The organism is Rhodococcus sp. IEGM 1341 (genome assembly GCF_030056895.1).
Taxonomy (GTDB): Bacteria; Actinomycetota; Actinomycetes; order Mycobacteriales; family Mycobacteriaceae; genus Rhodococcoides.
This window is the reverse complement of sequence record NZ_JASHKV010000006.1, coordinates 172196-229866: the sequence shown is the minus strand read 5'-3', so window position 1 is coordinate 229866 and position 57671 is coordinate 172196. Positions and strand designations below refer to the sequence as shown.

Here is a 57671-nt window from a genome sequence, read left to right as displayed (position 1 = left end):
CGGAACCCTGCCACTGACCGAACGCGTCACCGAACGTAACCTCGGAGTCCCGCGGGAGTACGCGTCGTTCGCGGTTCCTCTCGGGGCGACGACCAAGATGGACGGTTGCGCGGCAATCTATCCCGCGATCGCGGCACTGTTCGTCGCTCAGTTCTACGGCATCGATCTGACCATCACCGACTACCTGCTGATCATCGTCGTGTCCGTGATCGGTTCTGCCGCAACGGCAGGAACAACCGGTGCGACGGTGATGCTCACCCTCACGCTGTCGACCCTCGGACTGCCACTGGCCGGCGTCGGTCTACTGCTCGCAGTGGAGCCGATCGTGGACATGGGTCGCACAGCAGTCAACGTCACCGGTCAGGCATTGGTGCCGACCATCGTTGCCAAGCGCGAAGGAATTCTCGACCTCGAGCGCTACAACGCTCCGCGAAACGGCGATCCCTTCGTCGACGAGGAAGCGGAAGTGGAACTGGCCCGCTAGCAGCGCGTTTCGAACGATCGATCCCGACGACCGAGCAACTGGGTCGTCGGGATTTTTCGTCTATCTCGGCGGGGAGAGCGCCTCTACGGTGGCCGCAGTCGCAGTATCCGTAGCCTCGACACTGGCGAAATAGTGTTGAAAGAACTCCCGCATCGTCTTGATGATCTCGATCTGCCGTGTAATCGCGAAGCGGGCGGAGCCCTCCTCCCCAACTGCCAAACGATGAAACTTTGCCCCGAGCATCTGGGCTGAGGGCAGCTCACCGAATGCTTCGAGCTTCGATAGTCTGAGCGTCATTTCGAGCATTCTGTACAAATCGTCGAGGTAATCGGCGCATACGTTGTCGCACTCGCGCGCCATGTCCGCTTCGACGTGAAGTGCGCCGTCCGATGCTTGCTGTCGTAGCGACCGCCAGTGGGTCAAGTTCTTGTCGAGTCGTTCGGATTCGTCGATCATTGAGTCCTCTTCTCAGGCCGGCAGGAAGCTCTGGAGCTCGGTGGCGTGTCTGTGAACCTCGGCGCAAGGGTCCCCCAAAACGTCTTCCAATCCGATCCTGTCCAAGGCGAAGATGATCAGATTCCCACTCACATCGAGCACAATGTCGCATCCAGTCGGCGGATTTCCCTGGTAGTCAGCGTTGTAGCGCACTGCGGCACGCGAGCCGACCTGGATAGGAAGCTGCCGCTCGTTCTGCGGGCTACGCAAGTATTCGTCGATCGAGTTGATGGACGACATGACGGAGAGGTAGTACCAGGGGTTGGTTCCGGAGGCGTCCCAGGTGCAGTTCTTCCAGCCGGGGTACGTCGTGATGCCCGCGAAGTCCGGTCGCTCGGTGCTGACGTCCAACCCACTTGCTGTCACTGCAGACTTCGGGATGGTGCAGGGGTCGAATGGCTCCGGGGCCCCCGCCGTCCTCGTCGATTCCGTCGAGGCGTCTCCGTTTGCGACTGGACTCCCCTGCGTCGATCCCGAACAACCCGCCAACACCAGGGCCGAAGCACACACCGCCGCGAACCGCCGCCCACCCATTACCCGCATTCGTTCAACCTCTCTACACAGACGTCACTGAGAGGTTGGACGCGAGGGGCACCCGATCGGTTCCCTATACGCGCTGCGAGGCCTTGACCTCCTGCGACTCGACCGAGTGAACACTCCTACGTTCCGCCGCCCACACCCACAGGGCCAGCGATATCAGCGCGATCACTTCGGCGACGACGAGCACTCGCTCCACGTAACCGAGGGTGACCACCCGGTACCAGGGTCGCGGGCCGGTGGCACCGGCGACCAGGGCGTAAGCGATGGGCAGCAGCGTCATGACCGACAGCATGCTCAGTCCCAGCGTGATCCGGGCCCGAGCCGCCCACACGGCGTCACGAATCCAGGGACGGGAGAAGAGAAAGACGGCTACCGGGATGCTGACGAACGCCACAGCCGCACCGAGTCGGTGAATCGTCCCGCCGACGCTCAGCGACGCGTCGTTGGACCAATCCTGCTTCGGCACCGCGACGACGGCCACGAGTCCCACGGTCCACAGAGTCAGGCAGATCGAGGCGGCCGATGTGGGCCGGGTGAGTCGATGCCGAAGTGCGGACGCGAGAGTGAGTGCCGAGCCGAAGGCGAGCAGGACGACCCCGATCGAGAACACCCACTGCTGCGCGCCGAGTCCGTATTCGCTGATCGTGCGACGCAAGTGCGAGGGCGTCTGCAAAGCGGTGTACAGATCGAGAACCAGCACCACCAGCGCACCCAACACGATCAACAGAGCGCCGATCCTGGCCGGTCGAATCTGCACGTTGTTTCCACCCTCCGGGACGACGTCGATCGCCGTCCACACTCCATGTTGCCCGAAGAACCGATCTACATCCCTTGACCGAGGCTGTAGCGTCGAATAACGTACAACCACATGGTTGTAGATCAGCTGGATGACGCCGGCATCGATCGCCTTTTCCAGGCATTCGCAGACACGACGCGTCGTGACATCGTCGCGAAGGTCACTGTCGGCGAGCAGTCGGTCTCGGAGTTGGCTTCTCACTACGCCATGAGTTTCGCCGCCGTACAGAAACACGTGGCAGTTCTCGAACGCGCTGCGGTGATCACGAAACAGAGGCGCGGCAGGGAGCAGATCGTGCGAGTTCGATTGGAGACCATCGCCCGAGCCCGCGCCTTGCTCGACGGATACGAAGAAATCTGGCGAGATCGCGTCGGGAGGATCGACGAACTTCTTTCCCAGGACGAGAAAGGCTGAATCATGCCGTTCATCAGCTCACACAAGGATGCAGAAAACTTGACCATGACCGTGACCGCGGAGTTCGACGCGAAAGTAGAACGCGTCTGGCAGATCTGGGAGGACCCACGTCAGCTCGAACGGTGGTGGGGTCCGCCGACATGGCCTGCGACATTCGTCTCCCACGACTTCGTTCCGGGCGGCAAGGCGTCGTATTACATGTCCGGGCCCGACGGCGAAAAGGCCGCCGGCTGGTGGCTTTTCACCGATATTTCAGCTCCGACCACGCTGTCCTTCGACGACGGGTTCGCCGACGACTCCGGCAACCCGTCGTCGACGCTGCCCGTCACGCACGCCGTGGTAACTCTCGAGGATGTCGACGGCAGAACACGTATGACCATCAGGTCTCGATTCGACAGCCTGAGCCAGCTCGAAGAACTCGCCGCGATGGGCATAGAGGAGGGCATGGAGTCGGCAATGGGTCAGATCGACGCCATCGTCGCCGAGTGACCGTTGTGCGTGGAACCTCGACCCCTGCTACGAGTTTCCACGCACCTGCGGCGCAGCCGCTCTACTCGGGAACGGAGCTGACGGTGAACGGCTCGACGGGCTCTCCCCCACGCTTGTCGAACTGGCTGTTGACCACGAGCAGTCGATCGTCCACTGCCGCAACGGTTGTCGGGTAGGCAAACGATGCGTCGGTGATCTCACCGGTGACCGCGCCGGTTCTGCCGTCGTCATCGAGGTCGACCTTGGCGATGAGCCCGTCACGATTGCGGACGACGTACAAGGTGTCGTCGTCCATTTCGAGGCCGTCGCCGTTGGTCAGGGTCGCGCCGCCCAGATCGACCTGGGTGACCTCTTTCGAGGTCTTGTCGATGCGATAGAGGTTGCCGGTACTGGACTGCACGACGATCAACGCCGATTCGTCGTCGTTCTCGACGATGCCGTTCGCGTTGAAGCCCTCCCCGTACGCGAAGGGAGTGCCCTCGAAGCTCACGAACGTCTCCAACGGAGCGTCCTGCGTTCCGGCCGTCATCTGCTCGACGGGAATGCGGTACAACGCCGGGCTGCGTGAGTCCGTGATGTAGGCATCACCGTTGTCGGCAATGGCGACGTCGTTGAGGAATGTCGCATCGGTGCCGAGACCGTTGGTGAACGTGCCGATCAGATCACCGGAATCGGCGTCGTACACCCATACCTTGCCGGTGGCCCCACCGGCGATCACCAAGTAATCGGCGCGATCGTCGTCGTCGGTCACGTCGAGTCCGGCAGCCGCGGTGCGTCCGTCCGCGCCGCCGGGCAGGAACACCGAGACATCCGCGGAGCCGACGGTTCCGCGGAACACCGCGCCATCGGATGTGGACGTCACATAGAACGTGTCGTCCGCGGCCGTGATGCCCTCGGGGAACACTCCACTGCCGGGCAGGTTGTAGACCGTCGCCGAGCTCGAACTCAGAGATGTCGACGCAGGCGCGGACGAATTGCTCGTCGTGGCCGGTGCCGGATCGGGCGAGTCCGAGGACCCGCAGGCACTCAGAAACAGTGTGGCGATGGCAACAGCGGGGGCTACTCGCGAGACTCGGTTCACACCATCGAGTGTTCCATATGTCTCAATCTTCGGGCATTTCACCTGGTGAGCAGATTTTGGGCCCATCAGTTTCGTACTGTCGTAGTCATGAGTGCCTCCTCCTCCCTTGCCGCAGCCGACAGCGACCTCGGAGGGATCGCCGGATGGGCAGTGAGTCTGATGGAGGCCATCGGTGGCCCCGGCGCAGGAATTGCGGTGGCCGCCGAGAACTTCTTCCCGCCGCTGCCGAGCGAGATCATCCTGCCGCTGGCGGGGTTCACCGCATCCCAGGGCGGGATGACTCTGCTGAGTGCGCTGTTCTGGACGACGGCCGGATCGGTACTCGGCGCACTGGTTCTGTACTGGCTCGGCGTCAAACTCGGGCGCGACCGGATGTACGCCATCGTCGATCGGATGCCGTTCGTCGGAACCGACGATCTGACCAAGGCCGAGGATTGGTTCACCCGCCACGGACGGTCGGCGGTGTTCTTCGGCCGCATGATCCCCATGGTCCGTTCGGGCATATCCATCCCGGCCGGCGTGTCCCGGATGCCGGTTCTGCAATTCCTGCTGTACACCACCCTCGGCAGCCTGATCTGGAACTCGATCTTCGTGCTCGCCGGCTACTTCCTCGGCGAGAACTGGCACTACGTGGAGAGCTACGCGGCGGTGTTCCAGTACGTCGTGATCGGCATCGTGGTCGCGCTGATCGGCTGGTTCGTGGTCAAGAAGGTCCGGTCCCGTCGCGTCGAGGTGCAGTGACTGTTCACAGGTCGTCGATGTCGATGAACCCGTCCTGCAGAGCACGCACCAGCAACGTTGCTTTGGTCGGTGCCGTTCGTCCCACTGCCGTGTATTTCGCTCTGATGCGAGTCAGGTGTGTGTTGACGGTTCCCATCGAGAGATAGAGCGAGCGCGATGCCTCCGCTTTGGAATCCGAGATGAGCCATGCGGTGAGAACCTCGATTTCACGAGCGCTGAGCCGTGGGTCGGGGGCATCGCCGATGCGGATGTCGAGCAATGTCATGACGATCCTCGATTTCGGGCGTCACCGCTGTCCCGGTGGCGCTGATACGGCCAATGACACAGCACTCGCTCCGCTGCGTCACTCCGAGGAATGACCGAGGTTGCTCTCACCCGAGAGTGAACACTGTCACCTGCGCAGTCACGGTCGGCCCCACCTCGGTAAAGTCCGCCACTATGACCGAGCTCGACGCGACCGCCGCCCACTTCGTCGAGGCGGGTGTCACATTGTTGGTCACCCATCCGCAGAAGATTCTCGAACGCGGATTGCGTATCGAAGACGTCGTTCACGAGGCCGACTCGTCGACAGCAACGTTCTTCCGCAAGTTCAGCACCAAATCCGACTTCCTCGCCACGGTCGTCGAACATCTGTCTCGAAATCATCCACCCACCGACGTTCGCGAGACCGTTCGCATCCAGATGACGGACAGCGGTGCATCGATTCGCGCGACGGTGACTGCCCTCGTTGCGCGCTACTTCCCGGCGGTAGTCGACCGGAGGAGCATCACCGAGTCTCTTCTCGATCTTGTTTTCAGCGGGCCGACTTCCGGGACCCTCGCCGGAAGCTACCGCGTTCGAGACGATGCCGTCCTGGAGGCATTCGAGGCGCTGTTCGATCCCGACGGTGGCGCTTTTCGCCGTCCCTTCACGGCCCGATCGTTCGCCATGACTGTCAATGCTGTCGTCGACGGCTTTCGCATCCGCAGTCAGGTGGACGCCTCCTCCGTATCGGCCGATGTGATGTCCGACGCGGTGCTGGCCTTCCTCGGGGCCGTCGTCGACACGTCCGGACATCATCAGCACCTCGACGACGTCGTGCGGGATGTCGGTGCACCGGTCGAGGAGCGGCCGCTTCCTCGCGATCCGCGTGCCGCGATCGTCACCGCGGCGCGCGACGAGTTCGGTAAGCGTGGGTACTTCATGACGCGCATGGACGACGTCGCCGATATCGCCGGAGTGCCGAGGGCAGCGTGCAAGACTCTGTTTCCGACCAAGCCGTCCGTCATCGTTGCGGCACTGCAGAGCCGGGTCGATCGTCTTCGTGAGTCGGTGGCCGACGACCAACTGCTCGGCCTCGACGAGCTCACGATTCTGCAGAATCACATGCTGCGGTGCGCGCAACTCGCCTCCGACGAACTCGAATTCATGGACGCTCTCCTCGTCGCCGTCGCACACGACACTTACGGCGAACCGGAGGGACTGATCTCGATCAAGGAAAAGCTCAACCTGCCGGCAATCATCGCACCGGTCATCGCACGAGGGCAGGACACCGGCATATTCCGAAAGAGCTCGAGCCCAGTCGATCTCGCGGCAGGCATCACCAACACGCTGCTGATGCGGTGTTTCACCCGACGACAGAACAGCCCGCAGGACAACGCGACGTTCGTCGGTGAACTCCTCCTCGACGGACTCAGTGCGCGCTGAGCATCGACCGCGTGCGTGTCGTAGGCAGAAATGCCGCCGACGAATGAAGCGAGGGCCACTGGCGATGCTGCAACCACTCCCCTGATTCAGTCCTTCGGAACGCGGTACCGGCCACCTTTGGCGACGAACACCACGTATCCCAGAATGGCCAGCACGTACAGCGCCGTCGGTACCGCGAGAACCCAGACGCTGACGGAGTCGCCTGTGGTCGCGCCCGCAACGCCGGTGATCCAGGCGAAGAGCAATGCCGTTGCCACGCCGATCCAGTCGAGATCCTCGGCCATCTTCCGGTTCACCTCCGGTCGATTCTCGGCGGCAGTCCAGTACTCGTGCATCTTTCGACTCGGCAGATTCACCATGGACGCCGGAACCTTGGGCAACCACCAACCGATACTCGCGAACAACCCGATCATCGCAAATCCGATGCCGCCCATCGTGAGCAGGAAGGACAGCTTCGACTCCACGCGATCGACCTGACCGGATCCGTCGAAGTGCGCGGGAACTCGGTCCCCCGCGGTGACGGCGACCCAGATCAGAGCAGCGATGAACACCAGAGTTGACAGCAGCAGGGCCGCACGCGAAAGCTTCATCGAAGTCCACATTAGTGCCTCCGGCATCGGTGTGGTGCCGTGGCTCCGGGGCCTCCGCTCCCGTGTCACGGAAGGCACCTGTCCGCACCACTGCCGGAGGCACCGATGCCCAACAACGAGTTCGGGGACTTCCAGACCCCGATCGAGTTGGCACGTGCGTTGGTGAGCACCCTGCCTCGAAGGGCGTGGACCCGCGTCCTCGAACCCACGTGCGGTGTCGGAAACTTCCTGTCTGCCGTCGGGGATCGCCATCCCGATGCAGAACGTGTCGGAATCGAGGTGCAACCCGAGTACGCCACGGCAGCATCGACATTCGGCAGAGTGATCACTGCCTCGATTTTCGATTTCGACCTTGCACGCGACATCGCATGGACATCCGCGCCCGGCCCGACTCTCGTCGTCGGCAACCCACCATGGGTGACCAATTCTCAGCTCTCGGTTCTGGGCTCCAGCAACAGACCGGCTCGCGCGAACACCGAGAACGCGCGCGGAATCGATGCGATCACCGGAAGCTCCAATTTCGATATCGCAGAATTCATTTGGATCAAGCTCCTCGCCGAGTTCGCAGATCGCCCGGTCACCGTTGCAATGATCTGCAAGACCCAGGTAGCGCGAAACATCCTGTTGCACTGCGCTCGGCACGGCCTTCCGATCACCGGTTCGAGTCTGCGCCCCATCGACGCCAAGAAGTGGTTCGACGCCGGAGTGGATGCCTGTTGGTTCGTGGTCGAACTCGGAACCGGCGCAACCGACCACACCGCGCAGGTGTATCCGAGCATGGATGCACTGCACCCCAGCACCAGAATCGGAGTGGTAGACGGACAGCTCGTCGCGGATGTCGACGCCTACGAGCGAAGCAAGCAGTTCGATGGCATCAGTCCGCTGATGTGGCGTCAGGGCATCAAACACGACGCGTCTGCCGTCATGGAATTGACCGAGAACGACGGCCCGCGAACAAAACTCGGAGCCTCGGTCGACGTCGAGAAGGACTTCCTGTTTCCCCTGTTCAAATGTACCGATGTCTACCGCGGCAAGCTCGCCGAAGTGTCGCGGTGGATGATCGTGCCGCAGTCCCACACCGGTGACGACACCGCGCAGTTGGCGGCCAGCGCGCCGAAGCTGTGGAAGTACCTGACCGACAACGCCGCTGTTCTCGACGGACGGAAGTCGTCGATCTACCGCAAGAGAGCCCGCTTCTGCATCTTCGGAGTGGGGCCGTACACGTTTTCTCCGTACAAGATCGCGATCTCCGGGTTCCACAAGGTTCCGCAGTTCAGGCTGGTCGGCCCCTACGACGGCAGACCTGCGGTGTTCGACGATGCCACCTATCTCCAGCCGTTCGAGGACCCAGCGACATGCGCGGTCGCCCATGCACTGTTGACCGGCCAGGAGGCCACGGATCTCATTGCTGCACTTGCATTCTGGGACAGCAAACGACCCGTGACGAAGAAGCTGTTGCAACGCATCGACCTGCACGCGATCGCCTGCGCGACCGACCCCGGAGCGCTCCGAGAGCGTGCTTCCGATGTTGCGGCCAGGCACGGTCTACTATTGGGGGCCGCATCGCTCACTCGCGCGGTGAATATCGCGAGGGAGCAGCCACAATGAATCCCGATGCTCCTCAACGACAGCCTGTTCCTGAGCTGGCTCTACTCCTCATCGGCGGATCCATGTTCTTTGTGGCCACAGTCGTCGAGTCGGATGCGTTGTTCATTGCGTCGATTTTCCTCTGTGTCTTCGCCGGTTTCGCAGCCTTGATCTCGACGTGGTTGTCCCGTCGGAGCCGGCGAACAATCGCGCTCCTCACCATCCTCGGACTTATCCTGACCGGTATCGGTGCTGCGTTCATGGTGAAGGACGCATCGGAACCCGTCATCTTTTCACTCGGTCTTCTCATTTACCCTGGCGGCAGTCTCGCACTGTCCGGAGTCATCAACCTGGTGTCTCGCGGGCTCCGTCGCAACGACAGCTAGTTTCCACCGCGTGGCGGCCCGTGCCACGTTCGCCGAGCTGCGTCGCCAGCGAATCATTCAGTGAGGGAGCCACCCTGCGTACCGCCCGAGTGGGCCGGATAGTTTGAATCGGCACGAACGACGATAGAGACCTACGGGAGAACAATGCATCCGTTCGACACAGCAGTCGCCCTCGAGACCGTCGGCGACGGCACGTATCGCGGCAGGACATCGGCGCCGTACAACAACATGGTCGGCCCGTTCGGTGGCATCACTGCTGCGACGTTCATCCGAGCCATCGAACGGCATCCGGAATGCCTCGGATCGCCGGTCTCGCTGACGGTCAACTTCGCCGGTCCGGTGGCCGAGGGCGAGTTCGAGATCTCGGCGCGCGCCGTGCGAACCAACCGGAGCAATCAGCACTGGTACCTCGAACTCGTCCAGGACGGTGCCGTCGCAACTACGGCCACGGCGGTATTCGGGACGCGGCGCGAGACGTGGGACAACACCGAGGCCGTGGCACCTGCCGTCCCCTCCCCCGCCGAGACGCCCCGCGGTAACTTTCCCGACGCGATCGCCTGGGCACAGAACTATGAGATGCGTTTCGTTGCAGGCGCTCTGAACGACCAGGAATCACCGGACTCGACCGAGACACTGTGGATCCGCGACACGCCGCCACGTCCGGTGGACTTCGCTGCGCTGACCTCGCTCAGCGATGTGTTCTACCCCAGGATCTTTCAGCGCCTCGGTCGCTACGTGCCGGCCGGCACCATCTCGCTGACGATCCACTACTTCGCGACGCCCGACGATCTCGAGCAGCACTCCGACGGGTACGTCCTCGGTACCGCACGAGCACGCCGGTTCCATCAGGGCTACTTCGATCAGACGGCAGAACTGTGGACCGAAGGTGGAACGTTGCTGGCCACGAGCCACCAGGTGGTGTACTACAAGGTCTGACCCACTCCGACCTCCGTCTCGGGTTCGGTCGACGCCGTTCTGGGTAGCGTGAACCCATGACGCACATCTCGACCCACCTCGACATCGTCGCCGCTCCCGGCGTTTTCGCCGACCTCGCGACGGCGCAGGAATTGGTCGCCAGGGCGCTGTCGGCCCGAGGACTGACGGGCGGAATCGTCGGCACCGCAGCCGGTTCCGACGAGGTGATCGTCGTTCCCGGTGACGGAATCCCGGTCGACACGGCGTCGTACAGCGGTGTCGTTCGGGTCGATCTGGGCCAGTGCACACCGGACAGATCGCCGGGCATCCGCACTCACATTCGCGGCCGCGGACTCGACGGTCTACGGTTCGCGATCGACAGCGTGTACTTTCAACGCTTCCACCCCGGGACGATCCTGCACTACGGGGATCACCCCGAGCAGCGCGTCGAACAGCGGTTACCCGAGAGCGACGGTCCGTCACCTGTCGCGATGCTGATCCACGGTGGATATTGGCGTTCGCGATGGGAATTCGACCTGATGGACGCGATGGCCGTCGATCTGACCGCGCGGGGTTACGCCACGTGGAACGTCGAATATCGTCGCCCCGACGAACACGGGTGGGACGCGATGACCAGCGACGTCGCGTCCGCGCTTGCCGCTCTGGAGACGGAACCCGGCGACCTGGATCTGTCCCGGATAGTTGTGTTGGGCCATTCGGCGGGCGGTCAACTCGCTCTGCGCCTCGCGGCCGATTCGGCCGGGAAGGCCGTAACCCCGGCTCTCGCAGTGAGTCTGGCCGGTGTCCTCGATCTACGGGTCGGCGACGAGCGCTGGCTCGGCGAGGGTGCGGTGTCGAATGCGATCGGTGCGCGATTCGCCGGTGCGCAGGAGACGTACGAGGCATCGTCTCCGAACTCGAGGCTTCCGCTCGGCGTTCCGCAGTTGGTGGTGTGCGCGGTGTCGGACGATCCCAACCTGCTCGAGATCAGTCGGGCGTACTACGCCGCCGCGTCGGCGGGCTCGGATTCGGTCGTCTCGGTCGAAGGACCCGGGGGCCACTTCGCGGTCATCGATCCCGCGTCGGAGATCTATCAGGACATGGTTCGCGAGGTCGACGCCCGAATACGAGGTACCCGAGACCACGCGTCCGAGTAAGTCCGTATCGTGCAAGGTGTGACGCGCAGCACAACGACGTGTATGCCGAGACTTCAGGAGCGAGATCGATGAAGAGCACCATGCAGGACACCCCACTGTCCATCGGCCAGCTGGTTCGATTCGGGACGTCCATTCACTCCTCGGCCGAGATCACCACCTGGACGGACACCGGTCCGACCACGGTGACCTTCGGGGAATTGGGCAGGCGGGCAGCGCAACTGGCACACGGTCTGCGGTCGATCGGCATCGACGACGATCAGCGCGTCGGAACGTTCATGTGGAACAACGCCCCGCACATGGAGGCATACATGGCGATTCCTGCGATGGGCGCGGTGCTGCACACGCTGAACATTCGACTCTTTCCCGAGCAGCTCACCTACATCGTCAACCATGCCGAGGACCAGGTGATCATCGCCGACGCGAGCCTGCTCCCTCTGCTGACGCCCCTGCTGCCGACGTTCGAGACCGTACGGCATCTCGTCGTCGTCGGCGTCGACCCGACGCAGGTCACTGCACCCGACGGCATCGAGGTACTGGGTTACGAGGACCTACTCGCAGGCAAGCCGGAAGAGTTCGACTGGCCGGAGCTCGACGAACGATCAGCTGCCGCAATGTGTTACACCTCGGGTACCACCGGCGACCCCAAAGGAGTCGTGTATTCGCATCGCTCCATCTACCTGCATTCGATGCAGGCGTGCATGACCGACGCGATGGCGATCGCGCAGTCCGACAAGGTCTTGGCCATCGTGCCGATGTTCCACGCGATGTCGTGGGGGTTGCCCTATGCAGCGCTGATGGTCGGTGCTTCGTTGATCATGCCCGACAGGTTTCTGCAGCCGGCACCACTGGCGGAGATGATGTCGACACTGCGACCGACGGCTGCGGCGGCAGTTCCGACCATCTGGCAGGCCCTGCTCGCTCACCTGGACGAGCACCCGGCGGATCTGTCGAGTCTGCGTGACGTGGTGGTCGGCGGTGCCGCATGTCCACCGAGTTTGATGCGGGCGTTCCACGAGAAGTACGGGGTGCACATCTCGCAGGCGTGGGGCATGACCGAGACCTCGCCTCTGGGTACCTCCGGCAAGCCTGATGTCGGCCTGTCGGCGGAGGATGAGTTCGACTTGCGTTGCACGCAGGGCAGATTCGTCGCCGGGGTTCGAGCACGGCTCGTCGGCGATGCCGGTGAGGTGTTGCCGTGGGACGGCAAGACCGTCGGCGAACTCGAGGTGCGTGGCCCCTGGATCACCGGCAGCTACTACCGAGCCGATGCGGACGACAAGTTCGACGACGGTTGGCTGCGCACCGGTGACGTGGGAACCATCTCCGAGGGCGGCTACCTCCGCCTGACCGATCGTTCGAAGGACATCATCAAGTCCGGTGGCGAGTGGATCTCGTCGGTGGAACTCGAGAACCAGGTGATGGGCCATCCCGCCGTACGCGAGGCCGCAGTCATCGGCGTGCCCGATCCGAAGTGGGACGAACGGCCCCTGGTCGCCGTCGTCGTGCGCGAGGGTGCGTCGGTGACGGCCGAAGAACTGAGAAAGTTCCTCGACAGCCGCGTCGCGCATTGGCAGCTTCCCGAACGCTGGACCTTCATCGACGAGGTCCCGAAAACCAGCGTCGGCAAATACGACAAGAAGCGACTGCGTAGCTCGCATGCCGACGGGGCATTGAACGTCATCGAGTTGGTCTGATCCGGTCGGCGAGTTACACGTCCCTCACACGACCTACGAATACCAGTAATGGTCTACCCCTAACGTCGTAACGGACAGCGACGACAGGGAGTCCCGGACAGTGTTGATCAACCGTTGTGCAGCGGCACTGGCGGTGACCACGGCCTTTCTCCACCTGAGGATGGGGATCGGCAGCGCACTCGGTGTTGTGGTCGCCGCCATGGCGGTGGTGTGCCTGCTGTGTGCTGCCGATCTGTGGCGGTCGACGGGCAATCGTCCGTGGGTGATCATGGCGACGTCGAGCGCCGTGATGCTGCTTGCGCATGCCTCCGGTCCGGCGGGGCATCATCAGGCCCTCGTCACCGACAGGGTCAGCGACGTCTCGGCGGCCTCGATTCTTGCTGCGACCGAACTCGCGCTCGCCGCCGTCGTCGTTTTCCTTCGCACGCGCCGCATTCCGCCGGAACTTCTCCACTACCCATTGCAGGAGCCACGATGACCGATACCTTTGCGCCCGTTGTAGTTCACCCCCTCGAACCGCTGACCCCGCAGGAGATTTCGAGGACGTCGGCGATCGTGACTCGGGAGCGGAGCCTGACCTCCGCTGCGCGCTTCGTCTACATCGAGTTGCTGGAGCCGACCAAAGCCGATCTGCAGCAATCGGATACGGACCGTCGAGCATTCGTCGTCCTGCGTGACCGTGACGCTCATGCCACCTTCGAAGCAGTGGTCTCGCTCACTCATGATGCCCTGATCAGTTACACCGAGATCGCCGATGCCCAGCCACCCATCACACTGGAGGAATTTCTTCGCTGCGAGGACGTCATCAAGGCCGACCCGCGCTGGCAGGAAGCGATGGTCAAGCGCGGCGTCACCGACTTCTCGCTCGCGATGGTGGACAAGTGGGCCAGCGGCCACACCATGGAGGGCGACAACCCCGGTGGTCGACGCCTCGCCCGCCCGCTGACGTTCGTACGAAGCGAAGCGCAGGAGAACGGATATGCGCGGCCCGTCGAGAATCTGGTCGTCACAGTCGATATGGACACGATGGAGGTGGTCGACGTCGCAGACACCGGAGTGGTGCCCATCCCACAGACTCCCGGCAACTACCTACCCGGATTCTACGAACGCCCCGGCAATGTCCCGGAATTCCCCCACCAACGCGCACCGATGAAGAAGATCGACATCACCCAACCCGACGGTCCGTCGTTCACGGTGGACGGCCACTACGTCGAGTGGGCGAATTGGCGCTTGCACGTCGGCTTCACACCTCGTGAGGGGTTGGTGCTGCATGACGTCGGTTACGTCGATCGCGGAACTCTGCGGCCGATCATCCATCGGGCGTCTCTGTCGGAAATGTACGTACCGTACGGCGATCCCGGTGACAGCCAGTGGAACAAGAACGTGTTCGACGAGGGCGAGTACGGTTTGGGCGTTCTCGCCAATTCGCTTCAGCTGGGCTGTGATTGCCTCGGTGAAATTCACTACTTCGACGCCTACGTCAACGATCAGGACGGTCAGCCGATCGAACTTCCGAATGCGATCTGCATGCACGAGGAGGACTTCAGCATCGGTTGGAAACATACCGACTTCCGCGACAACGTTGGCCAGGTCCGACGCAACCGTCGGCTCGTGGTGTCGTTCTTCGCCACCGTGGGCAACTACGACTACGGCTTCTACTGGCATCTGTATCTCGACGGGTCCATCGAATTCGAGATCAAGCTGACCGGCATCATCTCCACCGGTGCAATCGAGCCGGGCACGATCCCCGAGTTCGGCACCCTCGTCGCGCCCGGTCTTTACGGGCCGCATCACCAACACTTCTTCAGCGTTCGCCTGGACATGAACGTGGACGGGCCACGCAACAATCTCTACGAACTCGAAGCCGAGGCAGTGCCCGCAGGCCCCGAGAACCCGCACGGGAACGCGTGGCGTCAGACCAAGCGCCATCTCGCCACCGAATCGCAGGCACAGCGCGTCGCCGATCCACTCCGGGCTCGTTCCTGGTTGATTGCCAACGCGGACAAAAAGAACAAGCTCGGCGGGCACATCGGGTACAAGATCGAGCCGTCCGGTGCGGTCGCTCTGCCTCTGGCACAGCCCGGTTCGCAGCAGGCTCGCCGAGGCGGGTTCGCCACCAAGCACCTGTGGGCGACGCCGTACGCAGAACGGGAACGCTATGCAGCCGGTGAGTACGTGGCCCAGAATCCCGGCTTCGACGGCCTGGTGGCATACACCGCGCAGGATCGCTCACTCGAAGACGCAGACCTGGTCATCTGGCCCACGATCGCCGCGCACCACGTGGTGCGCCCCGAGGATTGGCCGGTCATGCCGGTCAGCCATGTGAGTCTGCACCTCAAGCCCACGGGATTCTTCGACGGCAATCCGATGCTGGATCTGGCACCGGAGACGCCGAAGCCCGCCGGGCATTGCTGCACCGAGTAGCCAGCCGCGTCCAGGCCCGGAGACCACGGTCTCCGGGCCTGCTCTCTACGTCGACGTCTCGGTGACCGACGCACTCACCAGCGACGAGGTGCGCACACTCAATCGAGTTCGGTCGGCGCGGAACAGGTCCACCGAATACTCGACGGGTCGTTCGGACTGGTCGTATCCGATGCGTTCGAGCTTCAGGATGGGCGTCCCCTCGGGTTGCCGGAGCAGCGAGCCCGCGGGCGCACTGATCGTCGCCAATTCGATGGATTCGTCTGCCATACAGACCGATACGCCGAGCCTGGTGCGCAGCGCCTCGTACACCGAGTTCAACGGGGTCTCCAGAACTCGGCCACAGATGCTGTCGCTGAGGTACATCTGCTCGAGCGACAGCGTGTCCCCGTCCGCGAAGCGCAGCCGCAGCAGCGATACCACCGGTCCGTCTCCCAGCACCTGGGCCGCCTCCGGGCTCGGCTCGGCGATCCGCGCCGAGATGACCTTGGTCCCGTCGCGAAATCCCTGTTCGTGCAGCATCTGCGGGACGCCCTTGACGGTGTTGAGGCTTCGCAGCAGTCGCCGGCTCTGACAGAGGGACTGCGCACTTTCCGGTGACGACGAACCCGGTGTCACCGAGGTCAGGAACGCACCGCCGGCTCTCCCCTTCGTCCGTCGGATGACGCCGTCGCGTTCGAGGAGATCCAGTGCTTTGCGCAGCGTCGTCCGTGACGTGCCGAGTCGCTCGGCCAGTTCGCGTTCGGGTGGCAACCGGGCAACGGACCGCGATTCGAGCTCGGCAGCCAACCGAAGAAGCGCCGCGTGCGTCTGCTCCATCAACAGCACCGAATCACCTCGATTTCCTTCGTCACGACCGCAGAAGCCCATTCAATCTTCGATCAGGCCCGCGCAACACCCCTCGACCTGGGCATTAACGCACGATTAACACGGCGGGTGTCCTATGACCCGCAACCAGGTCACGCGTTACACGACGTTCACGTATCGACGAGAAAACCAGAAATGGTCTACGCCCATCGTTGCACCTACCCGAGAACGCAACATCTACCGAAGGGTGCAACACCGTGGAGGATTCCAGGTCGGCACGCGCCGCTCTCGGCGTGGAGCTCGCTCGCTCGGCGGGCGAGATCGCTCGTCACTGGTTCGACACCTCAGCCCTCACCGTCGAACAGAAACAGGACGGTTCCCCTGTTACACAAGCGGATCGCGATATCGAGACGCACATCAGAGCCGGCGTCGCCGAGCACTTCCCCGCCGACGGCTTTCTCGGGGAGGAGTTCGGTGAAACCAGCGGCACGTCCGACTACCGCTGGATCGTCGACCCGATCGACGGAACCAAGTCGTTCGTGCACGGAGTTCCGCTGTACGCCAACCTGATTGCGCTCGAAGAAGGTGAGCAGATCGTCTTCGGCGTCATCAATCTACCCAGCGCAGACATTCTCATGCACGCCGAGCGCGGCAAAGGATGCTGGAAAAATGGTGCACAGGTGCATGTTTCGACCAGAACAGATCTGGACGGTGCCTATGTGATGGCAACCTGGCTCGAGGACTGGCACCCGGATACTATCGTCGACCTCCACGCCACGGGTGCCGTGCTGAGGACCTGGGGCGACGCCTACGGCTACATGATGGTCGCTAGCGGCCAGGCCGACGCAGTGGTCGACTACACGACGCAGATCTACGATCTCGCCCCCATGCCGGTGATCATCGAGGAAGCCGGCGGCACGTTCACCTCGCTCGACGGAGCGCGAGACTTCGACAAAGGCAACGGGATTGCGACAAACGGCGCAATTCACGACTCGGTTCTCAAAATAGTCAACCAAGGATGACGCACATGAAAGAGTACATTCGCGGCCTGAGCCGAAAGAGCGTCATGACGTTCTTCGGCGGTATCTACGCTCTCGCTCTGCTCTTCGCACTGTTCCCCCCGCTGTACATGTGGGGCAGTGGCATTCGCTACGAGATTCTCGGCATTCCGTTCGCCATCATGTACTGGCTGATCAACGGAGTCGTGCTCGGACTCACTCTCTGGGGTCTCTACATCGTCGAGGACATCCGCGGCGAACTCGACGAGGATCTCCTCCCCGCTACCGCACCGCTGACTGGAGAATGACATGTTGATCATGCTGGGAATGCTCGGCGTCTTCTACGCCGTCGTCATCTTCATCCTCTACACCACCCAACAGAAGACCTCCCCCACGTTCGACGAATACTCGGTCGGTGGCCGCAGCTACGGCCCCTGGTACGTCGCGATGAGCTACGTCAACTCGTGGTGGCCGGGCTCGGTGTTCATCGCGTTCTTCGGACTCGCCAGCGGCGCAGGCGTTTTCGGACTGTACGGTCTCGCGTACTCCAGCCTCGGTGTCGCCATGATGTACTTCATGGCAACCCGCGCCTGGCGCTGGGGAGCGAAGTACAACCTCCGTTCACAACCCGACCTGCTCGGCCTGCGCTTCAACTCGCGCGGCACCAAGATCGTCGCCAGCGTCATCGGCATCGTCTCGCTCTTCCCGTGGGTCGTGCTCGGCATGCAGGCACTCGGTGAGGTGTTCCAGATCGCCAGTGCCGGAGCATGGTCCGTCACCACCTGCCTGTTCGTCGGCCTGGCCGTCATCGTCATCCGCCAATACTGGACGGTCAAGATGGGCATGCGCGGCCTGATCATGACCGACATGTTCCAAGGTCTGGTCGCGTACGTCTTCTCCGCGGCGCTCTGCTTGATCCTGCTCTCCGGTGTCGCCGGCGGACCGATCAGCTTCTCGACCCTCGGAGACGTCGCCGACGAGTACCTGCGCGTCCCCGGCGACGGTGACTCCTACGGCCCGTTCTACCTCTTCGCGCTCATCTTCACCGGTGTCGTCGGATCGCTCTGCTGGCCGACGAGCTTTCAGCGCATCTACACCGCGTCCAGCGTCCGCGCAGTCAAGTCCGGCACCATCCGCACCGTGCTGATCTCCGGCGTCTTCTACTCCCTGCTCATGCTCGTCGGCATCGCCGGCACGGTCATTCCCGCCGTCGCCGATTCTCCGCAGACCGGCTGGTTCACCATTGCCGAGAGCTACGGCGGGACGTGGCTTCTGGGACTCGCCGCCACCATGGTGTTCGCCGCGTCCATGGGCCACATCGACGGCAGCGTGCAGGTCTGCGGACTGCAGATCGCCAACGACATCGTCAACTCCGACAAGCGCAAGCTCACCGACAGCCAGCTCACCAAGGTGGCCAAGACGAGCATGCTCGCGTTCATGGCAGCGGCGGCCATCGTCGCCTACGCCACCTTCAACATGACGCGCCTGCAACTCCTCGCGCAGATTTCGTACCAAGGCGTTGTGCAGCTTGCCATTCCACTGTTCCTCGGCATCTTCTGGCGAGGCGGCAACGGTAAGGGCGCAGTCGCCGGAATGATCTCCGGCTTCACCGTCGCACTGGTGCTCACCGCCATCTTCCCGGACGACATCGCCGGACTCGGCAGCCTCACCGGCGGCGTCGTCGGTATGGCCGTCAACCTCGCCGTCTTCCTCATCGTCTCCAAGGCCACCGGAACCACGGCCGAGGAGAAGGCCCGCGTCGACGAGATGTTCGAGGTCGGCAAGCGTCCTACCCGCACGGCACCGGTCGACCTGTCCTTCGAGGATCAGATCGAAGAACTGGCCGCCAACCCCGCACCGGAGAAGATCTAGTGGCCTTTCTCGACGATTTCGCCGCGATGTCGCAGTTCGGTGCCACCGCCCCCGGTGGCGTGCACCGCGAGGCAGCAACCGCGGACGACGGTCGAACCAGGCGGTTCCTCGCCGACTGGTTCGACCGGCACGGCTTCACCACCACCGTCGACGCGGTGGGAAACATGTACGGCACCGTCGAGTTGGTTCCCGGTGCGCCGTACGTGCTCGTCGGCTCGCATCTCGACAGTCAGCCGACAGCCGGGAAATACGACGGGGCCTACGGGGTCCTCGCCGCGGCCCACGCCGCGTACGAGGTAGCCGAATGTGTCGAACGTGGTTCGGTGACTCCGCAATTCAATCTTGCGGTGGTCAACTGGTTCAACGAGGAAGGCTCCCGTTTCTCGCCCAGCCTGATGGGAAGCGGGGTCTTCATCGGTAAGTTCGACGCCGACGACATCCTGAAGGTCACCGACCGCAGTGGCGTCAGCGTGCGGGATGCCCTGTCCGATATCGGCTTTCACGGCAATGACGATGCGCCCGAGGCCGCCTCGTACGCCGAGATCCACATCGAACAGGGTCCCATCCTCGAGAACACGGGCACGACGATCGGCATCGTCACCGCCAACTGGGCCGCACGGAAGTACTCGATCACCGTGCACGGCGAGCAGTCGCACACCGGCGCAACTCATATGGCGCTGCGTCACGACGCGTTGGTCGGTGCCTCGCGCATCGTGCTCGCCGTCCGAGAACTCACGACGCAGTTTCCGGAACAGGCACTGCTGGCCTCGGTCGGCGAGTTCGACGTCGAACCCAACTCCCCCATCGTCGTGCCGTCGAAGGTCACCATGGCCATCGACATCCGGTCATCCGATCCCGAGGTTCTCGAGCAGGCCCACGAGAAGATGCTTGCAGCAATCGATTCCGTGAACGCCGACGGGGAGGTGCGCGTCAGCATCGACACCTCGGCGCTGCGGCCGTCCACGAGCTACCAGATCGAGGGCGTCGAACTCGCCGAGGAAGCCGCCGAGTCCCTCGGATTGTCGTGTCGACGGATGCTCACCATGGCCGGCCACGACTCGGTGAATCTCAAGGACGTCGTTCCGACGGTGATGCTGTTCGTCCCCAGCGTCGACGGCATCTCGCACAGCGAGAAGGAGCTGACCCACGACACCGACCTACTCGACGGCATGAAGATGCTCGCCGAGACGGTCGCGCGCATGGTGCGCGGCGATATCGGGGTCGGCCTGCCCGTCGAACTCGCCGGCACGAAAGGCACTCGATGAATCCCCTCTTGACGAAGACGATCGCCGAGATCCGCGAGGCATTCGGCAGCGGTGAGACCACTCCCCTGCACCTGCTCGATGCAACGCTGGAGCATCTGGAGGCTATCGACCCCGTCATCAATGCGATTGCGTACCTGGACGAGTCCGGTGCCCGTGCGGCAGCCCAGGCAGCCACCGACCGCCTCGTATCCGGCCGTGCGCGAGGCGACATGGACGGCATACCGGTGACCATCAAGGACAGCGTTCATGCGATCGGGATGCCGTGGCGACACGGCGTCGCCGCGAATGCAGACCTGCCGATGTCGACCGTCGACGCACCACCGACTGCCCGGCTCAGAGAAGCCGGCGCAGTCATCGTCGGAAAGACGACCATGCCCGACATGGGGATGATGGCAGCGGGCGTCAGCTCGCTGTACGGAATCACCCGCAATCCCTGGGACCTCTCCCGCAACACCGGTGGATCCAGTGCCGGCGCGGGTGCGTCGTTGGCGTCGGGCATCGGTTTCGGCTCTGTCGGTTCCGATATCGCCGGGTCGGTGCGGTTGCCTGCAGGACACTGTGGGCTCGTCGCATTGAAGCCGACGCAGGGCCGCATACCGCATACGGCTCCGTCGACCATGCGATCGGCCGGTCCGATGGCGCGCACCGTCGACGATCTCATCGATCTCTACCGCGTCATCTCCGGGCCAGACCCTCGCGATACCTGGAGCCTGCCCTACGAGGACTCCACCGACATACGCGCGGGTCTGGCTCCTGCCGGACTTCGCATCGGCGTCATGCTCGACATGGGCTACGGTCCCACCGTTTCCGACGACATACAGGCCGTGGTGCGTTCTGCAGCAATGCAACTGAGTGCAGCGGGTGCCGTGGTCACCGAGATGCCGCCGGTCTTCGGCGCAGATCCGTACCCGGCGTTGGATCGCCTGTTCCAGGTTCGTGCGCGCACGGAATGGGAGGCCATTCCCGAGAATCGTCGATCACAGGTATTGCCCGCCGTCGCGGACTGGGCCTCGGCGGCGGCGGAGTATTCGGCCAGTCGGTTCTCGCGTGACACCGATGCGGTGATGCGCTCGCAGGAGTTGGTTCGGACGCAGACCGCCGAGTTCGACTTCGTCATCTCTCCGGTCATTCCCACGGTGGGCTTCGGGGCCGAGGAGGTCGGGCTCGATCCGGCACAACCGTTGGGCCACTGCAGCTTCACCGCGTGGTTCAACCAGACTGCGCAGCCGGCATCGGCGCTGTGCTTCGGATTCAGCGGGCCTATGCCCGTCGGGATCCAGGTCGTCGGGCCGCGGTTCGCAGATCAGGCGGTGCTACGGCTGACGAAGTGGCTCGAAGGTGCACGTGAGATCGAGATGAATTGGCCGACGGCTGTGGCCGAAGACAAGATCGGAGCACTGGGATGACCGTGCGACAGACATTGAGCGAGTTGGGCATCTGGGCCGCGGGTGAAGTGACGCTGGACCCCGGGACAACCATGGCAAGCCCGAGTTGGTGGGGCGCGGACTCCGAGCGCTTCTCGGCGCGAGCCGAAGTCGCGGACTCCGGCGTGGGATCGGCTGCGTACATCAAGGTCATGGAACCGCATGCGCGCGACTACGTCGACGTTGCAGCATCCTTCTCGGCGGCAACTGCAGCCGGGGACGCGGGAATCGGACCGAAAGCCTTTGTTTCCGATGCAGCCTCGGGTGTACTGATCATGGAGGACTTCACCGGCGTGTGCCACACCGCGACGTTGGATGTGTTCGACGACGACGCCGAGGTCGAAAAGCTCGTCACACTCCGCACCTCCGTGCACGGTCTGAACGGAATCACCAGGCGTGCCTCGGTGTTCGACGATCTGACGCAGGCACGCAGCTTGGTCGAGCAGGTCGGCGGCGCATTGCCGGCCGACTTCGACTGGATGCTGCGCACTCTCGGGCCCGCCGAAGCGCGAATCGAGAGCGCCGGCGTCGACGCGGTGCCCTGCCACGGCGACGGCAATGTCTCCAACGTCCTGGTGCTCGACGACGGCAGCATGCGACTCGTCGACTGGGACGTTGCGGCGCTGATGGATCCGCTGCAGGACATCGGTGCGTTGCTCGCAGAGATCCGCCCGTTCGACACCGACGCACGCGAGGTGTTCGAGATGATGTGGGGCTCGTTCGACAGTGCTCTGTTCGATCGCGCTCGCATCTACGGCATCGCCGACTGCGTGCGGTGGGCCCTCATCGGCTCCTACGCGGACGCGATGAGGCCGGGTACCCACGAGTACTCGAAGTTCTCCGACTGGCAGTTCCTGAGGGCGCGCGCTGGACTGCGCGACCCGCATTTCGACGACCGAGTACGGAATATCTGAGGTGGCCATGAACGAGATCGCACTGGGATCCGCCCGCACCGAACCCGAACGGCAGGTGGAGAAAGCCCTCGCCGCTGTTGCGGAGTGGGAGGGACTGAACATCACCTATACCCCTGTACCCGGAGGGTTGATGAACAGCAATTGGCGCATCACCGTCGAGGGAAAACCTAAGCGTTACTTCATGAAACTTCCCGGTGCCGGAACGGATTCGTTCATCGATCGGTCGCTGGCCAACGAGGCTGCGCGTCGCGCAGGTGCTTTGGACATCGGACCCGAGGTGGTGCTGTTCGATCCAGTGACCGGCGTGGAGGTCATCGAATTTCTCGAGGGCTATCGGGCGTGCACCAACGGTGACCTCAAGCGCCCCGAGATTCCCCTGGGCATGATCGATCTGTATCGCGTGCTGCATTCGGGAAGCAAGCTCAGCATCACGAAGACGATTTTCGACATGATCGACGAACACCTCGATCAGGTTGCCGAACTCGGCGTGCGGTTGCCGCGCGACGCCGAGGTGATTCTTGCGGAATACGGGCAGGCGAAGCACGCGATGCTGGCGTCCGGACTGGATCTGGTTGCGTGTCACAACGACCCGATGCCGGGCAACATCCTGATCGGCGACGGTCTACCGATGAAGTTGGTGGACTACGAGTTCGCGTCGAACAACGACCGCGCCTACGAGCTGGCCGTGATGATCACCGAGATGTTCTACGGCGAGCAGCAGACGATGGAATTGATCGAGGAGTTCTACGGCAAAGCCGAGTGGTCGATGATCTCCCGGGTGCAGGTGTGCAGCGCGCTCGCCGACGTCAAATGGGGGCTGTGGGGTTGCATGAACCACAAGCTCAGCAGCGCATGGGATTTCGACTACCACAAGTACGGAACCTGGAAGCTCGCCCGCGCACGGATGAAGATGGCGGATCCGCGTTGGGCGTTCTGGCTGCAGGGGTTGTGAGGTGACCACACTCGATCGCGTCGGAGCCCTGAGCGTCAACGGTTTCGATGCGTCCTCGGCCGTGGGGCTCAGCACTCGCACGCTCGATCTGGTCGAGCGCCGAAGGCGGGTACTCGGGCCTGCCTATCACCTGATGTACGAGACCCCGCTCGAGTTGGTACGAGGCGAGGGTGTGTACGTCTACGACGCCGATGGCACGCGGTACCTGGACATGTACAACAACGTTGCCAGCGTGGGGCATTGCCATCCCCGGGTGGTCGAGGCCGTCACCCGGCAGATGTCGTTGATCAACACGCACACGCGGTACCTGCACGACGCGGTGATCGGCTACGCCGAGGATCTGGTCGGCACCTTCCCCGACCGGTTGGACACCGCGATGTTCACGTGCACCGGGTCCGAGGCCAACGACCTCGCTCTCCGGATCGCACGGCACGCGACCGGCGGTCAGGGCATCATCGTCACCGAAAGTGCTTATCACGGAGGGACGGTGGATGTGGCGGCATGTTCGCCGTCGATGGGTCCGGCGTCCGTTCGCGACGCTCCGTGGTTGCGGACGGTTCCGGCACCGGATGCGTACCGGGTCGTGGGCGATCTGGGGACGTGGTTCGCCGAGAAGGTTCAGGAACAGATCGACGACCTGGTCTGCAGCGGCGTTGGTTTCGCTGCTCTGCTGATCGACTCGATCTTCGCGTCCGATGGGATCTTGCCGGAGCCGACGCCGTTCCTGAAGCCTGCGGCAGATGTCGTTCACGCAGCGGGTGGGGTGTTGATCGCCGACGAGGTGCAGCCGGGGTTCGGCCGGCTGGGCGCGTCGATGTGGGGGTTCGAGCGGCACGGGTTGCTGCCCGACATCGTGACGATGGGTAAACCGATGGGCAATGGCATGCCCATTGCCGGACTGGTGATGCAGAGCTCGCTGGCCGAGCAGTTCGGCCGAGACCTGCGCTATTTCAACACCTTCGGTGGTAATCCGGTGACCATCGCTGCGGCGCAAGCGGTGCTGGACGTGATCCGAGACGAGGACTTGGTGGCCAATTCGGCCGCGATGGGTGCGCGGGTGCTGGCAGGCCTGCGAGGGATTGCCCCGAATGTCGATTCCATCGGGGACGTCCGGGGTGCGGGATTGTTCGTCGGAGTCGAATTTATCGGCCCTGCAGGTGAACCGGATCCGGCCGAGGCACTGCGGGTGGTCAACGCCATGAAGAAGCGCGGGGTGCTGATCTCGGCCACCGGCCTGTACGGAAATACCCTGAAGATCAGACCGCCGTTGACCATCGAGGCGGCGGACGTCGACTACTTCCTCGAACAGTTCGCGGCGGTCGTGGCCTGACGGTTCCGCTATCCGCTCCAGCCCCAGTTGTAGGGGTTCACCACGATTCGATACCAGACATCGGTGTCCGCAACGTTGGTGCAGGGCACCAGGATGTAGGACTGCGACGCATGCTCGAGCGACAACGCCTTGTTGCAGAAGTACTGTGCGCCTTCGCCGGATTGCTCCGCGCGATAGACGGGGCCGTAGTGCCATTCGTCGGCACTGGCTGTCCCGACTCCTATCGTGGCTCCGGCTGCGAGCGGTAGCGCCAGGAGTCCGGTCAGAACAGCAATGCGTCGGCTGGAGTGGGTCATCGGAGCCTTTCGTCGGTGGCACAGTCGTCGCCGGCCGTCGTCAGGCCACCGACTCGATCCCTTCACCTGTGAAGTCGCACGAGAACCGAGTCGCGTTACCCGCCGTCATCGCGCAGTTGAATTGGGAACCGGCCCCAACGAAGCAAGCGTCATCTCTGCCACCTGTTCGAGTTGACGCCGCGTTGCCCCGTCCCGGGCGCGCTGGGACATGCCCTGAATGATCACCCCGATGAATTCCGCGACGTCGACGGGCTCCCATGACGGAGGCAGAATGCCGTCGGCGATGTTCGCGGAAATGCGTTCCGCAAGCAGGAACACGTTGGCATTGCGCATGTCCCGCAACCGATCTGCGATGCTTCGATTGGCGTCGGTGACACCGACGGCCGAGCTGATGATCAGACAGCCGCCCGGACAGGACTCGTCCGTGTAGTGCAAGGCCGCGTCGTTCAGCAGTCTCGAGATCAGCTTCGCCGCGTCGGGCTCCTCGGCGAACGCACGCTCCATGAAGTCGCCTCGAGTGGCGAGATATCGCTCGATCGCGGCGAAGAACAACCCTTCCTTGCCACCGAATGCGCTGTAGAGACTGGGCGGATTGATGCCCATCGCGCTGGTGAGCATCGAGACGGAAGTGCCCTCGTATCCGTGCTCCCAGAAAGCGAACATCGCCTGATCCAACGCCGAGTCGACGTCGAACTTGCGCCCTTGTCCTCGCACTCCGGCCATCGGCCCTCCACATCTCGATCCGTTCTCGCAACTGTGATTCATCGTACTCCTGTAGCGATCATTAAACGAATCACCTAGCCTTCGACGGAAGGTTCAGTTCTCGATGGAACGAAGGGGTAGAGAATGGTCACCGAGACACGCAACACATCGCACGCGGTCAACGCGAACGCCGCCATTGTCTGGATGCTGCTCGCAGTGTTCGGGGTGGGAACCATCGAATACCTCGTCGCCGGAGTCCTTCCGGACATTTCCTCCGATGTCGGAGTCGGGAATTCGACTGCGGGCCTGCTTATCACGATCTATGCCGTCACGGTCGTCATAGGCGGTCCGCTGCTCACCATCGCGACCACCCGGGTTCCCCGGACACCGCTCATCGCCGCATTGATGGCCTTGTTCATCGTCGGCAACATCGGAACCGCATTGGCCCCGAATTTTGCGACCCTGGTGATATTCCGCGTCATCACCGCGCTCCCCCACGCCACGTTCTTCGCGCTGTGCCTGGTGTTGGCAACGTCGTTGGTGGAGCCGGAGCTTCAGGGCCGAGTGATCGCGCGCGTGACGCTCGGCCTCAACCTCGCGACCGTCCTCGGAGTTCCGCTGGGAACGCTGATCGGCTCGCAACTCGGCTGGCGCTGGTCGTTCGCCATCGTCGCGCTCTTCCAACTGATCGTCACCGTCGCCCTGATCGCCTCGACCCGACGCGCAGCACCGTCACATCAGACCGGCAGTGTCACTTCGGAACTGAGTGTGTTCACCCGAGGTCCGGTGTTGTGGGCGATCGGGCTCACCGCACTGAGCCAGGCCGCGCTGTTCGTGGTGTTCACCTACATCGCGCCGTACCTCACCGATCACGCCGGAATCTCCGCGTCCACCGTCACCATCGTGCTGTTCGTCTTCGGCGTCGGCTCCGTCGTCGGCAATCAGCTCGGCGGGTACTTCGCAGACAAGGCACTCGACACGACGCTGTACACGGCGTTGACGGCACTCGCGGGCGCGCTCGTCGTCCTGTTCCTCTTCGGTGGCACAGCGTGGTTCGCCTTCGCGTGGATGTTCGTTCTCGGTGCAGCGGGCTTCTCGATCATCCCGCCACTGGCCTCGAAATTGATCGGCGCGGCCAGTGAAGCACCACACCTGGCAGCCACCGTCAACATCGCCGGGTTCCAACTCGCCAATGCCGCGGGGGCCTGGATCGGCTCCATCGCCTTGTCCGGAGGCAGCAGCGTCTCGGTCCTGCCGGGCCATCGGCGCTGTTCTGGCCGCCGGTGCGGTGGTATTGCTGTTCGTCAGTCGTCGCGCGTCCAGGATGCCAGAGGTTAACGCTTGAGGACGCATGCATAACGCTCGATCGGCGTTCTTCGATGCACCATTCTGCGCTTCTATGCCTGAGGAGCCAGGCATAAGGGCTATCCACCTGATACTTCACGATGTAAGCTCCGATATGCATGCCTGCGCAAGCACAAGGAGTGGCAAATGGCCGAACCACGACGACGAGCCCGGAAGCACTCCGGCGAGCTGGCCGGAGCCTTCGTCGCGCGTCGGCATCAGTTGCGAATGACTCAAGCCGAGTTAGCGCTACTCGCCGGTGTAGGGCGCTCGACAGTCCAGGCGCTCGAGGGCGGAAAAGACACGGTGCAGCTCGACGGCGCGGTCGCTGTCGCGGAAGCGCTGGGCTGCGAGATCACATTGCTCACGCGCGCCGGATCGCCTGTGCCGCCACTGGACCCGACATGATCGCAGCATCCGAGCTGCGGGATGTCGATGCAGCCGATGTCTACAAGGGCGGTCTTCTCGCCGGCTCACTGACGCGTGTGGGGAACGACGTCGTGTTTCGCTACGACAGCGATTACCTCGACAACGCTTCTGCGCCGGATCTCGCGTGGTCGATTCCGAAGTCGTCACTCGAGACGCGGGCATCGGGCGGTAGCGTTCCTGCTTTTTTCGCAGGCCTGCTGCCCGAAGGTGTTCGTCTCACCGGCGTGGTGACAGCTACCAAAACGTCCGAGGACGACCACTTCACGCTGCTACTGGCGGTCGGATCGGACACCATCGGGAACGTCAGTGTGCTTCCACGCGGTCAAGAGATGTCGTTGGCGGGCACTGCATTCGATTCGAGGCACCGTGTTCCAGATCTTCGTCGTCTCTTCGATTCCCTGTCCACGGGTGAGTCGGTGAGCCAGGATCCGTCCGCTCTGCCGGGAGTTCAGGGCAAAGTGTCCGCGCAGATGTACTCGACCCCGGTGTCGACTACGTCCGGGCCTGCCATTTTGAAGCTCGCTCCACCGGCGCGACTTTCGCGTTTGGTCCAGAACGAGAACTTCTTCATGAACCTGGCAGGTAGATGCGGACTTTCGGTGCCCGAACACCGCGTCATCCAAGACGACAAGGGAATCAGCGGTCTGCTGGTGGCGCGATTCGACCGGGTCGGTGAACAACGGCTACCGCAAGAGGATGCGTGCCAAGTGTCCGGGCTCTATCCCGCGTCGAAGTACCGAATGAAGACCGAAGCCGTGATTGCGCTGCTCGCCGATACAGTCGAGCGCGGCGGCGGTTCCGCGCGCCAGGCCACCGCCGAACTTCTCCGCTTGACGGCCTATTCGTATGCGATGGGAAACGGCGATCTGCACGGCAAGAACTATTCGATACATCAGAACTCTCGGGGAATCTGGTCGGTGACTCCGGCCTACGACCTTCTGTGCACGCAGCCCTACGCGTCGTGGAGCGATCCGATGGCATTGAACTTCTACGGGCGCGCGAACCGTTGGACACGAGCTCATTTCGTCGAGTCTGCAAGTCGCCTGGGAATGCCCGAACGTGCGACACGACGCATACTCGACGACGTCTGCGCTGGCGTTCGAGACGGAATCGGTGAAGTCGATGTGATCGGATTCGATGACAAGCAAACTCGTCAGTTGAAGCAGCTACTCGATCAGCGCTGTACCGAGCTGTCCTGACCTGGTGCCGTGGTCGGAGTTCGACACCAGACCGGGCGCAATGGCCTGGGTCAAGAACCGACAAGTTGGCGCGAAGTATTCTCTCGCTCGATGTCGGTGGATCGTCGCATATCGGCCTTCGCCCGAATGGACGGCCGCGGTGCGCCGGAAGGCTGAGATGGTTACGGCACGCTTCAGCACGCGTGAACAGCGTTCGCCTTCGCAGCCTCGAGCGACTGGTCCTGCGGGAAGAACCATACGAACGACCTGTACATGGGGACTCCGTCGCACTCGCCGAGGTCGAAGGCAACGATCGATGCACGTTCCTGCGGAGCCGAGCCCGGTGCCGGAAACTGCGGAGTCACATGCGCTGTTGTACCGGTCCCGGACGCCGTCGGCCCACCCCACGAATCCCACACGATGTCGGTGACAATGCCGGAGAGGGACGCACCACCATTGCTGATCTCCGGAGGCCGAACTTCCCCGTAACCCACCTGATAGCTGTCGGTCTTGTTTCCGAGCACAGGGTCTACGCCACTCGACGCTGCCGTCGATACCGGTGTCGCAGGACCACGTGCCTCGATGTAGTCGAACTGGTATCCGCCGGTCGAGAACGTGAACCCTTTCCCGGAATCGTCCGAGCGGCACGACACGCCGGACTCCTTCACATTGCAGGAGAACCCGTTGGCAGACAACGTTTGTCCGTACGAAAGGACAGGCGTTGTGTCGTAACGCCAGAACAACGCCTGGCTCAGGCTCGCGAATCTGGCGTCTTCCGTTGCGTTCACGAGGATCGCGTTCGGAGCAGTCGCATTGCGGCTGTAGTGGTCGGGTACCGATGGCGCACCCGCCACGTTCATCGGCATGCTCGACGACGGCTGACAACCAGCCATCTGATCGTCACTGCCGCCCTGCGCACTGTCCGCCAGAATGGCACACCGCCATAATCCACTGGGCGTCGTGAAGAAGAATCCCTGCAGCCCTCCTTCTCCCCAGGCGAAGGTCGCCGGGTCCACGAGCGAGATGGCCGCGGCCGGTGGTGGCGATGGCGGCGGATCGGTCGTCGAGACCTCGAATGTCGACTGTTCCGGCACGGTGGTGGTCTCAGCGATGGCAGAGATCGGAGCACTTACACGGGAACACCCCGCCACGACGACAAGAAGCGAGGCACACACGATGAGCAGCGACGTACCGGCGCGCATCAGATCGAGCTGGTCCCGCTGTTGCGGGCCCACTCTGCGATGAGTTCGTGGTCGTACTGCTCGGCTCGAATACGCAGATCGGTGTAGATAAGCAGCTGCAATACACGGAATCCCGCAATCATGATTCCAAGTACCACCGCGTAGACCAGCAGGTTTAAACCGAAGATCGTCGTGACGAGCATCAACGGAACGAAGCACAGTGACCAGAGCAGGTGGATCCCGATCAGCCTGCCCCAGGCGGGTTTCGACAGACTCACCGATCGACGTAGGGAATCGACCACGCCTCGACTCTCGACGACCAGAACGACCGGTGCCAAGCTGAACAGGATGGACGCAGCGAACACGCCGAGGCTGACGAACGGCACCAACACGAGGCTGCCCAGTCCGCCACCCAGCGACAACAGTGCTACCAAGACGAGGCTGGGTAAAGCAGACAGAAAGTAGAACGTCAGCGTCATCCGGCATACCGCGAACATCCGGCTCCGCGCGGTGTTCCACACGTCGAGCAATCTGACCGGCAGTCCGCGCACGGCTCGTTCGCTCGCGACAACCGACAAAGCCAGCAGCAAAGCGTCGGCCGGCAGCGCGATGGCCATGATGAGCAGCAGCCAGGCGAGGAACAGGAGCAACAAACTCGAAAACGGATTGTCCGACAACACAAGTGTGCTGTCACTCAACGATGCGGACGCACCGAGCGCGAACATCCCTATCGCGGCGATCGACAGGAAGACGATCGCGAGGAACACGAGCAGGATCCCCGCTGGGATACCCACCAGCGTCGGCCAATTCTTGGAGACTACCTTCCAAGCACCGGAGAACAGTTCGGTCACTGTCATGGCTCGGAACGGAATCGGTGGTGCCAGGTTTGCAATGTTCGGTTCAGCGGGCTGCCGCGTGCCCAGGACCGGTGCCGTAAGTCGGTGCTGCGCGAGCACCTCACGAATGTCGGGCGTCCAACCGATATCTCGCTGACGGACGTGCCAACTCCCGGCACCTGCGGCCAGTGCGATCAAAACCCATCCGAACGTGGAATCCGAAAGGATGGCGGCCAGTAGCGAAACAGCCGCCAGAGCTGCGAGCGCATGCCACAGGTGCAGGTCGAATCGCAGGTCAGGTTGAGCCCCTCGAGTCTGCTGGTTGTCGAGTTCGTCTGCGAAATCCCTCGCATCGGAGTTCATGACTGGTGATTCCTTCCCGACAGATGACACACGACGATCCGCGAGCGACCGCGGGAAAGCCTACTGAGTCACACGACGATAAATTCTTCCCAACCCATTTGCTATCCCACATTCAACCGACATGATCGACCAAGGGGTTGCCAGGTCGGTTGTTCAGCCGATGCCGGGAAACAACCGACTCCTCTAGATTGTCGCTATGCTCCGTCGCGTCAAACATGTTCATGTCCTTGCCATTTCCGTCGCTCTGCTGATCGGTGGCTGCGGCGCAGACGAAGCAGCTACTCTTTCGACGGACTCAGGCGATTCAGCACTCGCGTCGGTCACCGATGTTCCGGCCGAAGGCAACCCCGAAACGCCGACACCCCCATCTACGCCAGCTGGGAATCCATGTGCGGGCACCAGAGGTGCATGCGAGGTAGTTGCGTCCGTCGACGTCGACGGCGACAACAACCCCGACAATGTGGGAATCGAACTCGTCGACGCCCAGATCACCGTACGAATCGACACCGGAACATCGCTCACGACAACGAGTGTGCCGAACAAGCACATATTTCCCGACGACATCACTCCGTCCGGGGTGTTCGTCGGAGCCTTCAACATCACTCGCGAACAGGGTGCCGATATCGTCGTCGATGCCAAGATGGGGTACGGCGGCTTCGAACTGTTCGGGATGATCGGCTGGGACGACGGCCCAGTTTCAGTGCCTGCACCCGAAGGTGTCATCAGTCCGGGCGAAACCGCGTACATGTGGGCGGTGCCGACCGAGATGTACCGGGTGTTCGTTCGATGCCCTGAGCCCGGCTCGGTCGGTGTGGTGAAAACCGAGGCAGACGTCAGCTTCGGTATCGTCACGCCCGGTGGGGCGTACAACGAGACGACCACCTCACGCTGGGTCGGCGACCACTGGACCGTTGCCGACACGAACCGTGTGCCCGGTCAGTATGTGAGCGCGGATCGGTCGGCGCTGTCGGGAACCTTCGAGTGCCAGGCCGCGCACTCCGCGCCCCCAGCATTCGCTCCGATTGCAGCGCAGGAAAATCCGAATCAGGAAAATCCGAATATGGTCCTCGGCGGCACCCCACTGAGCAACTCGGAGGGGTATGGCGAAATTCGTCCGGAGACCGTGTACTTCGGCGGATCTCCGAGCGGTTACATCGGTGAAATCGTGTGGGATTCCTGGGGTAGCGAACGGGCGGTGGGCCATGGCATGGCACCGTACGTTTCCCCGACGGGCACGGTTGCGAGTGCACCGATGACCCCGGCAGAAATCGTTGCCTACGAGCCGAGTACGTGCAACGGACTGCCTGCGTACGCGAAGGTTCAGTGGTACTTCCCAGCCGAGGGCCAGGTGTTCGATCCTTCGTTTGCGACCATGGTTTGCTGAGTGTCATCTTGCTGTGACCGGTGTAGGTGGCCCAAGTTGTGGAAGATGATGTTCGATGCCGATCGCGTTCACCACGAACGAGACTGCGCGCTGCTCACCTCGTGCAAAGCGGGTCGCTGACGACCATGTCGAGCCCACGCTATTCCAGCCAAGACTTGCGCTGGAAGTAGGAATCACCGCTCTTCTCAGGCTCGTCAGGGCCACGGCTCGAAGGCTGTGCGTATGGCTGACCCGAGAATCTATGCTGCGCAACGGAAAAGTCACCGAACTGCGCAGGTTCGACCGCCACTTCAGGGTTTGCTCTGCTCCCGGTCGCATCGACGATGCGAGCCACGGATGCGTCGTCCCGCAGCTCCGCCAGCATCGCTGCAGTGCGCCGCTGGACATCGTCAGCAGTCCGGTTGTACGCACGCATGATCAGGTCGGCCAACACGTCGGGTCCACGGACATAGGCGTCGCGGCTCACCTGGAGCCCGGTGAGGCGACCGTTCGCATCCGTCCGGACAGTGACGCCATCGAGTTGTGTGATGCCATGGATGTCGGCCACGGCTTGTTGCAGTCGACGAACTTTCGCGCCGAGTTCTTCGTGGGAGCTGATCACAGCATTGGCCTCTTCGTTGAAACGATGTACCCGTCGAATACGTTCGGTCAATTCGCGGAATCTGGCCAACCAGGATAGGCAGGCTGTACCGGTGGCGGAGTGTCCATGACATCACGCTCGATGGTGGGAGTCGTGTCCGGATACAGCGATCGCGCCCACTGAGTGCAGCGGCCGACCCCGGCGGTGGCCGGATCGTTGTCAACGAATCCGTCGATTTCCCAACCGATGAATTGATCATCGACAGGTGCCTGCCACTGCGCCTCATCGGGCTGTGGTCCGACCGGGGGCTGGGTTGCGATGGGTGCCCCTACTTCGCCGCCGGCGCGAGTGAATCGCGTTCGCAATTCTTCGCCCTCACCGTTGGCAAAACGTGCTGGCGAATACTTCTCGTTCTCCAGCACTCCGACTCCGACAGAGAGCACGCAGACCACAGCGTCGAAGCCACGTTCGTTCGGGATGATTTGTTGAATGTGACCGTAGACGGTTCCAACAAAAGGACCCTGTCCGGTATCAGTAATGAAATCCCCCTGATATATCCCACCGCCCTTACTACGCGAACTTGCCGCGAACCCTATGTACGAATATTTGAGACCAACCATCATCGAAATGACGGCGGACTCATCGGCCGCGCGAGCCACTGTTCCCTCAGCCGAGAAGAGGTCAATTCCCGGTGCCGCCGACCACACCATCGTTGTGTCGCGTAGTTGATCGGGAACCACATAGACATCGGTGGCCGGCCAGCTCGGTGCCAGTGTAGTCGTCGGAGCAGCTCTGTCCTTTGCCTCGAAGCCACAGGCAGTCATTGCTGTCGTCGTAATCAACAGTATTGCGCCGAAATCTCGCAGACCCCTACTCATACTCATCCGTAGATCGCTGTCGGCCAGGCATTGCGTGGACTGAGCGCCGATTCTTCACTTGCCAACCACTTCAAAATCTCCTCCTTGTCAGGGCTATTTCCCACCGGACGAATTGCTGTCCATAGCAAATATTCCTGCTCACTACCTGTCGCATTATGTGAGTACTCTTCAAGATTTGAGATACCGGCATGCTCGATCAGCTGGGCGACAATGTGCGACGCATCAGTGCGCACTCTGTATGGCTCATCCAGATAGTTCCTTACGGCCTCAGAATACGGAAGCAGTGCCGTCCCATCCTCATTCCTGTACGAATCAGGAATATCCTGGATATTCACCGCGCCAGCGCTGACCAGTGCGTCGAGGACGCTATGTCGCCTGAAGTCCGGGCTGCCCCACTCACTCGCCGAATACTCATCACTCCTGCGATCGAATCCGAACTGCGATGCATCGAGAGTCAGCTCGGGAGCCACCGGCGAATCGAGATCCTCGACAGACAGCATGTATGGCTTCAGGAACTCGGAGCCAGCCGCTACGGCGATTCCACCGGGGCCCAATCCACCGGCAACGATTTGCCCCGCTGTCCACGCTGCAGTGAACTTCGAGTTCCGTGCATCGGCTGCTTCCTGCTTGTCGACTCCGTCCTGCACACGTTGGTCCATTTCGGTACTGAGCCCGTGATCGACAAGCCACTGCAGTCGATAAGCCTGGCCCCCCAGCGACGCATCGCCGGTTGTCGCGAACAGCCGATCCATCCGTTGACTCTCAGCGAGCGCAGTGCCGTTGATGATCTGACTGGCTTGATCATCGGAGTCGAGAATGCTGAATATACGAAGCGGCTCAACAGGTCCGCCGATGTAGTCCTTGCTGCCGCCGAACTCGCCGAAGCCATGCGTCTGCGTGAGATCACCCGGCATACCGGTCATGTCCCCCACGAACGGAGCGAGCGCCTCGGCGACCTGAACCGCCGTACCGCCACCGATCTTCGAATCACCGGACAGCAGAGTCGAGTAATTGTTTGTGCCATCGGATGATTCGGTACTGGCCAGGATCTCTGCCAGACCACGTGCCGCAGACCCCGCACGCACCGAGTGCTCGTACTCGGCTGAGCCTTCGGGCGCTGTCGAGTGCGCATCACGCGGAATCCAATCGGTCAGAGATGCCATGGCCGTACCGTCGTCGCGCAGCAGCAACGGCATCACCGCAGTATCTGCGTGGTACCCCGATCCAAGGATCTCCGGCCCACCCTCGCCGGTCAGGATGGCGTGCGCACCTTCGGTATTACGGGAACCGAGCGCAATGGCCTCCTCGAGGGCTTCCGTGTGACCAGCAGTGTCGATAGGTTCGTTGCTGAAAGGCAGGGCTCCGCCATGGGCATCGATCGACGCCAGGTGCATTCCCTGTCGAATCAGCTCGGTCGACATCTTCGTCCCGGGCTCGTTGCCCGCTTCCGCCAGCGACAGGGCGTCGAACAGCTCGGCCTGGCCTTCGACGAAGTTCCGGTGATCGTCGCCGATCGGACCGTCACCGGGATACGTGAACGAATTGCTGTCCAGTCCGTCGATACCGAGACGTGGTCGAGTCGATACGAGGTCGCGCATGTCCTGAGGCAAGTTTTCGTAGCTGCCGGCTCCGATGAGAGTGCCATCTGCGCCGCGACCGGTGCCGACGTTCTCGTTGGACAACACCATGACGCCGTTGGCGAGTGAGGCTGCCGCCTGCTGACCCGCCGGACCCTGGGATTGCAACTCTCGGCTGGCGGCGGTGACGCCGTCGACACCCGCTGCGTCGTAGAACTCCTTCAGAAACTGCTGCGTACTAGCAGGGATCGTTGCAGTGCCGCCGCCCAAGTAGTTCTCGAGCTGCGCGGGTTCGATCCCCGTTGCCCGCAGGTCCTCGGTGAGTTCGGCGAGGACGTCAGCGGGGATCGATTCACCGTCACCGATTGCATCTCGCACCGCAGTACCGATCGCCCTACCGTCTTCGGCCGAGAGCACCGCGGAACCGACACTGGTGCCACCGAGACCACCGTGTTGTTCGAGGTCTGCCAGACCATCGGTCAGTGCCGACCTCAGCGCTGTCAGAGCGGATCCGCAGTGAGCCAGATTCTCTTTCAGGCTGATCTGGAAATCCGCCGCTTGCCGGTCGAGTAGGCCCTGCAACACCGGGCGGAGTGGGTCATCGTTCGCACCGGGAACCGTTGGGCTGGTGACGGTTCCGTCCGGTGCAACGGACATGCCGTTGAGGTCGACAGCGGTATCGCGAACGGTCAGAAGTGCTGTGCGATAGGCATCGAGCGCCTCTCCATGCGTGACCATCGCGTCACCTGCGGTGTCGGTCGCGCGTTTCGACGCCGTTGCGGTAAGCACCTCCGAGACCGCGGACATCGACGCGGCCGCGCTTGCGTCGCCTACCCACGTCTGTGCGCACCGGTCGACCGCGAGGTCCACTTCGGCCAAGCGGTCGACGAGAGCCGTCCCCGCTGTCTTCATCGCGCTGCCCGCCGCAGCCAGCGTCTGCGGGTTCCACGACTCGACCTGGGGAATCGTCGGAGTCATCACTGGCCGAACCCGTGGGTCAACGAGCCGAGCTGTCGACTGAATGCGTCCTCAACGGCTTCATAGGTAGCCGCGGACGTAGTAGCGCCTTCGGCCAAGGCGAGCGCTGCGGAACTGTGTTCCGCCACGGTGGTCTCGAAAGCCGCTGTCAGCCGACCCAGAAGATCGTCGATACCGGCGTCCGGCATCACCACTGCGTCAGCACTGCCGCTGACGGGCGCGGCAACCTGCGCGACTTCGTCCGCTGTGACCTTCAGCTGCGCCCCCAACGACCTGATCGCATCGAGATCGGCTTTCAGCATCTCCCCCACTGCACCTCCCCCAAAAACTGGCGTCACCATGTCGCAGCCACAACGATCGGTATTCGACGAACAGAATCCGACCCGGCCCCGGACTCCGCCCAATCACATGCCCGCACCCGCGGCGACGTCGTCGATGGACTTCAACGTCCGCTGATCTGCATACTCGGCCTCGTCGAAATAGCGCTTGAACACCGACCGCATCAATTCGATGACTTCGATGTGCTGCAACAGCACGACGTGCAGCGATCGATCACCACTGAAGGCAATCCTCTCGAACTTTTCGCCGAGCTGCCTGGCCGAATCCAAGGTGCCGAATGCCTTGACGTCGACCAAGTTTTTCGTTTTCGCCAACATCTCCGTCAAGTGTCTGATGTAGGCAGCGCACACCTCGTCGCACTGAAACGCCACGCCGTCTGGAATCTCGAGTTGCCCGGACTCGGCCTGACTCGACAGCGACTGCCACTGCTTCATCGATGCCGCAAGTTCGTTCGTCTCTGAACCCATCGATTCTTCCCCCGCTAGTTCGATGAAGGCATGGATGGTCGGAGCGAACGCGCCAACCGTTCGACCTCGACACACGGATCGCCAAGGGCTGGTGTCATGACAATCCCATCGAGATTCAGGTACACGACGCCACCCGAGTGGCCGAATGCAACACCGCAGTTGACCTCGTCGTATTTAATGGTCCGCTGGAAGCGCATGCCGTCGAGTCCCTCGATTGGCTCGAAAGCCTCGAACGGTCCCCGCTCACGTAGGTAGTCGAGGCTTTCGGTGGACGAGAAGATTCCGAGGTGGTACCACGGCGTCGGCAGTGGGTTCGTCCAAAAACAGGTCATCCAGTCTTCCGAGATCGGCAGATCTCCTACCAAGTTCGAGGACTTCGTCTCTACCGCCAAGCCCGCATCTTCGATGGCAGCGTCTGGGATGGTGCACGGATCCCACGCACCATTGGCCTGCGCGGTTGTCGTCACCGATGTCGAAGACGGGCCCGCAGGGGGAATGTCTTCGGTCGCCCCTCCGCATCCGGTTGCCACCAGCATCAGTCCGACCGCACTCCCGATCAGCAATCGCATCTTGCTCACAGCACTCCGTCCTTGGAACCCGTCCTTGGTGTTGGACGCAACTACCGGCGCATCGGTTCCATTGGATCGGACGCAGATGAGCGGACCGAGCTCCCGGAGGACGTCGAGGGCTCCGGTATCGCACTCGTCGTATCCATCGTTGCCGTCCGTCGCGGCCAGCATGAACGTGTCCAGAAGACCACCTGCGGTTCGGCTCGTTCCGTCGTCGGGCCCACATTTTTCCTATGCTGTGTTCGTGCCCTCCGACCGAACAGACAGCAACCTCGCTCGCGTGATTCCACTGTTCGGTCGCCGGGGATCCCGTACCACCAACACGGAATTCGTCGACGACATCGAGCCGGCAGTCGAGTCCCCGGTCGAACGGCTGACGCCCCACGATATCGAGCTCACACCACCGACAGCCGAGGACGAGTTCGCAGCGCTGACCGCATCGAAGCCGATAGCGCAGCTTCGTTCGCTCCTCGACTGGCTCGGTCCGTCACGACCGATCACCGGCACGGGTGTCCCCCGGCCCGGGTCGGTCAGCGAGCTGGCGGAGGCCGTCGGGGTGGATCTGGACGCGCGAGCGCGGAACTCACGATCCATGCGCGACATCCGCGACTTGATGACATTGTGGGATGCGGCGACGGCGGCCGGATTGATCGAGTTGACATCCACCACGGCGATACGCGGCCCGTGGGCCGACGAGTTCGCCCACTCGCTTCCCGGCTCGCTGGCCGCCCACCGGACGGCTCTCTCGCACGTCATCCGCCGGTACTTTCTCAGCGAGGATCCGCGCCGCCAGTCTCAAGCCCCCGATGTCGTTGCCGGACAGATAGTTCTCGCCGCGATGACGAGCACTCCACGGAAGCGGCTCCCGGAAGTCGGTTCGGCCCACTCCGGAGATCTGTACGAACACATCATTGCGTTGATGCTCCGCGGCCTACTGGACCAATTCATCGCCGACGGGTGGCTGGTCTGCGACGGGACATACGAGGTGCCGGCACCCTTGCGACCGACCGTCCTGGACGCCATGAAGTCACTTCGATACTACGAAACGGATGACCTCAACCGATGATCATCACCGGATTGTTCTTCGCCGAGTATGCGCGAGCCTCCAACGACATGCTCGACATCCTCGGCGGCGTCTGGGACACCTGCACGGTCCCCCGCGACACCCGCATGCTCGAATGCCGACTGGTCGCACTGCTGCAGACGGGACCCGACGACATCGGTAAGGACTTCCCCGCGACACTCGAAGTGCTCGACGCAAACGGCGAACACATCGTCAATCAGCATGGCCTGCAGATCCCCGGTGCCGGCTTCACCGGCGAGAATCGATTCTGGTTCCTGCCGATGCAGATGGTGTTCCGCGACGAAGGACGGCACAACTTCATCCTCAGCGCCGGTGGAGCCACGGCGAGCGTCGGGCTTCGCATCGCCTTCGGCTGACGTCAGGTGCTGATCGTCTCCCGCGCGGCACGTTCCACCACTCGTCGAGCGGTTCGGGCCACTGCCTCGTCGATCAGGAATCCCTTGCTGTCGACGGCAACGCCCGAGGTAGCACGATCCAAGTCGGCCAACAGTTCTTCGGCCTCGCGGACTTCCGTCTCCGATGGCACGAATACCGTTCGCACAGGCGCGAGTTGAGCCGGATGAATACACGCACGACCGACAAAACCGAGACCGGCCAGCGTTCGAGTATCGGCCTCGAAGGCCTCGGCGTCGCGGAAGTTTCGCGACACCGCGGCCGGTGGCGGATCGACTCCGGCCGCGACGCTGGCCGCGACCACCTGAGCCCGCACGAACGACAGTGACTCCGAAGAGCCGTCGACGCCCAGATCGGCGGCCAGGTCCACCTCACCGATTTGAAGAAACTTGACCCGAGGGGCGCGGGCGATCTCGAGAGCGGCGAACACTCCGGCGGCCGTCTCGATGAGGGGCGAGACCACCGCGCTACTGCCACTCAGTAGAGCGTCAGCTTGCTCGATCTCGCGAGCAGACGAGACCTTCGGCAGCCAGATACCGGTCAGGTTCGGGTGCAGTACCGCACGAATGTCGTCCTCCTGCAACGCCCCTGGGTTCACCCGCACCCAGATCTGCACGTCTCCCGGATCGCAGGACGCGACCCACTCGGCCACCGTCGCACGGGCATGATCCTTGTTCGCTGCGGTGACGGCGTCCTCGAGATCCAACACCACAGCGTCCGTACCCGAGGCCAATGCTTTGTCGAAGCGCTCCGGCACATCCCCGGGAACGTAGAGGTAGGTCAGAGCCATCCTCATCCGATGACGCCCGTGCCCGCGACGAGAGACTTGGCGATCACGGTGCGCATGATGTCGTTGGTGCCCTCACCGATGGCCATGAGCGGGGCGTCGCGGTAGAGGCGCTCGACGACGAACTCGGTGGAGTAGCCGTAGCCACCGTGAATGCGCATGGCTTCGAGGCTGGCGGTGATGGCGGCCTCGGAGGCGAAGTACTTCGCCATGCCGGCTTCCATGTCCACTCGCTTACCCGAATCCGCCTGTGATGCAGCCCAGTACGTCATCAGGCGTGCAGCCTGCAGCTGGGTCGCGATGTCGGCGATCTTGAGCTGGATCGCCTGGAACTCGGCGATGGGCTGACCGAATGCGGTGCGCTGCTTCGCGTATTCGAGCGCGGCGTCGTAGGCGGCCTGTGCGATTCCGACGCTGCGGCCGGCGATGTTGAGCCGACCGATCTCGAGACCGGACAGTGCTTGCTGCAGACCACGCCCCTCCACACCACCGAGCACTGCGTCGACGGGAACGCGCACATCGGTGAACGTGATCTCACACGACTCGGTGCCCTTGTATCCGAGCTTGCCCATGTCGCGCTGCACCTCGAACCCGTCGGTCGTGGTGTCGATCAGCAGCAGCGACATGCCCTTGTGAGCCGGCGTGGTCGTGGTGTCGGTCTTGACCAGTACCGGAAGCACATTCGCGTGCCGGGCGTTGGTGATCCACGTCTTGGCACCGTTGACGACGTAGTGGTCGCCGTCGCGCTTGGCGGTGGTCTTGATGCCCTGCAGGTCGGTGCCGGCACCGGGCTCGGTGAGACCGACGCCCGTTCGCCATTCACCGGACGCGAGCTTGGGCAGCAGCGTCTTCTTCTGCTCCTCGGTGCCGTGCTTGCCGATCATCCAGCACGAGAGGTTGTGGCTGCCGAGAATGCCGGCGACGCCCATCCATCCGCGGGCCAGCTCCTCGTACACCAGGGTGAACGAGACCTTGTCGAGGTCGAGGCCGCCGTACTCCTCCGGCGTCGTGATGCCGAACAGACCCATGGCCTTCATGTGCTCGACGATCTCCGTGGGGTACCGTCCCGTCTTCTCCCACTCGTTCGCGACCGGGATGATTTCCTTGTCGACAAAGGTGCGCAATGCTTTCCGGAAGGCCGTCTGCTGCTCGTCGTACGTGAAGTCCATGATGATGTCCTGTCGGTTGAAGTGTCAGGGTGCCGGCGCGATGGCTGCGGCGAGATCGAGAATGGCGGTCAGGTCGGTTTCGTCGACCAGTCCGAGGATGCGGTCGGACAGCTCGGCGGCACGAGAGTCGTTGCCGCAGTTGCCGAGGAACTTCTCCAGCAGACGGTCGTCGCTCAACGGGAACCCGGCGGATCCCTGACTTCCACCGACCGAGGCGTCGAGCACTCGACCGTCGGTGAGTGTGAGAACCGCCCTGCCCGACGCGGCCGCCGCGGGAACCTCTGACGGGAGGTTCGTCACCCGTACCTTGCGGGCGGTGACGAGGACGTCTTCGCGTGCGATGGATTCGTCGGTGTAGGTCGAGACAGTGATGGCACCGTCGTGCAGCAACGCCGCCACACTCCACGGCAGATCGAACTTGCCGTCGTAGGTGCTGCGCGGTGACGCGACCCCGGTGTTGGGGCCGCAGACGAACGGACTCGAATCGGGGTGGACGAACACCTCGATGTCGGCCACGTCGCTCGCCTGAACCGCACTGTCCCCGACTGCCTTCGTCACTGCGTCGAGCGTGACGTGCATCAGCTGGCAGCTCGGGTACGGCTTGATGCCGATCCGGGTGGCTTCCCACCGCGTCCCGAGTCCTTCGGTCAGTGCCGCGAAGTTCGTCGGCCGATCGGTCAGCGCTGCGTAGATTCCGCGTCGACCTTCGAGAACCGACGAGGGACCGGTGGCACCGGCGGCAGCGAGCCGGGCCGCAAGCACACCGTTCATGCTGGCCGATCCGGGATGCAGAGCCTTGGTGTCGGCGTCGGTGTCGAGAAATTCGAGCAGTCCCGAGCTGGACGACCCGGCGATCCCCAGGGCGTTGACCAACGTCTCGGTGTCGAACTTCGAGAGGTGCCCCGAGACCAGCGCGGCTGTCAACGGTCCCACGGCTGCCGTCGCATGCACGCCCCGAGCGTGGAATCCGTGCGGACTGACTTCACCGAGGCGGCAGGCAGTTTCGAGACCGAGGGCGGCGGCGGTCAGCACGTCTGCACCAGAGGCCGATACCTGCTGCCCGACAGCGAATGCCGCAGGAAGAGATACGGCCGTCGCGTGGACCAGTGCGCCCGCATGCGTGTCGTCGAAGTCCAGGGAATGCAGCATCACCCCGGTCGCGAAGGCGGCTGCCGGCGCGGACAAGCCTCGGGTTCCGGTGAGAGGCCGCGCCTCCGGTGGGCCGCCGAGAGCGTCGGCTACCGTCCAGCCCGGTCGGCCGTAGCCGAGGCGTTGGGCCGCAACGGTATTGCCGACACCGTCGAGAAGGTGACGCGCGGCCGCGTGCCGGACGTCCTCGGACAGATCGGCGACGGTGACACCCGATGCCCACTGCGCCAAGATCGTCGAGGTCACGCCCGCACCTCGTCCTTCGCCGTTCCGAAGGCACCCTCCGCCTTCAGTTTTGCGATGCGTTCGTCGTCGTAGCCCAATTGATCACGCACAATGTCGTCGAAGTGCTCGTTGCGCTGCGGTGCTCGGCGGTACTGCTTGGCCTCGGAACCGAAGTTCACCGGGGACGCGACCTGACGCACGGTGTTGTACACCGGATGCTCGGTCTCGACAACAAGATTGCGCGCAATCGTGTGGGGTTCGGTCAGTGCATGCTCGACGTCGTTGATCGGGCCGGTCGGCACCCCGGCAGGACCGAGCTTCGAGAGCCAGTGCTCGACGGTGTTGGTGGCGAACACCTCTTCCAGGATCGGCAGCAGCACGTCCTGGTGCTTACCTCGCAGTGAGAAGTTGCTGAACCGTGGATCAACACCGAGGTCCGGGCGATCGATGGCCACGACGAGGCGGTCCCAGAACTTCTCCTTCGCGCAGCCGACGATGAGCCAGCCGTCCGTTGCCTCGAAGGCCTGGAACGGAACCAGGGACGGGTGCGCCGAGTTCTTCGTGCGGATCGGCTCGAAGCCGGCGTTGAGATGCCAGGTCGCGGGATAGGTGAGCAGAGACATCGCCGTGTCGTACAACGAGACATCGCAGTCACCGCCGATACCGTCGCGTCGCGCAGCATGCAATCCCGACAGCAGCGAGATCGCGGCGACGAATCCACCGGAGTAATCGACCAGCGACAGACCGGATTTGGTGGGCGGGCCGTCCGGGTCACCGGTGACGCTCATCCAGCCGGCGAGTCCCTGCAGAATGTAGTCGTAGCCAGGCTCTTTCGAGCGCGGGCCGGTCATGCCGAACCCGGTGAGGCTGCAGCACACGATTGCGGGATTGAGATGCTTGAGCTGGTCGTAGGTGATGCCGATCTTTTCCGGCACGTCACCACGAAGGTTGGAGTAGACGGCGTCGCTGGTGCGGACGAGGTCCTCGAACACCGCTCGCCCACTCGGCGTCGAAAGATCCAGTGAGAGTGAGCGTTTGTTGCGATTGAAGCTCTCGAAGAACAGCGAGTCCTCGCCCTCGTTGTAGGGCGGGACGTAGCGGCCGACGTCGCCGCCGACGCTCGGGTCCTCGATCTTGATGACATCCGCGCCGAGGTCAGCGAGGTGCAAGCTACCGAACGGGCCTGCGCCGTACTGCTCGAGGGAGATGATGCGGACGTCTTCGAGTGGCCTCATGCGTCGGAGTCTTTCGTCTGTAGTTCAATGTCGGCGGGGAGTTCGAGCGGTCCGTTCTTCGCTTCGGGGAAGTAGTTCTGCCCGATGCCACTGTCGCGGGTGGCGACCATGACCGAGCGCTTCCACGAAATGACCTCGACGCCATCCTGATTGAGACCGCGGGTGATCATCGAGACGATGCCGGCGTAGGGGCGCGACTCGGATTTGCGCAACCCGGTGCAGATGCTTTCGGCGTACAGGGTGTCGCCTGCGTAGACGGGGTGAGACATCTTGATGTCGGTGAAGGCGAGGTTCGAGATCGCGTTCTGACTCATGTCGATCACCGAAAGTCCCAGTACCACAGAGACTGTGAAGCCGGAGTTGACGATGACCTTCCCATCGGTGATGGGGTTCTGCGACGCCAGATGCGCGTTGAAGTGGTTCTGGTTGGTATTGAGCGACAGCAGTGTGACCCACGTGTTGTCGGTCTCCGAGATCGTCCGCCCGAAGGGATGTTGGTAGACGTCCCCCACGGCGTAGTCGTCGAAGAAGCGCCCCAGAACGGCCGGATGGATTGCCACCGTGTCTCCTCGTGTCAGTTTGGCGAGTGCCTTACCTAGACCATAAACATCAGATGTTTATGGCGTCAAGGGTTCGACGAAACCGGCGGACGACATGTTCTGCGGCGAATCGCTCCGTAAAGAGCAGATGTTTCACGAGGTGCGCAGTCGGTCCATCTGTCGGTACGAGTCGCCGAGGTGGTCGAGGTGCTTACGCATCAGGTCCATCGCAGCCATGGAATCCCCGGCGGCCACCACGTCGAGCAGACCGCGATGGTCGCTGTCGACGCACTGCCAGAAGCCCTCGGGTGCGTGGTCGCGGCCGAATCGGCCGGACAACACTCGGAATACGGGTGCCGTGATGAGCTCGAGCAGGGGATTGCGGGCTGCGCGCAGCAAGACGAGGTGGAATTCCTGGTTCTTGGCGAACGTCTCGGGCCCCTGCACTTGGTTGGGGTCGAAGATGGTCTCGTTGAGCTGCTCGAGATGCTCGTCGGTGCGGCGAAACGCAGCGATGCCCGCGGCCGGCACCTCCATCAGGTTGCGCACTTCCATGAGCTGGTCGACCGTGACGGTCTCTGCGGCGGCCATCAGGGCCACACCGGTTTCGAGGTGCTCACTGATGTGTCCGACGCTGGGGACGGCGACGAAGCTCCCCCCGGTCACTCCCCTGGTCGTCTCGATCAGATTTTGGCTGGCCAGCGACCGGAGCGCTTCTCGGATGGTGCTGCGTCCGACGCCGAATTCGGCGGTCAGCTCTGCCTCGCCGGGTAGCCGCTCACCTGGCTGCAGCTCACCGGACAGAATGCGAGTGCGCAGATGTCCCGCGAGAACCGCATACGCGGGGACGCTCTTGGCCGTCGCCTTGAGCGGTGCCGATTGGGCCACGTCTTCCCCCTGGTTGTCGCTCGACTGCTTCTGCTGACCGGTGGGTACTGGTCGGCTCGAGCTTAGCCTGGCCGATGCTCCGAGATGCGGGGATCTCGACCGTCGATACATCCGCTTTTTAGCGAGGATTCGTCGGCATGGGCTCGGAACAGGCCGCGGATCCTGAGAATTCAGCCCCAATACATCAGAGGTATTGCTTTTCTCGCCGATCATCAGCACTATGACTCATGTCACCTCAGCCGTGACCACAACGACTTCGTAGGACAGGCGGAGCACGCCTTCCCGCTCCACTCGGGCACCGACAGAACGGACGCAGCATGAAACGCATTGGAGTCGACGTCGGCGGCACGTTCACCGACCTCGTCCTGTGGGACGACGACGGCACGGTCGTCGTGCACAAGACCCCGTCCACCAATCACGATCCCTCGATCGGCACGATGGACGGAATCAAGGTTCTCGCCGAACGCGCCGGGATCGACCCGTCCGAAATCGACATGTTTTTCCATGGCACCACCGTGGCCACCAACATCGTGCTCGAGCACAACGGCTGCGACGTCGGCATGATCACCACCGAGGGCTTCCGCGACCTGCTGCACATCGCGCGTAAGAAGCGTCCTCTCAATTACTCGAACTACCAGGATCTTCCGTGGCAGAAGTGGCAGCTCGTGCCACGACGCAACCGTCGCGTCGTCCCGGAACGCATCGATGCAGCGGGAAATATTCTGATCCCGCTCGACGAAGATGCTGTGCGCGAACAGGTTCGACTGCTGCGTGAGCGAGGCGTGCAGGCCATCGCCGTCGCATTCCTGCACGCGTACCGCAATCCGACTCACGAGCAACGAGTCAGAGCCATCATCGAGGAGGAGTTCCCCGGCGTTTTCATCTCCCTCTCCAGCGAGGTGGCCCCGCAATACCGCGAGTACGAACGCTTTTCGACCGCAGCGCTCAACGCCTTCATCGGACCGAAGACCTCGAAGTACATCGAGAATCTCGCCGGTAAGGCCAAGGCAGCGCAGGTCGGCGAGGACGTGCATCTCATGACCTCGGCCGGCGGGCTCGTCACCTCGCGCAGCGCCAGCGAAATCCCGGTCTCACTCCTGACCAGCGGTGTGGTCGCCGGCCTGCTCGGCGGCTGCGCCATCGGTAAAGCATCCGGGTTCCCCAGTGTCATCACCCTCGATGTCGGTGGCACCTCCGCGGATGTCGGCGTGGCACCGGACGGCGCGCTGCGGATGAAGCATCTGCTCGACACCCGAATCGGTGACTACCACGCGATGGTGCCGATGGCCGAGGTCGACACCATCGGTGCCGGCGGCGGTTCCATCGCCGTGGTCGACGACGGGGGTATGTTCCGCGTCGGACCACGCAGTGCGGGTGCCGTACCGGGACCCGCCTGTTACGGACACGGCGGCACCGAACCGACCTCGACCGACGCCATGGTGATGATGGGATGGCTGCGCGAGAAGAGCTTCCTGTCCGGAACCATGGAGGTCAAGCCCGAGCTGGCGCGCGAGGCGATCCAGACTCATATCGCTGACAAACTCGACACCCCACTCGACGACGCCGCGATGGGCATCTTCAAGATCCTCGCCCATTCCATGACCGAGGCGATCAGCCTGCACTCGGTGCGCAAAGGCTATGACCCACGGGACTTCTCACTCATCGCCGAAGGTGGAGCTGGTCCACTGTTCGCCTGGCAGATCGCCGACCAGCTCGGCATTCCGCGCGTGATCGTGCCCGGTCACCCCGGCATCACCTCCGCTGTCGGCCTGCTCACCACCGACATCCGCTACGAGGAGCCGACGACGGTGTGGACGTCGTCGGCGGACCCGAACATCGAACTGCTGCAGGAGCAGGTCGAGCGTCTGTCCGCCCTGGCCGTCGCACAGCTCGAGAAGGACGGCGTTGCGGCAGAGAACATCTCGCTCGAGCGCAGCGTCGACTGCCGTTACGTCGGCCAGGGCTACGAATTGCGCGTCGCTGCGCCGGACGGCGAGATCGACGACGTGTGGGTCAAGACCGTCGCGGAGGCGTTCCACGAAGTGCACGGCCGCACCTACTCACAGCGGTTCGACGACAAGCCCGTGCAGCTGATCAACGTCCGTGTCACCGGTGTGGGTGCGGTCCCGCACGTGCAGATCGCCGACATCGCCGTGGGCACCGCCGACTCCTCGGCCGCGATCAAAACGACCACCCAGGCACTGTTTTGGCAGGACGAGATGTCCGCGCCGCAGTGGGTGGACACCCCTGTCTACGAGCGGTCACTGTTGTTGGCGAACAACGAGATCGACGGTCCTGCGATCGTCGAGCAGTTCGATTCCACCACGATCATCGGCATGAATCAGCACGCCACCGTCGACGCCGTCGGCCACATCATCATCGAGAGGAACCCCGCATGAGCAAGGCGCTGATGCCCACCACCGGAGTGTCACTGGCGGGCGAATCCACTCGAACCTGGAACGACGTCGAGGTCGATCCCATCACCCTGCGCGTCATCGGCGGAGCCCTGCAGTCGATGGCCAAAGAGATGGCCCAGGTGCTCTACCGCATGGCGTATTCGTCGCTCATCCGAGAGTCCGAGGACCTCGGCGCGGGCATCTTCGACATCAACGGACGTGAACTGTGCGAATCGGATTCGACTCCGATGCACTGTGGTTCGATTCCCGCCTACATCAAGGGCGTCAACCGTCGCCTCGCCGGAACGTACAAGCCCGGAGATGTGGTGCTGCACAACCATCCGTACCACGGTGCGGCTCACTCCCCCGATTACGGCGTGATCATTCCGATCTTCTGGCAGGGCGAGCACATCGGCTTCGCCGGGTGTACCGGTCACGTGTCCGACGTCGGCGGCAACTTCCCCGGCCTGTGCATGGACGTCGTCGATGTGTGGGCCGAGGGCAAGCTGATGGACTCGATGAAGATCTACGAGGCCGGGGTCCGCAACGACTACCTGATTCAGCACATCCTCGACAACGTCCGCACACCGGAGCAGAATCGCGGCGACCTCGAAGCACTGATTGCGTGCTCTCGCATCGGCGAGAAGCGATTCACCGAGCTACTCGAGAAGTACGGCCTCGACACCGTGATGAGCGCGGGCGAGCGCTGGATGGACTACTCCGAGTCCATGCTGCGCAAAAAGATTCGCGAGATTCCCGACGGCAGCTACACCGCACCCATCGGGTATCTCGACGACGACGGCAAGAACCGCGACGAACCGCTCAAGGTGGCCGTTCGGGTGCAGGTCGAGGGCGAGGACATTCTCATCGACCTCACCGGTTCCAACAGTCAGGTGCCCACCGCGTTCAACGTCCCGTTCGAGGGTTCGGTTCTGCCGGTAGCCGTCTCGGCCATCCGTACGATCCTCCTCGACGAGGACCTGACCGAGGAATTCGTTCCTCAGAACGACGGGTGCTTCCGACCGGTCAAGGCCTATGCTCCCGAGGGCACGATCTTCAATCCGGACTTTCCCGCGTCGTGCTTCGCGCGGTTCTCGCAGGTGAACCGAGTGTTCGACTCGATCAATCTGGCTCTGGCCCCGGTGCTTCCGGATCATGCCATCGCAGGATCGTCCGCCGCTCTGTGTGCCATCGCCTATTCCGGCATCGCGCCGGACGGCGAATCCTATTGGGTCTACATCGAAATCAACGAGGGGTCCTACGGTGGCCGCAACGGCAAGGACGGCATGGATGCCGTCGACGCCCTGATGGCCAACACGCGCAACAACCCGATCGAGGAACTCGAGCTCAATCACGCCATGCGTGCGTTGCGGTACGAGTTGCGCGACGAGGCTCCCGCACCGGGCAAGTGGCGCGGCGGTATCGGCAGTGTGCGCAAGTGGTTGATGGAGACCGATACGTTCCTCGGTTCCGAGGCCGACAACCGATCGGATCCTCCGGCCGGAGCCCTCGGTGGCCACCACGGTGTGTCCGGCTCGTTCACCAGGAACGCCGGGACCGATCGTGAGGAAGTGTTGTACTCCAAGGTCACTCAGGAGACGATTCGTTCCGGTGAGACGCTCGAGATCAAACTGCCCTCGGGCGGTGGCTTCGGAAACCCGTTCGAGCGTGATCCCTTCCAGGTGCTCAGCGACGTCTGGGACGAGTACCTCACCGAGGACGATGCTCGACGCGACTACGGTGTGGTCGTGAACACCGATTCGTGGACGGTCGACGAGGACGCGACGGCCGAGCTGCGCGCCCGGAGCGCAGCCTGATCGAGGACGGGACCTTCGGCGGTGTCGTCCGGTGGATCGACGATCGGAACGACACCCCGGGGCCCCTGTCCGGCCTGCGCATAGGCGTCAAGGACAACATCGACGTGGCCGGCGTCGAGACCACCTGCGCGTCGGAGTTCTTCGAGCACAACGTCGCCGACGCTGATGCCGAAGTCGTCACCCGCCTAGGTGACGCAGGTGGGTCGGTGGTCGCGAAACTGAACATGGCCGAGTTCGCTGTCGGCGTCACCTCGCAGAACTCGGCCGCGGGGCCGTCGTACAACCCTTGGAATCGCGCTCGGGTGCCCGGCGGATCGAGTGGTGGTTCTGGGATCGCCGTTGCCGCCGGGTTGGTCGACATGTCCTTGGGCACCGACACCGGCGGGTCGGTTCGCCTACCCGCCGCAGCGTGTGGAATCACCGGACTGCGACCGAGCTGGGGATCGATCAGCAACGACGGCGTCTTCCCGGTGAGCGAGCAGTTCGACACTGTCGGCCCGATGGCGCGGTCGGTCGCAGAGGTGAAGGCTCTGTTCGACGTCCTGTCCCCCACTCCCTTGGCTCCGGCGGACATCACGCGCATCGGTGTGCCGACCGTGTTTCTCACCGCCGACGTGGATCCCGGTGTTGCTCAGACAGCCGCGGTTGCCGTTCGCACACTCGCGGAGCTGGGCTACGAGATCGTCCCTATCGAACTCGGGCATGCCGCCGACGCCCAGGACATCGTCTACACGATCGTGTACAGCGACCTCGCTCGCTGCCATCGGCACCGGCTCGCCAGCGAGCCTTCACGCTTCCAACCCGCGACCCGTGAGCGAATAGCGTTGGGCCTGAGCATCTCCGAGTCCGACCGTGCCCGTGCATTCGCCGGCCGCGATCTGTTCCGTCAGGCCATGACCGCCACGTTCGAGACGGTCGACGTGGTGTTGACCCCGGCGATGCCCGTCGATGTTCCCCCGAGGGACGGGGGTGACGACGTGGTCGCGCTCTCACGCCGGATGGGACAATTCACGTACCCGTGGTCGTTGCACGACGGCCCGACGCTGGCTCTACCGGTCGGCTTCCACCCATCCTCGTGCATGCCGGTGGGGGCGCAGCTGACCGCTGCTGCGCACCGTGAGGGTGCACTATTCGGCGTGGGTGAGCGCTATCAGTCGGTGACCGACTGGCATCGGGCGACACCACCGCATACGTCAGATCTTTAACCGGTCCTGTTCGCAGATTATCGCAACTTTGTCCGATTTTAGCCCGCCTTGACGCCCTAAACATCTTATGTTTAGGTGGAAGGCAGCTGTTACGTACGTCTCACTACGGGCGGGCATGCGACAGCCGACACTCCCACTTCGGCACCGTCACGCCGATCATCCAGCGAGGACGCAGATGCACTTACGTCGAGCGACGTCCATCATGGCAGCACTGACGCTGTCCACCGCATTGGTGGCCTGTGGATCCGATCCCGGTCCCGACGCGGACCCGGCCAACCCGGTCACGATCGACGTCACCGTCTCGGCAGCGGCCGAAATCTACAGCATCCCTTGGCTTGTCGCGCAGAAGCAGGGACTGTTCGAGAAGCACGGTGTGATCGTGGAGAACATCGTGCCGGGCAAGGGCGGCAGCGCGACCATGCGCACGCTGCTCGACGGCAACATCCCCATCGGTGAGGTCAGCTACCCGTCGATCGTGCAGGCGGACGCGGCCGGTTCCGAACTGCGCATCGTCGGCGGCGGAACGCAGGGGCCGTACCCGATGAACTTCTACGCGCTCGCCTCCAACCCCGACATCAACTCCATCGAGGACGTCCGCCGGTGGGCCTACACCCGGCCCAACTCGGCGTCCGATGCTCTGACGCGTCTGCTTCCCTCCGTTGCCGGCGTAGACCCGAGCCGGATCGAGCGGGTTGCCTCCGGCGGAATCGGCGAGGGGTTTGCACTTCTCGAAGCAGGCAACGTCGATATCGCCCTCGTCCCCTCCATTGTCGCCGAACAGCGGCCGGAGGATTTCAAGCTGATCGTCAGCAGCCCCGACTACATGTCGCGGTTCCTGCAGTCGACGATCACCACGACCAAGGATTACGCCGCGAGCAACCCCGGCGTCGTGCGCGCCATCAATGCCGGTTACACCGAGGCGGTCGCGTCCATCAAGGCCGATCCTGTTGCGGCCGCGCAGATCTACGCGGACTACACCGGCTTCGATGTGGAGTCAGCGACCGCGGTGGTCGAGCGTGCATCCTCGGTCGACACCTGGGGCGGCGGCTTCGACACCGCGTCGGTCGAATCCGCCCAGGACGGCGTCGAAGCGTCCGGGAGCGATCGCGTACCCAATTTCTGCACCCTGTTCGACCCGGATTTTCTTGCCGAGGGAGTCACAGACGACTTGCCCGGTGACTGCGACTCCTGACAGCAATTTCCCACCACCAGAAGGTAGCGACGTGACTCACGCAGCGACTCGACCCCGCCCCGACACCACCTCCGCCATTGCCGTCGCCTCGTCGGTGTCGCGGCACTTCGGTGATGTGACCGCCCTCCACGAGATCGACTTGTCCATCGGCCGAGGAGAATTCGTCTCCGTTGTCGGGCCCAGTGGCTGCGGCAAGTCCACTCTGCTCGAGGTGTTCGCCGGCCTCCAGGATCACGACGGCGGCACCGTGCACGTCGACGGGCAACCGCTCACCGGCCCTCGATCCAAGACTGCGGTCATCTTCCAGGAATCGGCGACGCTGCCTTGGCGGACCGTCCGCGACAACGTCGCGTTCGCCCTCGAAGTCCGAGGTGTCGGCAAGAAGGAACGTCGGGCCCGCGCCGACGAGCTGCTGAACACAGTGGGGCTGAGCAAGTTCGGTGACCATTACCCCACCCAGCTATCCGGCGGTATGCGTCAGCGGGTGGCGATCGCGCGCTGCCTGTCCATGGAGCCCGACTTCATCCTGGCGGACGAGCCGTTCGGAGCTCTCGACGAGCAGACGCGACTGGTGATGTCCTACGAGCTGCTCAAAATCGTCGAGAAGCTCACGTGTGGAGTCCTGTTCATCACCCACAGCATTCAGGAAGCGGTTCTGCTGTCCGATCGCGTGCTGGTGATGAGCGCGCGGCCCGGTCGATTCATCGACGAGATGGACATCGACCTGCCTCGTCCGCGCTCCGAGGACGTTCTCGCAAGCCCGGCGGCTACTGCTCTGCACGAACGTATTTGGTCGAGTCTGCGCGACGAGGCCAAGAAGACGATGAGCATCGAACCATGAGTGCGCCGACGCGCGAGAGCAACCGCGCCTCCGTGGTCCCCGGCTACATCCGGCCGGCCCCCTCCACCCAACTCGGTCTCCCTGCATGGGGATGGACCGTACTCATTCTCGTCGCGGCACTGGTGGCCATCGACATCTCGGCACGGTTCTTCGCCTCACCGCTCGACATCGTTCCGGTGACAGACATGATCTCGACGTCGCTGAGCCTGCTGACCGACCCGGACTTCCTCGTCGACGAGTTGGGCCGGACGCTCGGCATCATCGTTCTGGCGTTCGTGCTCAGCTCCGTGCTCGGTGTCGCCGCTGCGTACGTGCTATGGCGATATGAACTGTGGGACAGAGCGTTTCAGCCGTACCTCAACGTCTACTACGCCGTCCCTACGTTCGCGCTCTACCCCATCATGGTGGTGCTCTTCGGCGCTGGAGTCGCCCCGATCGCCATCCTGTCCACCATCTTCGCCTTCGGTGTGGTCGCGTTGAACGCACGCACCGGCTTCAACGCGGTGTCGCCAATCGTCACCAAGCTCGGCACAACGCTGATGTTGACGCGGTGGCAGTACTTCCGATCCGTGCTTCTGCCGTATGCGCTGCCGAGCATCGTGACCGGGCTCAAGCTCGGGCTCTCGTACGCCGTCATCTCAGTGTTGGCCAGTGAGTTCATCCTGTCGACGCAAGGGCTCGGCCACTTCATCTCCATCGCCTACGACGGGTTCGACATCGCCGACATGTACGCCGGGATCCTCATCGTGGCGCTGATCGCTCTGCTCTCGACCTCGCTGATCTCGCTCGCGCTCAACCGATTCGATTGGAGGCGCCGCTGATGAGCAGCACCTTGGACAGAGTAGCCACCGCCCCGACCACTCCCCCGAAAGCCGCCTCGTCCGCTAGCCGCACCAACGCCCGACGGTTCCTGCCTCCCGTCGTCGTAGCCGTCGTCGCGGTGTTGATCTGGTGGGTCGCGGCCGTTCTCGTGGACAGTCTCATTTTCCCGACCCCCGCCGAGGCCATGAGTTCGCTTGCTGCGGACCTCGGTACCGCCGACTTCCGAGCCAACGTCTACGACTCACTACGCATCCTGGTACTCGCGTTTTTGGCAAGTACCGTCGTCGGTTCACTGCTGGGGCTGACGCTGGGCTTGAGTCCGTTCTGGACCCGGACCATCGCCCCGATCGTTTACTCGATCAACAGCATCCCGAAGATCGTGCTGTACCCGATCTTCCTGTCGTTCCTCGGCATCGGCGCACTGAGCCGGTTCGGATTCTCTTTCTACGCCGCCTTCATCCCGATGTTCCTCGTGGCGGTCGAGGCCACGGCATCGGTCCAGAGAATCCATCTCAAGATGGCGGCATCACTGCAGGTGAGCTGGCCCAGGTTGATCCGTCAGATCGTCATTCCCGCGGTGCTCCCGGCGCTCGCAACGGGTATGCGGATGACCTTCGGCTTGGCGTTCCTGGGACTGCTTCTCGCCGAAATGTTCTCGTCGTCCAGTGGCATCGGATACGAACTCCTCCGCAATGTCAGCCTGGTGCGCATGGAGAACATCATGGGCACGGTTGTGTTGATACTCGTGATGGCGTTGCCGCCCACAATTGCGCTGCAGTGGTTGGAAACCCGCATCACCTCAAAGTACGGCGGTCGGTGATCCGATCAAGTCCAGGTAGGTTCGTCATCCGCTCGGCCGGCCGGCTATGGCTTCGAGACTGTCCTTGCCGGTCCCGCTCCCTTCAGTCCCAGACTGTGAGCCCGCCGCCTGCCACACTGACTGCCTTGAAGCCTTGGGGTGCCGCCACGGTCCAGGCCTCGAAATCGGGGTCGAAAGGAACTACCAGACTTGTGTGGTCGGCAAACTCGATCCGCAGGTCGCCGTCGTAGGAAGCGTGCGCGCGTACGACCTGTCTGCCCTCGAGACGCCTGACAGCGGTGTTTTCGGACAACGCTGCGTCGGGCGCACCTTGGAACCCATCGGACCCAGGCTCATCGAGCCTAAAAGTCGATTCGATGCGCAGTTCGTAGTCGTGATTCGTTCGCAGCGCGAGGGAGAACCCGAACTCCAGAGACGCGATCACTTGACCTACCAGAGGAATGTCCACGTGCTAACACCCTCTCGGGACTGAAAATGAGCGTTCGGCTCGATGGGAAAATGGGTCTCAGGGCTGGGCCCCGGCTTACCGTCCAGCTTGATGGGCTGACCGCGTTCGTTGTAGTAGCGAACATACCCGTTCGGGTACCTCGCAGTCGGATCCATGATCCGCATCGAATCGGAATTTCCGGAGGGTTACGTTTTCTGCCACATCTCGCCTTTGCCATTCCTTGCGGGAGAACGTACCCACCCAGTTGGAACATGCGGGGGCGGTATCACCGGGGCAGGCTTCGTCCGCCTTCCCAGATCCTTGATACGTCCTGAAGTTGCCCGGAGTCATGTGAGCGAGCAGGACCTGAACCGCCGACCGCCAGTCAATTTCTTTCCACATATCGCGTTCTTGTTGGTACCTTCCCCGTCGGCTTGAAGCGCGGCCCGCCTAGCTGCTGAACGTGGCTCACGACGGTCACAGATCTGTCGACTGGTTGATTGGAGGCCTCAGGTCCGCGATCGACCGAATCGCGACCGGACTCGCTTTGCGCAGCACCGGTGATGGTCGGGTTCGTCCCCTGTTCAGCACTTCCCACTTCGGGCGTGGGACCAGCTGGGCACGAGGGTATCCGACGGTTCAATCGACCCCCTACTTCCAGAACCCGCCATGCTCGTTGCACTGAAACCCGGTGCTGTTGCACTTGCTGCAGGTGAGCTTCCCCGCCAAGCCGCTCGCACGTCCTCCGTTGCACGAACTGCAGTCGTGAATCGGTCGGAAGCATTTCTTGCACTCACTCATTACATCCCTCTCGACGTTGCAAACCGAATTGCAAGACGAATATTGCACGCACCCGCGTAGCCGGAAATCGTTCAATCGACCTACACTCCTGCGGCGAAACTGAGTATTAGAACAAACGAATGACTGTTGCAAGGTTTCACTTTCGACAATGATTCCATCGTCGAGGGATCTTTGAACCGAGCGAAAGGCAGTGAACCCAATGGAGTTTGTGTGGGGATTCTTGATATTTGCAATTGCGTACTTCATCAGCGCTTGGATCCTGACGGGCATCTCAAGGCGGCAGATACGTTCATCCTTCCGCGGAGTCACACCGAGGGACATCGAACAGGCGTTGGCCGAGGCGGGAGTCTTCAAAGGCTGGGTTCGAGTAGACGGCGAGGGCCACATCAATCAACGCCTTGGAATGCTACGCGGCGGAAGGAAGGGCCGGCCGGTCATGTCGTTTGCTATCGAGGAGGAGAACGGCGAGGTTGTTCTCCAAATCTGGCTGTCCCAGTGGGTCGCGACCTTGGGAGCCATCGAAGTCGTTCACACGGCGCAGTTCCTACTCAAACGGCGCAAAGCATTTGACGCAGCTGCCGCGCTTGAGGTCGCTCGTACAACAACGGTGTGACTGCAAGCAGAAATTAGAGCGGCCCACACACGCGCGCTCATGTCCCTCGACACAGGCCTCGGTATCGATCACCATCGCGCAGGAGCGTCGTTCATCCGACCCGGCTGCGCAGTAAGACCCGAGATTCATCCATTCGAAGGATATGCGTAGGACGGTCGGTACCTGAGGATTGTATGCGGATCGAGTGCCATGCACCGCGCCACGAAACAGTCAGCTGCTGCGGCAGAGACCCGCGACCCACGATCGGTGGTCCGGAGCCTCGACCAGCGATACTTCGGCGAGGGGCACGCATGAAACTCACCAAGGGCCAGAACGCGCCCCTTTCCGGTTCGTCGATAACGGTCACTGCATCGTCGGCCCATTCCCTAGACCTGATTGCAGTAGTTGCTGACGAGAGTGGGAAAGTCAGGTCCGACCGAGACTTGGTTTTTTACAATGCGCCCAAACATTTCAGTGGGGTCGCAACCGTCACCTCCCAGGGTTTGGTCTTCGACCTCAGTGCCGCTGAGCACGACGTGTCAAAGTTGCACATCATTGTCACATCCGATGAAAAGCCGGTTCCGGCCTTCGAGCTCCAATTCGGCGGCACCGGAACGACAGAGCGCTACTCATTTTCGGACCGCCCAAGCAATGCGGAGACCGCCGTCATCGGGGTGGAACTGTATCGACGCGGCGACGCGTGGAAAGTGAGAGCGGTCGGTCAGGGATACGCAGACGGTCTTGCCGGATTGGTTCGCGACTTCGGTGTCACGGTCGACGAAGCCCCGGGTACTGCAGTCTCCATCGGAGCCTCAGAACCACCGCCGCTGCCCGTAGCAAACAACGTAGTGGCTACATCGACCAGGCCCGCGCCCGTCAGCTCCGCACACCGAGCAGCGACGACCTCATCCAAATCTACTGCTGTGCCACCGGTCGAGCGGACGCCCCGGAAGGTCGTCGTCGAACATGGACAACCGTTCCTCGAGGAACGAGCCAAGCGCTGGGCCGACGACACCGTGAGCGCAGTGCGCACTCGAGACCTGTCTTCGTCGCTCGAGAACACCGTAACGAAGATGGCAGCAACGTTCCCCCGCACCGAGGTTCAGAGCAGCGTTGACGCCCTTCGCGCGACCCACAACACGGACCGGTC

Annotated in this window: 59 protein-coding genes (2 of these 59 running past the window's edge); 35 read left to right on the top strand and 24 right to left on the bottom strand. The window is 62.9% G+C overall.

Annotated elements, in window-relative coordinates:
- Positions 1-484 carry the 3' end of a dicarboxylate/amino acid:cation symporter gene (locus tag QM615_RS15770; RefSeq protein ID WP_149407787.1) on the top strand. 890 nt of this gene lie to the left of the window's left edge, so only the last 484 of its 1374 coding nucleotides appear in the window; its start codon lies beyond the left edge, outside the window; the stop codon is at positions 482-484.
- A 60-nt stretch (positions 485-544) separates the two neighbouring features.
- Here QM615_RS15770 and QM615_RS15765 read toward each other — a convergent pair whose 3' ends face one another.
- From QM615_RS15765 to QM615_RS15755, 3 genes are all read right to left on the bottom strand, one after another.
- Positions 545-940, bottom strand: a complete 396-nt coding sequence (locus tag QM615_RS15765) for a hypothetical protein (protein WP_149407788.1) — start codon at positions 938-940, stop codon at positions 545-547.
- A 12-nt stretch (positions 941-952) separates the two neighbouring features.
- Entirely contained in the window at positions 953-1513 is a 561-nt protein-coding gene (locus QM615_RS15760) for a DUF3558 domain-containing protein (RefSeq protein ID WP_262498610.1), read from the bottom strand.
- Between the two features lie 73 nt (positions 1514-1586).
- The gene (locus QM615_RS15755; RefSeq protein ID WP_149407790.1) at positions 1587-2276 is read right to left on the bottom strand and encodes a DUF998 domain-containing protein; all 690 of its coding nucleotides are present in this window, start codon (positions 2274-2276) and stop codon (positions 1587-1589) included.
- Positions 2277-2387: 111 nt separating this feature from the next.
- Between QM615_RS15755 and QM615_RS15750 the strand changes: the two genes are divergently transcribed.
- Both QM615_RS15750 and QM615_RS15745 read left to right on the top strand, forming a co-directional pair.
- A complete protein-coding gene (locus QM615_RS15750; RefSeq protein WP_149407791.1) occupies positions 2388-2729 on the top strand; it encodes an ArsR/SmtB family transcription factor in 342 nt (113 codons plus the stop codon).
- Between the two features lie 3 nt (positions 2730-2732).
- Positions 2733-3218, top strand: a complete 486-nt coding sequence (locus QM615_RS15745) for an SRPBCC family protein (RefSeq protein ID WP_149407792.1) — start codon at positions 2733-2735, stop codon at positions 3216-3218.
- Between the two features lie 61 nt (positions 3219-3279).
- Here QM615_RS15745 and QM615_RS15740 read toward each other — a convergent pair whose 3' ends face one another.
- On the bottom strand, positions 3280-4299 hold the full coding sequence (locus QM615_RS15740; protein WP_149407793.1) for an SMP-30/gluconolactonase/LRE family protein: 1020 nt from the start codon (positions 4297-4299) through the stop codon (positions 3280-3282).
- 87 nt (positions 4300-4386) lie between these two features.
- Between QM615_RS15740 and QM615_RS15735 the strand changes: the two genes are divergently transcribed.
- Positions 4387-5040, top strand: coding sequence for a DedA family protein (locus QM615_RS15735; RefSeq protein ID WP_149407794.1), 654 nt, complete (start codon positions 4387-4389; stop codon positions 5038-5040).
- 4 nt (positions 5041-5044) lie between these two features.
- Here QM615_RS15735 and QM615_RS15730 read toward each other — a convergent pair whose 3' ends face one another.
- Complete coding sequence (locus QM615_RS15730; protein ID WP_149407795.1) at positions 5045-5305, bottom strand: LuxR C-terminal-related transcriptional regulator; 261 nt, start codon at positions 5303-5305, stop codon at positions 5045-5047.
- Between the two features lie 173 nt (positions 5306-5478).
- Here QM615_RS15730 and QM615_RS15725 point away from each other — a divergent pair, with 173 nt between their 5' ends.
- Complete coding sequence (locus QM615_RS15725; RefSeq protein WP_149407796.1) at positions 5479-6726, top strand: TetR/AcrR family transcriptional regulator; 1248 nt, start codon at positions 5479-5481, stop codon at positions 6724-6726.
- An 86-nt stretch (positions 6727-6812) separates the two neighbouring features.
- Here the strand turns inward: QM615_RS15725 and QM615_RS15720 are convergent, their stop codons facing one another.
- On the bottom strand, positions 6813-7316 hold the full coding sequence (locus tag QM615_RS15720) for an SdpI family protein (RefSeq protein WP_262498594.1): 504 nt from the start codon (positions 7314-7316) through the stop codon (positions 6813-6815).
- A gap of 105 nt (positions 7317-7421) precedes the next feature.
- Between QM615_RS15720 and QM615_RS15715 the strand changes: the two genes are divergently transcribed.
- From QM615_RS15715 to QM615_RS15685, 7 genes are all read left to right on the top strand, one after another.
- A complete protein-coding gene (locus QM615_RS15715; protein ID WP_283347663.1) occupies positions 7422-8924 on the top strand; it encodes an SAM-dependent methyltransferase in 1503 nt (500 codons plus the stop codon).
- Positions 8921-9289: a hypothetical protein gene (locus QM615_RS15710; RefSeq protein WP_149407799.1), complete on the top strand. Its 369-nt coding sequence runs from the start codon at positions 8921-8923 to the stop codon at positions 9287-9289. Before QM615_RS15715 ends, QM615_RS15710 begins: the two co-directional genes overlap by 4 nt.
- 144 nt (positions 9290-9433) lie before the next feature.
- Positions 9434-10225, top strand: a complete 792-nt coding sequence (locus QM615_RS15705; protein WP_149407800.1) for an acyl-CoA thioesterase — start codon at positions 9434-9436, stop codon at positions 10223-10225.
- Positions 10226-10281: 56 nt separating this feature from the next.
- Entirely contained in the window at positions 10282-11361 is a 1080-nt protein-coding gene (locus QM615_RS15700; RefSeq protein WP_149407801.1) for an alpha/beta hydrolase, read from the top strand.
- Positions 11362-11429: 68 nt separating this feature from the next.
- Entirely contained in the window at positions 11430-13055 is a 1626-nt protein-coding gene (locus QM615_RS15695) for a long-chain fatty acid--CoA ligase (protein WP_149407802.1), read from the top strand.
- A 100-nt stretch (positions 13056-13155) separates the two neighbouring features.
- The gene (locus QM615_RS15690) at positions 13156-13533 is read left to right on the top strand and encodes a hypothetical protein (protein ID WP_149407803.1); all 378 of its coding nucleotides are present in this window, start codon (positions 13156-13158) and stop codon (positions 13531-13533) included.
- Positions 13530-15479 carry a primary-amine oxidase gene (locus tag QM615_RS15685; protein WP_149407804.1) on the top strand — a complete coding sequence of 650 codons (1950 nt, stop codon included), beginning with the start codon at positions 13530-13532 and terminating at the stop codon, positions 15477-15479. The genes QM615_RS15690 and QM615_RS15685 overlap by 4 nt, the downstream gene beginning before the upstream one ends.
- Before the next feature lie 45 nt (positions 15480-15524).
- Here the strand turns inward: QM615_RS15685 and QM615_RS15680 are convergent, their stop codons facing one another.
- The gene (locus tag QM615_RS15680; RefSeq protein ID WP_094668940.1) at positions 15525-16295 is read right to left on the bottom strand and encodes a GntR family transcriptional regulator; all 771 of its coding nucleotides are present in this window, start codon (positions 16293-16295) and stop codon (positions 15525-15527) included.
- Positions 16296-16540: 245 nt separating this feature from the next.
- On the opposite strand from QM615_RS15680, the gene QM615_RS15675 reads away from it, so the two are divergent.
- The 8 genes from QM615_RS15675 to QM615_RS15640 are packed head-to-tail and all read left to right on the top strand — an operon-like array spanning position 16541 to position 25038.
- Entirely contained in the window at positions 16541-17305 is a 765-nt protein-coding gene (locus QM615_RS15675) for an inositol monophosphatase family protein (RefSeq protein ID WP_188078835.1), read from the top strand.
- A 5-nt stretch (positions 17306-17310) separates the two neighbouring features.
- Complete coding sequence (locus tag QM615_RS15670) at positions 17311-17589, top strand: hypothetical protein (RefSeq protein WP_149407807.1); 279 nt, start codon at positions 17311-17313, stop codon at positions 17587-17589.
- 1 nt (position 17590) lies between these two features.
- A complete protein-coding gene (locus tag QM615_RS15665) occupies positions 17591-19153 on the top strand; it encodes a sodium:solute symporter family protein (RefSeq protein WP_149407808.1) in 1563 nt (520 codons plus the stop codon).
- Positions 19153-20418 carry a M20 family metallo-hydrolase gene (locus QM615_RS15660; protein ID WP_262498595.1) on the top strand — a complete coding sequence of 422 codons (1266 nt, stop codon included), beginning with the start codon at positions 19153-19155 and terminating at the stop codon, positions 20416-20418. The genes QM615_RS15665 and QM615_RS15660 overlap by 1 nt, the downstream gene beginning before the upstream one ends.
- Positions 20415-21824 (top strand): amidase, encoded by a 1410-nt coding sequence (locus tag QM615_RS15655; protein ID WP_283347662.1) that lies wholly within the window; start codon positions 20415-20417, stop codon positions 21822-21824. Before QM615_RS15660 ends, QM615_RS15655 begins: the two co-directional genes overlap by 4 nt.
- The gene (locus QM615_RS15650) at positions 21821-22756 is read left to right on the top strand and encodes a phosphotransferase family protein (RefSeq protein WP_283347661.1); all 936 of its coding nucleotides are present in this window, start codon (positions 21821-21823) and stop codon (positions 22754-22756) included. The genes QM615_RS15655 and QM615_RS15650 overlap by 4 nt, the downstream gene beginning before the upstream one ends.
- Before the next feature lie 7 nt (positions 22757-22763).
- Positions 22764-23708 (top strand): choline kinase family protein, encoded by a 945-nt coding sequence (locus tag QM615_RS15645; protein WP_283347660.1) that lies wholly within the window; start codon positions 22764-22766, stop codon positions 23706-23708.
- A 1-nt stretch (position 23709) separates the two neighbouring features.
- On the top strand, positions 23710-25038 hold the full coding sequence (locus QM615_RS15640) for an aspartate aminotransferase family protein (RefSeq protein WP_283347659.1): 1329 nt from the start codon (positions 23710-23712) through the stop codon (positions 25036-25038).
- Between the two features lie 8 nt (positions 25039-25046).
- On the opposite strand, the gene QM615_RS15635 is transcribed toward QM615_RS15640, so the two are convergent.
- On the bottom strand, positions 25047-25334 hold the full coding sequence (locus QM615_RS15635; protein WP_283347658.1) for a hypothetical protein: 288 nt from the start codon (positions 25332-25334) through the stop codon (positions 25047-25049).
- Between the two features lie 105 nt (positions 25335-25439).
- Positions 25440-26057 (bottom strand): TetR/AcrR family transcriptional regulator, encoded by a 618-nt coding sequence (locus QM615_RS15630; protein ID WP_283347657.1) that lies wholly within the window; start codon positions 26055-26057, stop codon positions 25440-25442.
- A 123-nt stretch (positions 26058-26180) separates the two neighbouring features.
- Between QM615_RS15630 and QM615_RS15625 the strand changes: the two genes are divergently transcribed.
- The 3 genes from QM615_RS15625 (at position 26181) to QM615_RS15615 (ending at position 29008) form a co-directional block, all read left to right on the top strand.
- The gene (locus QM615_RS15625; RefSeq protein WP_283347656.1) at positions 26181-27374 is read left to right on the top strand and encodes an MFS transporter; all 1194 of its coding nucleotides are present in this window, start codon (positions 26181-26183) and stop codon (positions 27372-27374) included.
- Between the two features lie 153 nt (positions 27375-27527).
- The gene (locus QM615_RS15620) at positions 27528-27788 is read left to right on the top strand and encodes a helix-turn-helix domain-containing protein (RefSeq protein ID WP_283347655.1); all 261 of its coding nucleotides are present in this window, start codon (positions 27528-27530) and stop codon (positions 27786-27788) included.
- Positions 27785-29008, top strand: a complete 1224-nt coding sequence (locus QM615_RS15615) for a type II toxin-antitoxin system HipA family toxin (RefSeq protein WP_283347654.1) — start codon at positions 27785-27787, stop codon at positions 29006-29008. Before QM615_RS15620 ends, QM615_RS15615 begins: the two co-directional genes overlap by 4 nt.
- Before the next feature lie 173 nt (positions 29009-29181).
- Here the strand turns inward: QM615_RS15615 and QM615_RS15610 are convergent, their stop codons facing one another.
- Both QM615_RS15610 and QM615_RS15605 read right to left on the bottom strand, forming a co-directional pair.
- The gene (locus QM615_RS15610) at positions 29182-30222 is read right to left on the bottom strand and encodes a DUF6636 domain-containing protein (RefSeq protein ID WP_283347653.1); all 1041 of its coding nucleotides are present in this window, start codon (positions 30220-30222) and stop codon (positions 29182-29184) included.
- The gene (locus QM615_RS15605) at positions 30189-31367 is read right to left on the bottom strand and encodes a YciC family protein (RefSeq protein ID WP_283347652.1); all 1179 of its coding nucleotides are present in this window, start codon (positions 31365-31367) and stop codon (positions 30189-30191) included. Before QM615_RS15605 ends, QM615_RS15610 begins: the two co-directional genes overlap by 34 nt.
- A 460-nt stretch (positions 31368-31827) precedes the next feature.
- Between QM615_RS15605 and QM615_RS15600 the strand changes: the two genes are divergently transcribed.
- Entirely contained in the window at positions 31828-32751 is a 924-nt protein-coding gene (locus QM615_RS15600) for a hypothetical protein (protein WP_283347651.1), read from the top strand.
- Between the two features lie 139 nt (positions 32752-32890).
- Here QM615_RS15600 and QM615_RS15595 read toward each other — a convergent pair whose 3' ends face one another.
- The 6 genes from QM615_RS15595 to QM615_RS15570 form a co-directional block, all read right to left on the bottom strand.
- Positions 32891-33403 (bottom strand): YbaB/EbfC family nucleoid-associated protein, encoded by a 513-nt coding sequence (locus QM615_RS15595; RefSeq protein ID WP_283347650.1) that lies wholly within the window; start codon positions 33401-33403, stop codon positions 32891-32893.
- Entirely contained in the window at positions 33400-34209 is an 810-nt protein-coding gene (locus tag QM615_RS15590; RefSeq protein WP_283347649.1) for a hypothetical protein, read from the bottom strand. Before QM615_RS15590 ends, QM615_RS15595 begins: the two co-directional genes overlap by 4 nt.
- A 2-nt stretch (positions 34210-34211) precedes the next feature.
- Positions 34212-36443 (bottom strand): TPR repeat domain-containing protein, encoded by a 2232-nt coding sequence (locus QM615_RS15585; protein WP_502941885.1) that lies wholly within the window; start codon positions 36441-36443, stop codon positions 34212-34214.
- Positions 36444-36763: 320 nt separating this feature from the next.
- Positions 36764-37066 (bottom strand): hypothetical protein, encoded by a 303-nt coding sequence (locus tag QM615_RS15580; RefSeq protein WP_283347647.1) that lies wholly within the window; start codon positions 37064-37066, stop codon positions 36764-36766.
- Positions 37067-37168: 102 nt separating this feature from the next.
- The gene (locus QM615_RS15575) at positions 37169-37570 is read right to left on the bottom strand and encodes a hypothetical protein (protein ID WP_283347646.1); all 402 of its coding nucleotides are present in this window, start codon (positions 37568-37570) and stop codon (positions 37169-37171) included.
- 14 nt (positions 37571-37584) lie between these two features.
- Positions 37585-38139 carry a DUF3558 domain-containing protein gene (locus QM615_RS15570; RefSeq protein ID WP_283347645.1) on the bottom strand — a complete coding sequence of 185 codons (555 nt, stop codon included), beginning with the start codon at positions 38137-38139 and terminating at the stop codon, positions 37585-37587.
- Between the two features lie 244 nt (positions 38140-38383).
- On the opposite strand from QM615_RS15570, the gene QM615_RS15565 reads away from it, so the two are divergent.
- Positions 38384-39205, top strand: coding sequence for a hypothetical protein (locus QM615_RS15565; RefSeq protein WP_283347644.1), 822 nt, complete (start codon positions 38384-38386; stop codon positions 39203-39205).
- Complete coding sequence (locus QM615_RS15560; RefSeq protein WP_283347643.1) at positions 39202-39579, top strand: DUF6941 family protein; 378 nt, start codon at positions 39202-39204, stop codon at positions 39577-39579. Before QM615_RS15565 ends, QM615_RS15560 begins: the two co-directional genes overlap by 4 nt.
- 2 nt (positions 39580-39581) lie before the next feature.
- Here the strand turns inward: QM615_RS15560 and QM615_RS15555 are convergent, their stop codons facing one another.
- The 6 genes from QM615_RS15555 to QM615_RS15530 form a co-directional block, all read right to left on the bottom strand.
- Positions 39582-40406: an HpcH/HpaI aldolase/citrate lyase family protein gene (locus QM615_RS15555; protein ID WP_349307168.1), complete on the bottom strand. Its 825-nt coding sequence runs from the start codon at positions 40404-40406 to the stop codon at positions 39582-39584.
- Positions 40407-40408: 2 nt separating this feature from the next.
- Positions 40409-41572: an acyl-CoA dehydrogenase family protein gene (locus tag QM615_RS15550; protein WP_032393088.1), complete on the bottom strand. Its 1164-nt coding sequence runs from the start codon at positions 41570-41572 to the stop codon at positions 40409-40411.
- 24 nt (positions 41573-41596) lie between these two features.
- Positions 41597-42967: an MmgE/PrpD family protein gene (locus QM615_RS15545; protein ID WP_283347641.1), complete on the bottom strand. Its 1371-nt coding sequence runs from the start codon at positions 42965-42967 to the stop codon at positions 41597-41599.
- Positions 42964-44181, bottom strand: a complete 1218-nt coding sequence (locus QM615_RS15540) for a CaiB/BaiF CoA transferase family protein (RefSeq protein WP_283347640.1) — start codon at positions 44179-44181, stop codon at positions 42964-42966. The genes QM615_RS15545 and QM615_RS15540 overlap by 4 nt, the downstream gene beginning before the upstream one ends.
- The gene (locus QM615_RS15535) at positions 44178-44741 is read right to left on the bottom strand and encodes a MaoC family dehydratase (RefSeq protein WP_149407827.1); all 564 of its coding nucleotides are present in this window, start codon (positions 44739-44741) and stop codon (positions 44178-44180) included. The genes QM615_RS15540 and QM615_RS15535 overlap by 4 nt, the downstream gene beginning before the upstream one ends.
- A gap of 132 nt (positions 44742-44873) precedes the next feature.
- Entirely contained in the window at positions 44874-45608 is a 735-nt protein-coding gene (locus QM615_RS15530; protein ID WP_283347639.1) for a FadR/GntR family transcriptional regulator, read from the bottom strand.
- A gap of 317 nt (positions 45609-45925) precedes the next feature.
- On the opposite strand from QM615_RS15530, the gene QM615_RS15525 reads away from it, so the two are divergent.
- The 7 genes from QM615_RS15525 (at position 45926) to QM615_RS15495 (ending at position 54701) form a co-directional block, all read left to right on the top strand.
- On the top strand, positions 45926-48007 hold the full coding sequence (locus QM615_RS15525; protein WP_283347638.1) for a hydantoinase/oxoprolinase family protein: 2082 nt from the start codon (positions 45926-45928) through the stop codon (positions 48005-48007).
- A complete protein-coding gene (locus QM615_RS15520; protein ID WP_283347637.1) occupies positions 48004-49821 on the top strand; it encodes a hydantoinase B/oxoprolinase family protein in 1818 nt (605 codons plus the stop codon). The genes QM615_RS15525 and QM615_RS15520 overlap by 4 nt, the downstream gene beginning before the upstream one ends.
- Complete coding sequence (locus QM615_RS15515; protein WP_283347636.1) at positions 49767-51026, top strand: amidase; 1260 nt, start codon at positions 49767-49769, stop codon at positions 51024-51026. Before QM615_RS15520 ends, QM615_RS15515 begins: the two co-directional genes overlap by 55 nt.
- 202 nt (positions 51027-51228) lie before the next feature.
- Positions 51229-52218: an ABC transporter substrate-binding protein gene (locus QM615_RS15510; protein WP_283347635.1), complete on the top strand. Its 990-nt coding sequence runs from the start codon at positions 51229-51231 to the stop codon at positions 52216-52218.
- Positions 52219-52294: 76 nt separating this feature from the next.
- Positions 52295-53059 (top strand): ABC transporter ATP-binding protein, encoded by a 765-nt coding sequence (locus tag QM615_RS15505; protein ID WP_502941884.1) that lies wholly within the window; start codon positions 52295-52297, stop codon positions 53057-53059.
- Positions 53056-53880, top strand: coding sequence for an ABC transporter permease (locus QM615_RS15500; RefSeq protein WP_283347633.1), 825 nt, complete (start codon positions 53056-53058; stop codon positions 53878-53880). The genes QM615_RS15505 and QM615_RS15500 overlap by 4 nt, the downstream gene beginning before the upstream one ends.
- Entirely contained in the window at positions 53880-54701 is an 822-nt protein-coding gene (locus QM615_RS15495) for an ABC transporter permease (protein ID WP_283347632.1), read from the top strand. Before QM615_RS15500 ends, QM615_RS15495 begins: the two co-directional genes overlap by 1 nt.
- Positions 54702-54783: 82 nt before the next feature.
- Here QM615_RS15495 and QM615_RS15490 read toward each other — a convergent pair whose 3' ends face one another.
- Positions 54784-55149 carry a DUF6188 family protein gene (locus QM615_RS15490; protein ID WP_283347631.1) on the bottom strand — a complete coding sequence of 122 codons (366 nt, stop codon included), beginning with the start codon at positions 55147-55149 and terminating at the stop codon, positions 54784-54786.
- A 970-nt stretch (positions 55150-56119) separates the two neighbouring features.
- Between QM615_RS15490 and QM615_RS15485 the strand changes: the two genes are divergently transcribed.
- Both QM615_RS15485 and QM615_RS15480 read left to right on the top strand, forming a co-directional pair.
- On the top strand, positions 56120-56542 hold the full coding sequence (locus tag QM615_RS15485; RefSeq protein WP_283347630.1) for a hypothetical protein: 423 nt from the start codon (positions 56120-56122) through the stop codon (positions 56540-56542).
- A 290-nt stretch (positions 56543-56832) separates the two neighbouring features.
- Positions 56833-57671: the 5' end (the start) of an FtsK/SpoIIIE domain-containing protein gene (locus tag QM615_RS15480; RefSeq protein ID WP_502941882.1), read on the top strand. Its footprint extends 3076 nt past the window's final position; only the first 839 of its 3915 coding nucleotides appear in the window; the start codon lies at positions 56833-56835; its stop codon lies off the right edge, out of view.

Bases quoted from the DNA above. Each gene is read 5' to 3' on its own strand.
- QM615_RS15625 (WP_283347656.1), top strand. From the start codon at position 26,181: ATGGTCACCGAGACACGCAACACATCGCACGCGGTCAACGCGAACGCC.
- QM615_RS15590 (WP_283347649.1), bottom strand. From the start codon at position 34,209: ATGAGTAGGGGTCTGCGAGATTTCGGCGCAATACTGTTGATTACGACG.
- QM615_RS15760 (WP_262498610.1), bottom strand. From the start codon at position 1,513: ATGGGTGGGCGGCGGTTCGCGGCGGTGTGTGCTTCGGCCCTGGTGTTG.
- QM615_RS15620 (WP_283347655.1), top strand. From the start codon at position 27,528: ATGGCCGAACCACGACGACGAGCCCGGAAGCACTCCGGCGAGCTGGCC.
- QM615_RS15605 (WP_283347652.1), bottom strand. From the start codon at position 31,367: ATGAACTCCGATGCGAGGGATTTCGCAGACGAACTCGACAACCAGCAG.
- QM615_RS15745 (WP_149407792.1), top strand. From the start codon at position 2,733: ATGCCGTTCATCAGCTCACACAAGGATGCAGAAAACTTGACCATGACC.
- QM615_RS15550 (WP_032393088.1), bottom strand. From the start codon at position 41,572: ATGGACTTCACGTACGACGAGCAGCAGACGGCCTTCCGGAAAGCATTG.
- QM615_RS15725 (WP_149407796.1), top strand. From the start codon at position 5,479: ATGACCGAGCTCGACGCGACCGCCGCCCACTTCGTCGAGGCGGGTGTC.
- QM615_RS15575 (WP_283347646.1), bottom strand. From the start codon at position 37,570: ATGGGTTCAGAGACGAACGAACTTGCGGCATCGATGAAGCAGTGGCAG.
- QM615_RS15615 (WP_283347654.1), top strand. From the start codon at position 27,785: ATGATCGCAGCATCCGAGCTGCGGGATGTCGATGCAGCCGATGTCTAC.
- QM615_RS15715 (WP_283347663.1), top strand. From the start codon at position 7,422: ATGCCCAACAACGAGTTCGGGGACTTCCAGACCCCGATCGAGTTGGCA.
- QM615_RS15500 (WP_283347633.1), top strand. From the start codon at position 53,056: ATGAGTGCGCCGACGCGCGAGAGCAACCGCGCCTCCGTGGTCCCCGGC.
- QM615_RS15680 (WP_094668940.1), bottom strand. From the start codon at position 16,295: ATGGAGCAGACGCACGCGGCGCTTCTTCGGTTGGCTGCCGAGCTCGAA.
- QM615_RS15705 (WP_149407800.1), top strand. From the start codon at position 9,434: ATGCATCCGTTCGACACAGCAGTCGCCCTCGAGACCGTCGGCGACGGC.
- QM615_RS15650 (WP_283347661.1), top strand. From the start codon at position 21,821: ATGACCGTGCGACAGACATTGAGCGAGTTGGGCATCTGGGCCGCGGGT.
- QM615_RS15495 (WP_283347632.1), top strand. From the start codon at position 53,880: ATGAGCAGCACCTTGGACAGAGTAGCCACCGCCCCGACCACTCCCCCG.
- QM615_RS15635 (WP_283347658.1), bottom strand. From the start codon at position 25,334: ATGACCCACTCCAGCCGACGCATTGCTGTTCTGACCGGACTCCTGGCG.
- QM615_RS15525 (WP_283347638.1), top strand. From the start codon at position 45,926: ATGAAACGCATTGGAGTCGACGTCGGCGGCACGTTCACCGACCTCGTC.
- QM615_RS15720 (WP_262498594.1), bottom strand. From the start codon at position 7,316: ATGAAGCTTTCGCGTGCGGCCCTGCTGCTGTCAACTCTGGTGTTCATC.
- QM615_RS15630 (WP_283347657.1), bottom strand. From the start codon at position 26,057: ATGGCCGGAGTGCGAGGACAAGGGCGCAAGTTCGACGTCGACTCGGCG.
- QM615_RS15560 (WP_283347643.1), top strand. From the start codon at position 39,202: ATGATCATCACCGGATTGTTCTTCGCCGAGTATGCGCGAGCCTCCAAC.
- QM615_RS15510 (WP_283347635.1), top strand. From the start codon at position 51,229: ATGGCAGCACTGACGCTGTCCACCGCATTGGTGGCCTGTGGATCCGAT.
- QM615_RS15685 (WP_149407804.1), top strand. From the start codon at position 13,530: ATGACCGATACCTTTGCGCCCGTTGTAGTTCACCCCCTCGAACCGCTG.
- QM615_RS15750 (WP_149407791.1), top strand. From the start codon at position 2,388: ATGGTTGTAGATCAGCTGGATGACGCCGGCATCGATCGCCTTTTCCAG.
- QM615_RS15585 (WP_502941885.1), bottom strand. From the start codon at position 36,443: ATGTCCGTTGCACCGGACGGAACCGTCACCAGCCCAACGGTTCCCGGT.
- QM615_RS15710 (WP_149407799.1), top strand. From the start codon at position 8,921: ATGAATCCCGATGCTCCTCAACGACAGCCTGTTCCTGAGCTGGCTCTA.
- QM615_RS15645 (WP_283347660.1), top strand. From the start codon at position 22,764: ATGAACGAGATCGCACTGGGATCCGCCCGCACCGAACCCGAACGGCAG.
- QM615_RS15580 (WP_283347647.1), bottom strand. From the start codon at position 37,066: ATGCTGAAAGCCGATCTCGATGCGATCAGGTCGTTGGGGGCGCAGCTG.
- QM615_RS15520 (WP_283347637.1), top strand. From the start codon at position 48,004: ATGAGCAAGGCGCTGATGCCCACCACCGGAGTGTCACTGGCGGGCGAA.
- QM615_RS15700 (WP_149407801.1), top strand. From the start codon at position 10,282: ATGACGCACATCTCGACCCACCTCGACATCGTCGCCGCTCCCGGCGTT.
- QM615_RS15570 (WP_283347645.1), bottom strand. From the start codon at position 38,139: ATGCGATTGCTGATCGGGAGTGCGGTCGGACTGATGCTGGTGGCAACC.
- QM615_RS15540 (WP_283347640.1), bottom strand. From the start codon at position 44,181: ATGAGGCCACTCGAAGACGTCCGCATCATCTCCCTCGAGCAGTACGGC.
- QM615_RS15730 (WP_149407795.1), bottom strand. From the start codon at position 5,305: ATGACATTGCTCGACATCCGCATCGGCGATGCCCCCGACCCACGGCTC.
- QM615_RS15655 (WP_283347662.1), top strand. From the start codon at position 20,415: ATGAATCCCCTCTTGACGAAGACGATCGCCGAGATCCGCGAGGCATTC.
- QM615_RS15735 (WP_149407794.1), top strand. From the start codon at position 4,387: ATGAGTGCCTCCTCCTCCCTTGCCGCAGCCGACAGCGACCTCGGAGGG.
- QM615_RS15695 (WP_149407802.1), top strand. From the start codon at position 11,430: ATGAAGAGCACCATGCAGGACACCCCACTGTCCATCGGCCAGCTGGTT.
- QM615_RS15670 (WP_149407807.1), top strand. From the start codon at position 17,311: ATGAAAGAGTACATTCGCGGCCTGAGCCGAAAGAGCGTCATGACGTTC.
- QM615_RS15555 (WP_349307168.1), bottom strand. From the start codon at position 40,406: ATGGCTCTGACCTACCTCTACGTTCCCGGGGATGTGCCGGAGCGCTTC.
- QM615_RS15765 (WP_149407788.1), bottom strand. From the start codon at position 940: ATGATCGACGAATCCGAACGACTCGACAAGAACTTGACCCACTGGCGG.
- QM615_RS15665 (WP_149407808.1), top strand. From the start codon at position 17,591: ATGTTGATCATGCTGGGAATGCTCGGCGTCTTCTACGCCGTCGTCATC.